The sequence below is a fragment of the Blastococcus sp. SYSU D00695 genome (assembly GCF_054050555.1).
This window is the reverse complement of record NZ_JBJGZP010000016.1, coordinates 1-57,671: the sequence shown is the minus strand read 5'-3', so window position 1 is coordinate 57,671 and position 57,671 is coordinate 1. Positions and strand designations below refer to the sequence as shown.

General features: G+C 77.4%; 51 protein-coding genes and 2 riboswitches. Of the genes, 32 read left to right on the top strand and 19 right to left on the bottom strand.

Annotated features, from left to right (window positions below):
* The first annotated feature begins 18 nt into the window (after positions 1 to 18).
* Complete coding sequence (locus ACI781_RS12300) at positions 19 to 297, top strand: GlsB/YeaQ/YmgE family stress response membrane protein (protein ID WP_456566391.1); 279 nt, start codon at positions 19 to 21, stop codon at positions 295 to 297.
* Between the two features lie 22 nt (positions 298 to 319).
* On the opposite strand, the gene ACI781_RS12295 is transcribed toward ACI781_RS12300, so the two are convergent.
* Complete coding sequence (locus ACI781_RS12295) at positions 320 to 958, bottom strand: MBL fold metallo-hydrolase (protein ID WP_456566390.1); 639 nt, start codon at positions 956 to 958, stop codon at positions 320 to 322.
* A gap of 114 nt (positions 959 to 1,072) precedes the next feature.
* Between ACI781_RS12295 and ACI781_RS12290 the strand changes: the two genes are divergently transcribed.
* Positions 1,073 to 1,300, top strand: a complete 228-nt coding sequence (locus tag ACI781_RS12290) for a hypothetical protein (protein WP_456566389.1) — start codon at positions 1,073 to 1,075, stop codon at positions 1,298 to 1,300.
* A gap of 132 nt (positions 1,301 to 1,432) precedes the next feature.
* Here the strand turns inward: ACI781_RS12290 and ACI781_RS12285 are convergent, their stop codons facing one another.
* From ACI781_RS12285 to ACI781_RS12275, 3 genes are read right to left on the bottom strand one after another with little or no spacing between them, the layout of a single operon-like run.
* Positions 1,433 to 2,209 carry an enoyl-CoA hydratase-related protein gene (locus ACI781_RS12285; protein ID WP_456566388.1) on the bottom strand — a complete coding sequence of 259 codons (777 nt, stop codon included), beginning with the start codon at positions 2,207 to 2,209 and terminating at the stop codon, positions 1,433 to 1,435.
* Between the two features lie 52 nt (positions 2,210 to 2,261).
* The gene (locus ACI781_RS12280; RefSeq protein WP_456566387.1) at positions 2,262 to 3,926 is read right to left on the bottom strand and encodes an AMP-binding protein; all 1,665 of its coding nucleotides are present in this window, start codon (positions 3,924 to 3,926) and stop codon (positions 2,262 to 2,264) included.
* Between the two features lie 30 nt (positions 3,927 to 3,956).
* Positions 3,957 to 4,910 carry a cyclase family protein gene (locus ACI781_RS12275; protein ID WP_456566386.1) on the bottom strand — a complete coding sequence of 318 codons (954 nt, stop codon included), beginning with the start codon at positions 4,908 to 4,910 and terminating at the stop codon, positions 3,957 to 3,959.
* A 232-nt stretch (positions 4,911 to 5,142) separates the two neighbouring features.
* Here ACI781_RS12275 and efeU point away from each other — a divergent pair, with 232 nt between their 5' ends.
* The 13 genes from efeU to ACI781_RS12210 all read left to right on the top strand — a co-directional run bounded on the left by efeU (position 5,143) and on the right by ACI781_RS12210 (position 23,312).
* Positions 5,143 to 6,030: an iron uptake transporter permease EfeU gene (gene efeU, locus ACI781_RS12270; RefSeq protein ID WP_456566385.1), complete on the top strand. Its 888-nt coding sequence runs from the start codon at positions 5,143 to 5,145 to the stop codon at positions 6,028 to 6,030.
* A complete protein-coding gene (gene efeO / locus ACI781_RS12265; protein WP_456566384.1) occupies positions 6,017 to 7,174 on the top strand; it encodes an iron uptake system protein EfeO in 1,158 nt (385 codons plus the stop codon). Before efeU ends, efeO begins: the two co-directional genes overlap by 14 nt.
* Before the next feature lie 59 nt (positions 7,175 to 7,233).
* The gene (gene efeB / locus ACI781_RS12260; RefSeq protein ID WP_456566383.1) at positions 7,234 to 8,583 is read left to right on the top strand and encodes an iron uptake transporter deferrochelatase/peroxidase subunit; all 1,350 of its coding nucleotides are present in this window, start codon (positions 7,234 to 7,236) and stop codon (positions 8,581 to 8,583) included.
* 206 nt (positions 8,584 to 8,789) lie between these two features.
* Positions 8,790 to 10,400, top strand: a complete 1,611-nt coding sequence (locus tag ACI781_RS12255) for a serine/threonine-protein kinase (RefSeq protein WP_456566382.1) — start codon at positions 8,790 to 8,792, stop codon at positions 10,398 to 10,400.
* A gap of 72 nt (positions 10,401 to 10,472) precedes the next feature.
* Positions 10,473 to 12,002 carry a serine/threonine-protein kinase gene (locus ACI781_RS12250; RefSeq protein ID WP_456566381.1) on the top strand — a complete coding sequence of 510 codons (1,530 nt, stop codon included), beginning with the start codon at positions 10,473 to 10,475 and terminating at the stop codon, positions 12,000 to 12,002.
* A 46-nt stretch (positions 12,003 to 12,048) separates the two neighbouring features.
* Entirely contained in the window at positions 12,049 to 13,332 is a 1,284-nt protein-coding gene (locus ACI781_RS12245) for a competence/damage-inducible protein A (protein ID WP_456566380.1), read from the top strand.
* Between the two features lie 38 nt (positions 13,333 to 13,370).
* Positions 13,371 to 13,754, top strand: a complete 384-nt coding sequence (locus ACI781_RS12240; RefSeq protein ID WP_456566379.1) for an SRPBCC family protein — start codon at positions 13,371 to 13,373, stop codon at positions 13,752 to 13,754.
* A gap of 185 nt (positions 13,755 to 13,939) precedes the next feature.
* Positions 13,940 to 15,571, top strand: coding sequence for an acyl-CoA dehydrogenase family protein (locus ACI781_RS12235; protein ID WP_456566378.1), 1,632 nt, complete (start codon positions 13,940 to 13,942; stop codon positions 15,569 to 15,571).
* A 165-nt stretch (positions 15,572 to 15,736) separates the two neighbouring features.
* Complete coding sequence (locus ACI781_RS12230) at positions 15,737 to 17,800, top strand: putative bifunctional diguanylate cyclase/phosphodiesterase (RefSeq protein ID WP_456566377.1); 2,064 nt, start codon at positions 15,737 to 15,739, stop codon at positions 17,798 to 17,800.
* 200 nt (positions 17,801 to 18,000) lie between these two features.
* Positions 18,001 to 18,690: an NYN domain-containing protein gene (locus ACI781_RS12225; protein ID WP_456566376.1), complete on the top strand. Its 690-nt coding sequence runs from the start codon at positions 18,001 to 18,003 to the stop codon at positions 18,688 to 18,690.
* A gap of 76 nt (positions 18,691 to 18,766) precedes the next feature.
* On the top strand, positions 18,767 to 19,972 hold the full coding sequence (locus ACI781_RS12220) for a diguanylate cyclase (protein WP_456566375.1): 1,206 nt from the start codon (positions 18,767 to 18,769) through the stop codon (positions 19,970 to 19,972).
* A 41-nt stretch (positions 19,973 to 20,013) separates the two neighbouring features.
* On the top strand, positions 20,014 to 21,714 hold the full coding sequence (locus ACI781_RS12215; RefSeq protein ID WP_456566374.1) for an ABC transporter: 1,701 nt from the start codon (positions 20,014 to 20,016) through the stop codon (positions 21,712 to 21,714).
* The gene (locus ACI781_RS12210; protein WP_456566373.1) at positions 21,711 to 23,312 is read left to right on the top strand and encodes a GTPase; all 1,602 of its coding nucleotides are present in this window, start codon (positions 21,711 to 21,713) and stop codon (positions 23,310 to 23,312) included. Before ACI781_RS12215 ends, ACI781_RS12210 begins: the two co-directional genes overlap by 4 nt.
* A 14-nt stretch (positions 23,313 to 23,326) precedes the next feature.
* Here the strand turns inward: ACI781_RS12210 and ACI781_RS12205 are convergent, their stop codons facing one another.
* Entirely contained in the window at positions 23,327 to 23,824 is a 498-nt protein-coding gene (locus tag ACI781_RS12205) for an ATP-binding protein (protein ID WP_456566372.1), read from the bottom strand.
* Between the two features lie 137 nt (positions 23,825 to 23,961).
* On the opposite strand from ACI781_RS12205, the gene ACI781_RS12200 reads away from it, so the two are divergent.
* Positions 23,962 to 24,651, top strand: a complete 690-nt coding sequence (locus ACI781_RS12200; protein WP_456566371.1) for a GAF and ANTAR domain-containing protein — start codon at positions 23,962 to 23,964, stop codon at positions 24,649 to 24,651.
* Here the strand turns inward: ACI781_RS12200 and ACI781_RS12195 are convergent.
* Positions 24,648 to 25,598 (bottom strand): nucleoside hydrolase, encoded by a 951-nt coding sequence (locus tag ACI781_RS12195; protein WP_456566370.1) that lies wholly within the window; start codon positions 25,596 to 25,598, stop codon positions 24,648 to 24,650. The two genes, ACI781_RS12200 and ACI781_RS12195, sit on opposite strands and share 4 nt — an antisense overlap.
* Positions 25,599 to 25,612: 14 nt before the next feature.
* Positions 25,613 to 26,962, bottom strand: a complete 1,350-nt coding sequence (locus tag ACI781_RS12190; RefSeq protein ID WP_456566369.1) for an APC family permease — start codon at positions 26,960 to 26,962, stop codon at positions 25,613 to 25,615.
* Positions 26,963 to 27,300: 338 nt separating this feature from the next.
* On the opposite strand from ACI781_RS12190, the gene ACI781_RS12185 reads away from it, so the two are divergent.
* Both ACI781_RS12185 and ACI781_RS12180 read left to right on the top strand, forming a co-directional pair.
* A complete protein-coding gene (locus tag ACI781_RS12185) occupies positions 27,301 to 28,200 on the top strand; it encodes a hypothetical protein (RefSeq protein ID WP_456566368.1) in 900 nt (299 codons plus the stop codon).
* 661 nt (positions 28,201 to 28,861) lie between these two features.
* Positions 28,862 to 30,979, top strand: coding sequence for a SpoIIE family protein phosphatase (locus tag ACI781_RS12180; RefSeq protein ID WP_456566367.1), 2,118 nt, complete (start codon positions 28,862 to 28,864; stop codon positions 30,977 to 30,979).
* 90 nt (positions 30,980 to 31,069) lie between these two features.
* On the opposite strand, the gene ACI781_RS12175 is transcribed toward ACI781_RS12180, so the two are convergent.
* The 6 genes from ACI781_RS12175 to ACI781_RS12150 form a co-directional block, all read right to left on the bottom strand.
* Complete coding sequence (locus ACI781_RS12175; protein WP_456566366.1) at positions 31,070 to 31,489, bottom strand: ATP-binding protein; 420 nt, start codon at positions 31,487 to 31,489, stop codon at positions 31,070 to 31,072.
* 96 nt (positions 31,490 to 31,585) lie between these two features.
* Entirely contained in the window at positions 31,586 to 32,191 is a 606-nt protein-coding gene (locus tag ACI781_RS12170) for a thiamine phosphate synthase (RefSeq protein ID WP_456566365.1), read from the bottom strand.
* The gene (locus ACI781_RS12165) at positions 32,188 to 32,961 is read right to left on the bottom strand and encodes a thiazole synthase (protein ID WP_456566364.1); all 774 of its coding nucleotides are present in this window, start codon (positions 32,959 to 32,961) and stop codon (positions 32,188 to 32,190) included. Before ACI781_RS12165 ends, ACI781_RS12170 begins: the two co-directional genes overlap by 4 nt.
* 2 nt (positions 32,962 to 32,963) lie before the next feature.
* The gene (gene thiS / locus ACI781_RS12160) at positions 32,964 to 33,158 is read right to left on the bottom strand and encodes a sulfur carrier protein ThiS (protein ID WP_456566363.1); all 195 of its coding nucleotides are present in this window, start codon (positions 33,156 to 33,158) and stop codon (positions 32,964 to 32,966) included.
* Entirely contained in the window at positions 33,155 to 34,288 is a 1,134-nt protein-coding gene (gene thiO, locus ACI781_RS12155; RefSeq protein WP_456566362.1) for a glycine oxidase ThiO, read from the bottom strand. The genes thiS and thiO overlap by 4 nt, the downstream gene beginning before the upstream one ends.
* Entirely contained in the window at positions 34,285 to 35,628 is a 1,344-nt protein-coding gene (locus tag ACI781_RS12150; RefSeq protein ID WP_456566361.1) for a purine-cytosine permease family protein, read from the bottom strand. Before ACI781_RS12150 ends, thiO begins: the two co-directional genes overlap by 4 nt.
* A riboswitch (TPP riboswitch) is annotated at positions 35,619 to 35,743 on the bottom strand. It overlaps the preceding gene by 10 nt.
* A 31-nt stretch (positions 35,744 to 35,774) precedes the next feature.
* Here ACI781_RS12150 and ACI781_RS12145 point away from each other — a divergent pair.
* From ACI781_RS12145 to thiD, 5 genes are all read left to right on the top strand, one after another.
* Positions 35,775 to 36,434: a thiaminase II/PqqC family protein gene (locus tag ACI781_RS12145; RefSeq protein ID WP_456566360.1), complete on the top strand. Its 660-nt coding sequence runs from the start codon at positions 35,775 to 35,777 to the stop codon at positions 36,432 to 36,434.
* Positions 36,431 to 37,060 carry a TenA family protein gene (locus ACI781_RS12140; RefSeq protein WP_456566359.1) on the top strand — a complete coding sequence of 210 codons (630 nt, stop codon included), beginning with the start codon at positions 36,431 to 36,433 and terminating at the stop codon, positions 37,058 to 37,060. The genes ACI781_RS12145 and ACI781_RS12140 overlap by 4 nt, the downstream gene beginning before the upstream one ends.
* A 15-nt stretch (positions 37,061 to 37,075) precedes the next feature.
* Positions 37,076 to 37,168, top strand: a riboswitch (TPP riboswitch).
* Positions 37,158 to 37,955, top strand: coding sequence for a hydroxyethylthiazole kinase (thiM, locus tag ACI781_RS12135; RefSeq protein WP_456566358.1), 798 nt, complete (start codon positions 37,158 to 37,160; stop codon positions 37,953 to 37,955). (Overlaps the previous riboswitch by 11 nt.)
* Positions 37,956 to 37,965: 10 nt before the next feature.
* Positions 37,966 to 38,610: a thiamine phosphate synthase gene (gene thiE / locus ACI781_RS12130; protein ID WP_456566357.1), complete on the top strand. Its 645-nt coding sequence runs from the start codon at positions 37,966 to 37,968 to the stop codon at positions 38,608 to 38,610.
* A complete protein-coding gene (gene thiD / locus ACI781_RS12125; protein WP_456566356.1) occupies positions 38,607 to 39,428 on the top strand; it encodes a bifunctional hydroxymethylpyrimidine kinase/phosphomethylpyrimidine kinase in 822 nt (273 codons plus the stop codon). The genes thiE and thiD overlap by 4 nt, the downstream gene beginning before the upstream one ends.
* Positions 39,429 to 39,844: 416 nt before the next feature.
* Here the strand turns inward: thiD and ACI781_RS12120 are convergent, their stop codons facing one another.
* The gene (locus ACI781_RS12120; RefSeq protein WP_456566355.1) at positions 39,845 to 41,140 is read right to left on the bottom strand and encodes an Nramp family divalent metal transporter; all 1,296 of its coding nucleotides are present in this window, start codon (positions 41,138 to 41,140) and stop codon (positions 39,845 to 39,847) included.
* Between the two features lie 178 nt (positions 41,141 to 41,318).
* Between ACI781_RS12120 and ACI781_RS12115 the strand changes: the two genes are divergently transcribed.
* The gene (locus ACI781_RS12115; RefSeq protein WP_456566354.1) at positions 41,319 to 41,837 is read left to right on the top strand and encodes a VOC family protein; all 519 of its coding nucleotides are present in this window, start codon (positions 41,319 to 41,321) and stop codon (positions 41,835 to 41,837) included.
* A 47-nt stretch (positions 41,838 to 41,884) separates the two neighbouring features.
* Positions 41,885 to 42,454: a GNAT family N-acetyltransferase gene (locus ACI781_RS12110; RefSeq protein WP_456566353.1), complete on the top strand. Its 570-nt coding sequence runs from the start codon at positions 41,885 to 41,887 to the stop codon at positions 42,452 to 42,454.
* A 6-nt stretch (positions 42,455 to 42,460) separates the two neighbouring features.
* Here the strand turns inward: ACI781_RS12110 and ACI781_RS12105 are convergent, their stop codons facing one another.
* Complete coding sequence (locus ACI781_RS12105) at positions 42,461 to 43,174, bottom strand: alpha/beta hydrolase (RefSeq protein WP_456566352.1); 714 nt, start codon at positions 43,172 to 43,174, stop codon at positions 42,461 to 42,463.
* Positions 43,171 to 44,193 carry an NADP-dependent oxidoreductase gene (locus tag ACI781_RS12100; RefSeq protein WP_456566351.1) on the bottom strand — a complete coding sequence of 341 codons (1,023 nt, stop codon included), beginning with the start codon at positions 44,191 to 44,193 and terminating at the stop codon, positions 43,171 to 43,173. Before ACI781_RS12100 ends, ACI781_RS12105 begins: the two co-directional genes overlap by 4 nt.
* Positions 44,194 to 44,296: 103 nt before the next feature.
* On the opposite strand from ACI781_RS12100, the gene msrA reads away from it, so the two are divergent.
* From msrA to ACI781_RS12070, 6 genes are all read left to right on the top strand, one after another.
* Positions 44,297 to 44,953 carry a peptide-methionine (S)-S-oxide reductase MsrA gene (gene msrA / locus ACI781_RS12095; protein ID WP_456566350.1) on the top strand — a complete coding sequence of 219 codons (657 nt, stop codon included), beginning with the start codon at positions 44,297 to 44,299 and terminating at the stop codon, positions 44,951 to 44,953.
* A 61-nt stretch (positions 44,954 to 45,014) separates the two neighbouring features.
* Positions 45,015 to 46,145: a class I SAM-dependent methyltransferase gene (locus tag ACI781_RS12090; protein ID WP_456566349.1), complete on the top strand. Its 1,131-nt coding sequence runs from the start codon at positions 45,015 to 45,017 to the stop codon at positions 46,143 to 46,145.
* 113 nt (positions 46,146 to 46,258) lie between these two features.
* Entirely contained in the window at positions 46,259 to 46,921 is a 663-nt protein-coding gene (locus tag ACI781_RS12085; RefSeq protein ID WP_456566348.1) for a DUF5701 family protein, read from the top strand.
* A gap of 60 nt (positions 46,922 to 46,981) precedes the next feature.
* Positions 46,982 to 52,138 (top strand): SpoIIE family protein phosphatase, encoded by a 5,157-nt coding sequence (locus tag ACI781_RS12080; RefSeq protein WP_456566347.1) that lies wholly within the window; start codon positions 46,982 to 46,984, stop codon positions 52,136 to 52,138.
* Positions 52,139 to 52,302: 164 nt separating this feature from the next.
* Complete coding sequence (locus tag ACI781_RS12075) at positions 52,303 to 53,316, top strand: anti-sigma factor RsbA family regulatory protein (RefSeq protein WP_456566346.1); 1,014 nt, start codon at positions 52,303 to 52,305, stop codon at positions 53,314 to 53,316.
* Positions 53,313 to 53,840 carry a MarR family winged helix-turn-helix transcriptional regulator gene (locus ACI781_RS12070; RefSeq protein WP_456566345.1) on the top strand — a complete coding sequence of 176 codons (528 nt, stop codon included), beginning with the start codon at positions 53,313 to 53,315 and terminating at the stop codon, positions 53,838 to 53,840. The genes ACI781_RS12075 and ACI781_RS12070 overlap by 4 nt, the downstream gene beginning before the upstream one ends.
* A 3-nt stretch (positions 53,841 to 53,843) precedes the next feature.
* Here the strand turns inward: ACI781_RS12070 and ACI781_RS12065 are convergent, their stop codons facing one another.
* The 3 genes from ACI781_RS12065 to ACI781_RS12055 form a co-directional block, all read right to left on the bottom strand.
* Positions 53,844 to 54,857, bottom strand: a complete 1,014-nt coding sequence (locus ACI781_RS12065) for an ATP-dependent DNA ligase (protein ID WP_456566344.1) — start codon at positions 54,855 to 54,857, stop codon at positions 53,844 to 53,846.
* 100 nt (positions 54,858 to 54,957) lie between these two features.
* Positions 54,958 to 55,350 (bottom strand): MerR family transcriptional regulator, encoded by a 393-nt coding sequence (locus ACI781_RS12060; RefSeq protein WP_456566343.1) that lies wholly within the window; start codon positions 55,348 to 55,350, stop codon positions 54,958 to 54,960.
* Positions 55,350 to 56,825 (bottom strand): SulP family inorganic anion transporter, encoded by a 1,476-nt coding sequence (locus ACI781_RS12055; protein WP_456566342.1) that lies wholly within the window; start codon positions 56,823 to 56,825, stop codon positions 55,350 to 55,352. The genes ACI781_RS12060 and ACI781_RS12055 overlap by 1 nt, the downstream gene beginning before the upstream one ends.
* Before the next feature lie 139 nt (positions 56,826 to 56,964).
* Between ACI781_RS12055 and ACI781_RS12050 the strand changes: the two genes are divergently transcribed.
* A complete protein-coding gene (locus ACI781_RS12050) occupies positions 56,965 to 57,537 on the top strand; it encodes an NADPH-dependent FMN reductase (RefSeq protein WP_456566341.1) in 573 nt (190 codons plus the stop codon).
* Positions 57,538 to 57,671 lie beyond the last annotated feature (134 nt).

Here is a 57,671-nt window from a genome sequence, read left to right as displayed (position 1 = left end):
GGATCGAAGGAGACAGCTGTGATTGGTCAGATCATCGGGCTCATCGTCGTCGGGCTCATCATCGGCGCCCTGGCTCGCCTGATCACCCCGGGCCGCCAGCACATGAGCATGCTGGCCACCCTGGCGCTGGGCGTCGTCGGCGCGTTCATCGGCGGGACGATCGGCGGGTTCTTCAACGACAGCACGAGCCCGTTCGAGCTCAACGTGCTCGGGTTCGTCTTCGCGGTGATCGCCGCCGTGCTGCTGGTCGGCGTCGCCGAGCGGCTGTCGTCGGGTCGCCGCAGCTCCGTCCGCTGACGACTCCCGGCCGCCGGGGGACTCAGAGCTCGACCGAGTCCCCCGGCGCCAGCCGGCCGTAGGGCGTCGGGGTGCCGGGCCCCCGCTCGCCCAGCAGGCCCCCCACGAGGCCCAGCCCGCGGTCGTTGAGCAACCCGTCGTGCACCGCGTACGCCTGGTCGGCGCCCACCGCGCGGACGTAGTCGATGACCTCCGACACCTTCGACCAGGGCGCGTGCACCGGCAGCAGCAGTGTCGTCACCGGCACGCCGGGGACCGTGAACGCGTCCCCGGGATGGAAGACCTCCCCGCCGACCAGGAACCCGACGTTGGCGACCCGCGGGACCTCCGGGTGGATCACCGCGTGCAGCTCGCCGTGCACCGTGACGTCGAAGCCCGCGACCGTGACCGCGTCGCCGTCGCCCACCACGTGCACCCGGCTGCCCAGGCCCTCCAGCCGGGCGGCGACCGAACCGTTCGTCCACACCTCGAGCGCGGGGTCGGCGTCCATCGCGGCCCGCAGCGGCTCCGGTGCGAGGTGGTCGGGGTGCTCGTGGGTGACGAGCACCGCGCTGGCGCCCTGCAGGACCGCCGGGTCGGTGAACCCCCCGGGGTCGAGGACCAGCCGGCGGTCCCCCTCGGTGAGGACGACGCAGGCGTGGCCGTGCTTGGTCAGCTCCATGCGCCCATCCTGCCGGGCCGGCCCGCTCCCCGTCGCGGGGTCGGCCTCCCCCGCAGGGGTGACGCCGGTGTCGCAGGCCTGCGGCCGCCGGTGCGTGCGGCCGACCACCTGCTCATGAGCGCCTCCGTCGCCGCCCGCACCACGTACGCCGCCGCCCGCAGCCGGGCGCACGGCCCCACCGCCGCCCTGTGGCACGCGGTCGAGCTGCACCGCCACCCGAGCGAGGTCGACGGCGCCTGCGAGCTGACCCTCTGCGGGTCGCTGGCCCGTGTCTCGGTCGAGCAGACCTGGCCGGTCCAGGGTCGGGACGTGTGCGTCTCCTGCACCGCCCTCGCCCGCTGACCCCGCTCAGCAGCCGGTGATGTGCAGTCGTGGCGGGTTCTGGAGCCAGAACGCGCCCTGACCGCACATCACCCGGCCCGCCGAGCGCCCTGACCGCACATCACCCGGCCCGGCCCCGTCCCGGCGCCGGGGTCAGCGGCCGGTGAAGACCGCCGGGCGCTTGGCGAGGAACGCCTCGACCGCCTCGCGGTGGTCGGCGGTCGCGCCCAGCGGGGACTGCAGCTCGGCCTCGAGGGCCAGCGTGTCCTCCAGGGAGTCCGTGGCCGCCGTCGCCAGCACCGTCTTCACCGCCCGGTAGGCGGCGGTCGGGCCCGCCGCCAGCCGGACGGCCAGCGCGCGCGCCTCCTCGGCCACCTGCTCGGCGGGGACGACCCGGTGCACCAGCCCCCACTGCGCCGCGGTCTCGGCCGGGAAGGGCTCGGGGAGCAGGAGCATCTCGGCCGCGCGCGAGCCGCCGACGCAGTGCACCAGCCGGGAGGCCAGCGCGGAGTCACTGGACAGGCCGATGGCCGTGAACGCCGTGGTGAACTTGGCGCCCGCCGCGGCCACCCGCAGGTCGCCGGCGAGCGCGATGCCCAGGCCCGCGCCGGCGCACGCGCCGTTGATGCCGACGACGAGCGGCACCCGCACCGCGGCCAGCGCCAGCACCAGCGGGTTGTACTCGTCCCGGACGACGTGCAGCGACCGCTCGGCGTCCCCGCGCAGCGAGGCCACGTGCTCGTCGAGGTCCTGCCCGACGCAGAAGGCCCGGCCGGACCCGGTCAGCAGCACGGCGCGCACCGACTCGTCGGCCGCCACCTCGGTCACGACGGCCAGCAGCTCCCGCCGCATCGCCGCGGTCAGTCCCGGCCGCTGCAGGGTGATCGTCGCGACGCCGTCCGCGTCCTGCCGGGACACCGTGCTCGTCATCCGTCGTCCTCCCGTGCGCCAGGGCCGGACCGCGCCCGCCGCGGCCCGCCGGTCACCCTGCCACGCCGCGCCCCCGCAGCTCGCGGCGGAGGATCTTGCCGGTCACGGTCTTGGGCAGCTCGTCGAGGAACTCCACCTGCCGCGGGTACTTGTAGGCGGCCATCCGCTCCTTGCAGTGCGCGATGAGCTCCTCGGGGGTGACCTGGGCGCCCGACTTGAGGCTGACGTAGGCCTTCACCGTCTCCCCGCGCTTCTCGTCGGGGACGCCGACGACGGCGGACTCGCGGACGGCCGGGTGCTCGGCCAGCACGTCCTCGACCTCGCGCGGCCACACCTTGTAGCCCGACGCGTTGATCATGTCCTTCTTGCGGTCGACGATGTAGACCCAGCCGTCGGGGTCCATGAACCCGACGTCGCCGCTGCGCAGCGCCCCGCCGGGGAGCCCGGCCGCGGTCTCCTCGGGCTTGCCCCAGTAGCCGGCCACCACCTGCGGCCCCTCGGCGACGATCTCGCCGATCTCGCCGAGCGGCAGGTCGCGGTGCTCGTCGTCCTGGATGCGGACGATCGTGTTCGGCGCCGGCACCCCGACCGACAGCGCCCCGGAGGTCGGGTCGACCGGCGACGGCGCGCCGAACGGCGTCACGGTCATCGGCGACGTCGTCTCCGTCAGGCCGTAGGCGTTGTGCACCTGGATGCCGGTGGCCTCGCGGAACGCCTTCTCCGCGGTCGGGGAGATCGCCGCGCCGCCGGAGTAGACCGAGGTGAACGAGGCGAAGTGGTCGCGGGTGAAGCCGGGGGCGTGGAGCAGGGCGTTGAGCGCGGTGATCGCCCCGATGGTGAACGCCGGCCGGTGCTCGACCAGCGCGTCGAGCACCACCTGCGGCTCGAAGCGGTAGGCCAGCACCAGCGGCGCGGGCACCAGCATGCTCACCGCGATGTGCCCGATCAGCCCGGTGATGTGGAACAGCGGGGCGATGCCGAAGACCGCCCCGTCCCGCCCGGCGTGCGTCCAGTCCCGGTAGACCTGCGCGGTGAAGACGACGTTGCGGTGGGTGTTCATCGCGCCCTTGGGCACCCCGGTCGTCCCCGACGTGTAGGTCAGGAACGCGACGTCGTCCGGGCCGAGGGAGGCCGCCGGTGGGGCCTGCCCGCGGAAGCGGCCGGCGAACTCCAGCAGGTCCTCGGTCCCCTCGTGCCGCTGCCGGCGGGTGCCGGCGAACAGCCGCGGGTCGTCGCGGGTCTGGAAGTCCAGCTCGCTGGTGGTGAGCACGAGCCGCACGTCGGTGCCGGGCACGACGTCGCGGGCGACCTCGTCGTACAGCGCCTCCAGGGACAGCAGCACCGTCGCCCCGGAGTCGGCCAGCAGGTAGGACAGCTCCCGCGCCCGGCTCATCGGGTTGATCGAGACCATGACGCCGCCGGCCTTCCAGGTCGCCACCATCGCGATGACGAACTGGGGCACGTTCTGCAGGTAGACGGCGAGGCGGTCGCCCGGGGTGAACCCCGAGTCGAGCAGCCCGGTGGCCAGCGCGTCGCTGAGCTCGTCGAGCTCCCGCCGGGTCACCGTGCCGTCGAAGTACCGCAGCGCCACGCCGTCGGGGTCGCGCCGGACGCCGGCGCGGAACATGTCCAGCGCGTTGCCGAACTCGATCCCGAGGTCGGCCGGCAGGCCCTCGGCGTACCGGGCCAGCCAGGGGCGCTCGTCGTAGACGCTCACGTCGACACCTCGCACGCGCTCACCGCGGGCCTACTTGATCGCCAGCGGGTTCACCGGCGAGCCGGTGGCCAGGTGGATCTTCAGCGGCGCCGCGGCCCAGAGGAACGCGTACTGCCCGTCGTCCGCGCAGTCGGCGGCCAGTTCCTCCAGGTCGCAGATCTCGGTGAGCGTGACGCCGAGGTTGCGCATCAGCGCGCAGTGCAGCGGGAGGGCCGTGCCGTTGTTCGGGTCGTAGGTGACCTCGTTGGCGATCGTGTCGGTGGCGAGGTTGGGGATCTCCATGTCCTGGAACCAGCGCACCAGCTCGGGGCTGTAGACCAGGCCCGGCTCGTTGAAGCCCTCGTAGAACGCGTCGCCCTGCTCGTGGAACAGCTGCAGGAAGTTCGTGCGGATCACCAGGACGTCGCGCTTCTCGATCGGCGTCCCCTGGGCCTCGGCGCAGGCGACGAGGTCCTCGTGGGTGAACGTCTCGCCCTTCTCCAGGGTGGTCTTCCCGCGGAAGCGGGCCATGTCCAGCAGGAGCCCGCGGCCGACGACGCCGCGGCGGGCGATCGGCTCGACGCTGGCCTTGTCCATGCCCCCGACGGTCGTGCGGGCGTCGTAGCCGTTCCAGATCTGGCCGCCGTACCAGACGTGACCGAGCGCGTCGTACTGCGTGGAGCCCTGCAGGAACGCGTTGATCTTGTCGTCGGCGTAGTGCAGGCCGCCGGGGAACTGCGGCGCGTCGGGGGAGTCCCAGCTGGACTCGTCGAGGATCTGGGTGCGCTCGGCCGGCTTGCGGCCCGGCCACACCGGGTCGCCCTTCGGGTCGCCGATCAGCCGCTGCAGCGTGAACACCTTGCCCTGCCGCACGTGCCGGACCCCGCGCAGCACCTCGTCCGCGGTGAGGTAGTTGAGCGACCCGACCTCGTCGTCGTCGCCCCACTTCCCCCAGTTGGTGGGCGCGTCGGCCAGGACCTCGGTCATGTCGGGGGCGTCGGGCACGGGGGGTCTCCTCGAGGTGACGGGCGGCAGGACGTGTCCACCGTCACAGTGTCGGGTCGGCCGGGCAAGCCCCCGGCCGAGCGCGGGCCACCGGTGCAACCTCGGTGCAACGTCACAGGCGGACGGGTCCGCCCGCGCCCGGGACGGGCGCCGGTCGCAGGATCGGTGAGTAAGGTGTGCCTGCCCTGAGCCGGACGGCGGGGTCCCGTCGATCGCGGAAGAGCGGTGGCCCGTGTTTCTCGCCAGCTTCCTCATCGGCCTGCGCGAGGGCCTGGAGATGGTGCTCGTCGTCTCGGTCCTCGTCGCCTACCTCGTCAAGACCGGCCGGCGCCGCCACCTGCCCGCCGTCTGGTCCGGCGTCGGCGTCGCCGCGGCTCTGTCGATCGGCTTCGGCGCGGTGCTGTCCTACGTGTCCACGACGGTGCTCGGCGGCCCCGGGCAGGAGCTGTTCGACGCGATCACCTCGACGGTCGCGGTCGCGCTCGTCACCTGGATGGTCTTCTGGATGCGGACGGCGGGCCGCCGCCTCTCCGGCGAGCTGCGCGGCCAGCTCGACGGCGCGCTGGGCCGCACCGCCGGCCTGGGTGTCGCGACCGTCGTCGGCATCGCCTTCCTCGCCGTCGTCCGCGAGGGCCTGGAGACCACGCTGCTGTTCTTCGCCTCCGCCCAGGGCGCGGTCAGCCCCCAGCCGCTGCTCGGCCTCGGCGCCGGCCTGCTGGCCGCGGTCGTGCTCGGGATCGCCCTCTACCTGGGCGCCGTCCGCATCGACATCGGCCGGTTCTTCACCATCAGCGGCCTGCTGCTGATCCTCGTCGCCGCCGGGATCTTCAAGTACGCCGTCCACGACTTCCAGGAGGCCGGCGTGCTGCCCGGCCTGACCGTCCACGCCTTCGACGCCTCCTCCTGGCTGACGCCGGGCACCTGGTACGCCGAGTTCCTCCGCGGGCTGGTCAACCTCACCCCGCAGCCGTCGGTGCTCGAGACGGTCGCCTGGCTGGCCTACCTGGTGCCCGTGCTGGCGTTCTTCCTCTGGCCGTCCCGCCCGGCCCCCCGTTCCCCCGGCGCCTCGCCGGCCCCCGCCCCCACCCAGTCGGAGACCACCGAGCATGTCCGTTCGTGACCGTCGCACCCTCCCCCTCGTCGCCGTCGGCCTGCTGGCCGCGCTGACCGCCGCCGCCTGCTCCTCCGGCGACGACGGCGGGTCCAGCGGTGGCGGGGGCGAGGCGGCCGACACGATCGCGGTCGCGGCCACCGACGACGCCTGCGACGTCGACGCGACCGAGCTGCCGGCCGGCACGCACGAGTTCCAGGTCACCAACAGCGGCTCGCAGGTCACCGAGTTCTACGTCTACGCCGACGGCGACCGCGTCATGGGCGAGGTCGAGAACATCGCGCCCGGCGTGGCGCGCAGCCTGCTCGTCGAGCTGCCCGCCGGCGACTACCAGACCGCCTGCAAGCCCGGCATGGTCGGCGACGGGATCCGCTCGGACCTCACGATCACCGGTGAGGCCCAGCAGCTCAGCGAGAACGAGACCCTCGCCCAGGCCGGCCGGGACTACCAGCGCTACGTGCAGAGCCAGACCGCCGCGCTGCTGGAGCAGACCACCGCCTTCGTCGACGCCGTCAAGGCCGGCGACATCGAGGGCGCCAAGGCGCTGTACCCGGTCGCGCGCACCTACTGGGAGCGGATCGAGCCGGTCGCGGAGAGCTTCGGCGACCTCGACCCGGTCATCGACGGCCGCGAGGGCGACCAGGAGGAGGGGCAGGACTTCACCGGCTACCACCGCATCGAGCAGGCGCTCTGGGTGGCCGGGGACGTGTCGGACATGGGCCCCTACGCCGACCAGCTGCTGGCGAACGTGCAGGAGATCGTCGACCGCGCGAACGAGGTCACGCTGGAGCCGCTGCAGCTGGCCAACGGCGCCAAGGCGCTGCTGGACGAGATCGCCACCGGCAAGATCACCGGCGAGGAGGAGCGGTACTCCCACACCGACCTGTGGGACTTCGCCGCCAACCTCGAGGGGTCCGAGGCCGCCGTCCAGGCGCTGCGGCCGTTCCTCGCCGAGGCCGACGCCGACCTGGTCGCCGAGATCGACGAGCGCTTCGCCGCCACCGAGGCGGAGCTGGAACAGTACCGGTCGGGCGACGGTTGGCTGCTGCAGAACGAGCTCACCGAGGACCAGCTGCAGGGCCTGAGCGACAGCATCACCGCCCTGTCCGAGTCCGTGGGCCGGGTCGCCTCCGTGGTGGCCGACGCCCAGTGACCCCCGCCCGGTGACCCCCGCCCTGTGACCCCCACGACCTCCCCGGAGCACGAGGGACGATGAGCGACACCCCGACCCCCGACGCCGAGCAGCCGGCCGGCACCGCGACCCCGGCCGGCACCGCACCGCCGGCCGGCCTGTCCCGGCGGCGCCTGCTGGGCGCGTTCGGCGCGGGGACGGCGGGCGTCCTCGCGGGCGGCGTCGGCGGCATCGCCCTGGGCCGGGCGACCGCGGAGCCGGCGCGCACCGACGTCGCCACCGCCGCCACCGAGGCCGTTCCGTTCACCGGGGAGCACCAGGCCGGCATCGTCACCCCGGCCCAGGACCGGCTGCACTTCGTCGCGCTCGACGTCACCACCGACAGCCGCGACGAGCTGGTGCAGCTGCTGCGCGACTGGACCGCCGCCGCCCGACGGATGACCCAGGGGCAGGACGCCGGCCCGGTGGGCGCGGTCGGGGGCGGGGAGTACGACGTCCCCGACGACACCGGCGAGGCCATCGGCCTGCCGCCGGCCGGGCTGACCCTCACGATCGGCTTTGGCCCCACCCTGTTCACCACCGCCGACGGCGTCGACCGCTTCGGGCTGGCCGGCCGCCGGCCCGCGCCGCTGGTCGAGCTGCCCTCCTTTGCCGGCGACCAGATCGACCCGGCGATCAGCGGCGGTGACCTGTGCATCCAGGCCTGCGCGAACGACCCGCAGGTGGCCGTGCACGCCGTCCGCAACCTGGTCCGGCTCGGCGCCGGCGTGGTGAGCGTCCGCTGGTCGCAGCTGGGGTTCGGCCGGACGTCGTCCACCAGCACCGGGCAGTCGACCCCGCGCAACCTCTTCGGGTTCAAGGACGGCACCGACAACCTCAAGGCCGAGAACGCGAGCACGCTCGACCGGTTCGTGTGGGTCGGCGACGAGGACACCGCCGGGGCCGACGACTGGCTGCGTGGCGGCAGCTACCTGGTCACCCGGCGCATCCGGATGCTGATCGAGCCCTGGGACAGCTCCACCCGGCGTGAGCAGGAGCGGACGATCGGCCGGACCAAGGACCGGGGCGCCCCCCTCGGGCAGCGCGACGAGTTCGACCCGGTGGACTTCACCGCGCAGGTCGACGGGGACTTCGCCATCCCCGAGACCAGCCACGTCTTCCTCGCCCACCCGACCAACTCGGGGACGGCGATCCTGCGCCGCGGCTACAGCTTCGTCGACGGCAGCGACGGCCTGGGACGGCTGGACGCCGGCCTGTTCTTCATCGCCTTCCAGCGGAACCCGGAGACCGGGTTCGTGCAGGTCCAGCGCAACCTGCGGTCCGACGCGATGAACGAGTACATCCGGCACACCTCCTCGGCCGTGTTCGCCTGCCCGCCCGGCGTCCGCGACGACGCCGACTGGTGGGGGCGCGCCCTCTTCGAGGGCTGACCCGGCCCCGGGCGCTCCCGGCGTGCCGCTGGGTCGCCCGAGCCGCGTTCCCCGCGGGTGTGGCGCGCGTGACACGGGTGGGGGAGAAGTGACGCGTGGTGCCGGTACCGCGACGGGCCGATGCCTGGGAGGATGTCGGCGGCGGACGGCGGTGGACACCGGGGGGACCGGCGGACCGACGCCCCACCGCTGCTGCACTGGGCACGTTGGCGAGGGGGACCGCGGTGGTGGAGCCGGGGCGGCGCGATCTGGGTGGGCGCTACGAGCTCGTCCGGCTGATCGCCTCCGGGGGCATGGGCCAGGTGTGGCGGGGCACCGACGTCCTGCTCGGCCGGCCCGTGGCGGTCAAGGTCCTGCGCAGCGAGTACACCGGCGACCCGACGTTCCTGGCCCGCTTCCGGGCGGAGGCGCAGCACGCGGCCGCGCTGTCGCACCCGAACATCGCCGGCGTCTTCGACTACGGGGAGACCTCCTCGGAGCACGGCGAGACCCTGGCCTACCTGGTGATGGAGCTCGTCGAGGGCGAGCCGCTGTCGGCGGTGCTGCGCCGCGAGGGCCGGCTGGACGCCGCCACGACGCTGTCGGTGCTCCAGCAGACGGCCTCGGCGCTGGCCGAGGCGCACCGGGTGGGGCTGGTGCACCGGGACGTGAAGCCCGGCAACATCCTCGTCTGCCCCGACGGCAGCGTGAAGATCACCGACTTCGGGATCGCCTGGTCGGCCGGCAGCGTGCCGCTGACGCGCACCGGGCAGGTCATCGGCACCCCCCAGTACCTCTCCCCGGAGCAGGCCGAGGGGCGGCTGGCCACGCCGGCCAGCGACGTCTACGCGCTCGGCCTGGTCGGCTACGAGTGCCTGGCCGGGCGCCCGGCCTTCGACGGCGACAACGCCGTCACCATCGCGCTCAAGCAGCTGCGCGAGGACCCGCAGCCGCTGTCGGAGGAGCTCCCGACGGGCGTCCGCACGATCATCACGCGGGCGCTGGCCAAGGACCCGGCGGCCCGCCTCGCCGACGGCGCCGCGTTCGCCGCCGCGATCGCCGACACCCGGGCCGGCCGCCCGATCGCCCCGCCGCCGGTGGCTCCCGCCCCGCCGGCGCCGCCGTCGGTGCCGGCCGGGGACACCGGCGTCATCCCGGTGGGCGCCCGCCGCACGCCCCCGCCGCCGGCCCGGCGCCGGGCCAGCGCGCTGCTGGTGCCGCTGGTCGCCCTGCTGCTGGGGGCCGCCGCGGCGGCCGGGGTCTTCCTCGCGCTGTCCGACCCGCCGCCGCCCGCGCCGGTCGCCGCCGCGCAGACCCAGGAGGCGGGGGAGCTGGTCCTCGCCGGCGAGGACTACGTCGCCCGGCCCGTCGACGACGTGGCCGCGGAGCTGTCCGCCCTCGGGCTGAGCGTCTTCCGGCACCCCGAGGTCAGCGCCGTCGCCGCGCCCGGCACCGTCACCCGGCTCGACCCGACCGGCCGGGCGCTGCGGCAGGGCGACGACGTGCACGTCTGGTTCGCCCTCGCCCCCGACGGCGGCACCGGGACCGGTGACCGGCCCGGCAGCGGTGCCGGCGCGGGCGGGCTCGCCGCGGTCAGCGACGACGAGCCGCTGCCCGGCGAGGTCCTGCCGACGCCGCCGACGACGACGGCGTCCCCGACCCCGACCGCGCCCGGCCCGGGGACGTCCGCCCCGACCGGGTCGGGCTCGAGCGCCACGGCCACCGCGACGGCGACCACCAGCGCGACCGCCACGGCCACCACGACCCCGCCGACGGAGACGGCGACGCCGACCGACGACGAGACCCCGCCCGCGACCTCGAGCGCCGCCACCCCCTGACCCGGGGTTTCCGGACGGCCCCGTCCGGGGCATCCCCCCGCGGCACGGGGACGGCGGACGGGGGCGCGCAGGGTGGGTGGACCGGTCCGTCGCGTCCTCGGGGAGCGCTACGAGCTGCGGGAGCTGCTGGCCACCGGCGGCATGGGGCGCGTGTGGCGGGCCTGCGACCTGCGCCTGGGGCGGACCGTGGCGGTCAAGCTGCTGCGCAGCGAGTACACCGACGACGAGGTGTCGCTGGCGCGCTTCCGGGCCGAGGCGCAGCTGTCGGCGCAGCTCGTGCACCCCAACATCGCGGCCCTGCACGACTACGGCGAGGTGACCGCCGGCGCGGACCCCGGGGCGGAGGTGTCGGCGTACCTGGTCATGGAGCTGGTCGAGGGCGAGTCCCTGGCCACCCGGCTGGCGCGCGAGCCCCGGCCGCCGGTGGCGCTGGTGCTCGACGTCCTGGACCAGACGGCCGCCGCGCTGGCCGCGGCGCACGCCGCCGGCGTGGTGCACCGCGACGTCAAGCCGGGCAACGTCCTGCTCGGGGACGACGGCGTCGTGCGCATCACCGACTTCGGCATCGCCTGGACGTCCACCAGCGCGCCGCTCACCCGCACCGGGCAGGTGGTCGGCACCGCCTCCTACCTCTCGCCCGAGCAGGCCGAGGGCCGGCAGGCGGGCCCGGCCAGCGACGTCTACGCGCTCGGGATGGTCGCCTACGAGTGCCTGGCGGGGGAGCGCGCCTTCGATGGCGAGAGCCCCGTGCAGATCGCGCTGCGGCAGATCCGCGAGGAGCCGGCGCCGCTGCCGGCCGACGTGCCCGAGAACGTCCGTCGGCTCGTGGACCGGATGCTGGTCAAGGACCCGGCCGGGCGCCTGGCCGACGGCGCGGCGGTGCGGGCCGCGGTCGCCGACGTCCGCGCGGGCCGCCGGCTCGACCCGGTGCGGGCGCCCCGCACCCGGGTCCTCCCGGTGCCGGTGCGGTCCCGCGGCCGGCGGGCGCTGGTGCCGCTGGCCACGCTGCTGGTCGGGGCGGGCCTGGGGGTGGGGCTGCTGTCCCTGACCACCCCGGCCGACCCCGGTCTGCCGGCCGCCGCCGCGGGGACCGGCGGGGCGGCGGGGTCGCCGGCGCCGGTCGAGGTGACCGCCGCGGAGCTGGTGGGCCGGCCCGCCGACGAGGTCGCCGCGGAGCTGACCGCGCGCGGCCTGCAGGTGGCGCGGCAGACGGCGCAGACCGCGGCGTCCGCGCCGGGCCTGGTGACCGCCGTCGGGCCCACCGGCGCGCTGGCCGCCGGGACCCGGGTCACCCTCACCGTGGCCGTCGCGCCGCCCGCGCCGTCGTCCGTGCCCCCGTCGGTGCCGCCGGTGTCCGTGCCGCAGCCCGTGCCGCCGTCCGTGCCGTCGTCGTCCGTGCCGGTGGACGGCGGCCCGGCCACCGCCGACCCCGGGACGTCGGCCGCCGTGCCGCCTGCGGCCGAGGCGCCCGCCCCGGCTCCCGGCGGCGGGCAGGGCAACGGGCACGGGAACGGCAACGGGCACGGGAGCGGCAACGGCGGCGGGCAGGGCAACGGGAACGGCAACGGCGGCGGGAACGGCCGCGGGAACGGGCGGGGCTGACCGCTCGCGAGGGGTGGCGGGCGCGGGGCCTGCCTAAGGTCGCAGCGTGGGTACGCGCGCAGGCATCGTCGTGACCGGCACCGAGGTGCTCACCGGGCGGGTGGCCGACCGCAACGGCCCGTGGCTGGCCGAGCAGCTGCGGCAGTCCGGGGTGGACGTGGCGTCGGTGGTGGTGGTCGGGGACCGGCCGGAGGACCTGCGGGCCGCGCTGGACTTCCTCGCCGGGTCCGGCGCGGACCTGCTGATCACCTCGGGCGGGCTGGGCCCCACCGCCGACGACCTCACCGCCCAGGTGGTCGGGGACTGGCAGGGGCGCCCGTCGGCGGTCGACCCGGAGCTGGCGGCGCGCATCGACGCGATCGTGACGCGGCTGACCGCCCGCCGCGGGTGGCGGGTGGACCCGCAGGCGCAGGCCGCCGGCGTCGAGAAGCAGGCGCGGGTGCCGGCCGGCGCGACGGTGCTGGAGCCGGTCGGCACCGCGCCCGGCCTCGTCGTCCCCCCGGCCGAGGGGCGCAGCGGGCCGCCGGTCGTCGTCCTGCCCGGACCGCCGCCGGAGCTGCAGGGCATGTGGCCGGCCGCGATCGCCGCCGCCCCGGTCGCGCGGGTGCTGGCCGCCGGCGGGGAGCTGCGCCAGGAGACAGTCCGGCTGTGGGGCACGCTCGAGGCGCAGCTGGCCGCCACGCTGCGCGAGCACGACGCCGAGCTGGCCGGGCTGGAGATCACCACCTGCCTGCGCGACGGCGAGCTGGAGATCGTCACCCGCTACGGGCCCGAGGCCCAGCCCGCCTACGACCGGCTCGCGGCGGTGCTCGCCGGCGAGTACGGCGACACCCTGTACTCGACGGGCCCGACGGTCGACGACCTGGTGGCCGGCGCCCTGGCCGAGCGGGGACTCACGATCGCCACCGCCGAGTCCTGCACCGGCGGGCTGCTGGTCGCCCGGCTCACCGAGCGGCCGGGCTCCTCGGCCTGGGTCCTCGGCGGGGTGTGCTCCTACGCCAACTCCGCCAAGGAGGCGATGGCCGACGTCCCCGCGCCGATGATCGCCGAGCACGGCGCGGTGAGCGCCGAGGTCGCCCGCGCGCTGGCCGACGGCGCCCGGGCCCGCTTCGGCGCCGACGTCGGCGTCGGCATCACCGGCGTCGCCGGTCCGGGCGGGGGGTCGGCGGAGAAGCCGGTGGGCACCGTGCACCTGTGCGCGGTCGGCCCGGACGGCGTGGTGGCCCGCGCCGTCCGCCTGCCGGGGTCGCGGTCGGCGGTGCGGGCGCGGTCGGTCGTGCTGGCGATGCAGATGCTGCGCGAGCTGCTGCTCGGCGGGCCCCCCGCGTGACGAGGAGAGCCTGAGGAGGACGGCGTGAGGAGGACGGCATGACGACGACGACGCTGCACGCGACCGGGCCGCTGCCCCCGGGCCAGGTCTGGGACCGCTACCTCTACCTGGACCGCTGGCCGAAGTGGGCGCCGCAGATCACCGGCGTCGACTGCCCGCACCGGCTGCTGACCGCCGGCGCCCGCGGCCGGGTGCACGGGTTCGGCGTCCCGCTGCCGTTCACGGTCGAGTCGGTCGACCCGCACGCCCGCTCCTGGACGTGGTCGGTCGGCGCCGGCCCGCTGCGGCTGCGCCTGCACCACTGGGTGACCGAGGGTCCGGACGGCGGCACGACCACCGGCCTGCGCACGACCGGCCCCGCGCCGCTGGTGCTGCCCTACGTGCCGCTCGCGCAGTGGGCGCTGCACCGCCTGGTCCGCTGACCGCCCCTGCCCCGCCCGCCGTCCCCACCCCCGCCCCTCCTCCGGCGAGATCGGCGATCTCGGCGGCATGAGCGGCTGATCCCGCCGAGATCGGCGATCTCGGCGGCATGAGCGGCTGATCCCGCCGAGATCGGCGATCTCGGCGCGGTTCCACGTGGAACCCGCCGGGTCCTACCGTCCTGGCCATGAGCGCCACCCACGAGGTGACCAACCAGGTGCCGCCGCTGGCCGGCCACGACCCGATCGCCGGGGACGCCGCCCTGGCCGAGGCCTGCGTGCGGCACGCGGACGCGGCGACGCTCGCCTCCCTGGCCGACCTCGGCGCGCTGGCCGGCAGCGAGCAGGCGCGGGAGTGGGGCCGGCTGGCCGACGAGAACCGGCCGGTGCTGCGGACCCACGACCGCTACGGCAACCGCGTCGACGAGGTCGAGTTCCACCCGGCCTGGCACGAGCTGATGCGGACGGCGGTCGGGCACGGCCTGGCCGGCGCCCCCTGGCGCCAGGACCCCGCCGACCCGAGCCCGCACGCGCACGTCCGCCGGGCGGTGGGCTACCTCGGCTGGACGCAGGTCGAGATGGGCCACGGCTGCCCGGTGACCATGACCTACGCCGCCGTCCCGGCCCTGCGTGCCGCCCCGGACCTGGCCGCGGTCTGGGAGCCGGGGCTGACCGGCCGCGGCTACCGGCCCGGGCTCACCGACCCGGCGGCCAAGCCCGGCCTGGTCGCCGGCATGGGGATGACCGAGAAGCAGGGCGGCTCCGACGTCCGCGCCACGGCCACCCGCGCCGTGCCGGCCGACGACGGCACGTACGCGCTGACCGGGCACAAGTGGTTCACCTCGGCGCCGATGAGCGACGTGTTCCTGGTGCTGGCCCGGTTGCCCGAGGGCGTCACCTGCTTCCTGGTGCCGCGGGTGCTGCCCGACGGCAGCCGCAACGTCTTCCGGCTGCAGCGGCTCAAGGACAAGCTCGGCGACCGGGCCAACGCCTCCGGCGAGGTGGAGTTCGACGGGACGACGGCGTGGCTGGTGGGCGAGCCCGGCCGCGGCGTCCCGACGATCATCGAGATGGTCGCGACGACCCGGCTGGACTGCGTGCTCGGGTCGGCGGCCACGATCCGCGCGGCGCTCACCCAGGCCCTGCACCACGCCCGGCACCGGCGCGCGTTCGGGGCCCTGCTGGCCGACCAGCCGCTGATGCAGAACGTGCTGGCCGACCTGGCGGTGGAGAGCGAGGCGGCGACGGCGCTGGCGATCCGGCTGGCCGCCGCGGTCGACGCCGGGGAGTCGGCGTTCCTGCGGCTGGCCGTCGCCGCGGCGAAGTTCTGGGTCTGCAAGCGGACGCCGGGCGTGGTCGCCGAGGCGCTGGAGGTGCTCGGCGGCAACGGCTACGTCGAGGAGTCGGGCATGCCGCGCCTGTACCGGCAGGCGCCGCTGAACTCGATCTGGGAGGGCTCGGGCAACGTCATCGCCCTCGACGTCCTGCGCGCGCTGGGCCGCTCGGCGGCGTCGGTGGCCGCCGTCGACGCGGAGCTCGACCTCGCCCGCGGCGCCGACGACCGCTACGACGCGGCGGTCCGCCGGCTGCGCGCGGAGCTGGCCGACGCCGAGGGCCTGGAGACGCGCGCGCGGCGGGTGGCCGGCCTGCTGGCCCTGTGCCTGCAGGGGTCGCTGCTGCTGCGGCACGCGCCCGCGGAGGTCGCCGGGACCTTCTGCGCGACCCGGCTCGGCGGGGACTGGGGAGTCGTGCCGGGGACGCTGCCTGCGGGAACGCCGGCGGCCCGGATCGCGGCGCGGGCGGTGGTCGCACCGACCTGACGCGACCGGTGCCCGGAACGGCGGCGTGCCACTACTCTCGGAGGTGCGTCGGACTCCGTGCCGTCGTGGGGCCGCTGCCGTCCGGCAGGTCCGGGCCCGAGCACGGAGCCGGGCTCCGCAGGGGGAGAAGGAAGCGGGCGAGTGCACGGAGACGACGGAGCGGCGGTGCGTGCCCAACGCGACCTGCTGGCGGCGGTGCCCGACGCCGTCTACCACCTGGACCGCGACTGGCAGATCACCTACCTGAACGCCGCCGTCGAGGCGCTGGTGATGGAGCAGGCCGAGGACCTCCTCGGGCGCGAGCTGTTCGAGGCGTTCCCCGCGCTGCGCGACACCGAGGTCGAGCGGCAGCTGGCGGCGGTCCTGGACGACGGCGAGCCGCGGGTCTTCGAGTACCACTACGAGCCGCTGGGCCGCTGGTTCGAGGTGCGGGCCTTCGCCGATCCCCAGGGTCTGTCGGTGTTCCTGCGCGACGTGGAGGCCGAACGCCTGCTGCGCGCGGAGCAGGCCGCCGAGATCCGCCGGCTCGCCTCCGTCCTGGACGCGCTCCCGCAGCCCACGGTCCTGCTGGACCCCGAGGGGCGGATCCTCACGGTGAACCGGCTGTGGGAGGAGCAGGCGCGGGAGGCGGCCGCCGCCGGGCTGCGCCCCGGGGAGCTCGGCCGGGACTACCTCACGGTGATGGCGCAGGGCTGGTCCGGGCCGGACCTGCGGGAGATCTCGGCCGGGCTGGCCGACGTCCGCGAGGGCGCGGTGCCGACCTTCGCCCGGGACTACGAGTTCCCCCTCGGCGACCGCCGGCTGTGGTTCCGCCTGCAGGCCGCCCGGGTGGACGACACCCGCCAGGTCGTGGTCACCCACACCGACATCACCGAGCGGATGCGGCACCAGCAGGAGCTGCAGTGGCAGGCCACCCACGACGACCTGACCGGGCTGCCCAACCGCAGCCGGCTGCTGTGGTTGACCGGCGAGGCCCTGGCCGAGGACCCCACCCACACCTCGCTGCTGTTCCTGGACCTCGACGGGTTCAAGACGATCAACGACTCGCTCGGCCACGAGGTCGGCGACCAGCTGCTCCGGGAGGTCGGTGCCCGGCTGGCGCGGCAGGTCCGCCCGGACGACGCCGTCGGCCGGCTGGGCGGCGACCAGTTCCTCGTGCTCGCCCGCGCCTGCGACCAGAACGAGGCCGCCGCGCTGGCCTTCCGGCTGCAGCAGTCCTTCGTCCAGCCCTTCGTCGCCGAGGGCTTGGCGGTGCCGCTGTCGGCCAGCATCGGGGTCGCGGTCGGGCAGCCGGGGCAGCGCCAGGCGCACCAGCTGCTCAGCGACGCCGACGCCGCGGCCTACGCGGCCAAGGGCTCCGGCCGCGACCGGATCCACCTGTTCTCGCCGGGGCTGCGCGACGCCGCCCGGTGGCGGCTGGAGGTGGCCAACGCGCTGCGCGACGGCGCCCTGGAGCAGCTCGTCGTCCACTACCAGCCGGTCGTGCGGGTCGACGACGGCGGCATCGAGGGCGTGGAGGCGCTGCTGCGCTGGCAGCACCCGGAGCGGGGGCTGCTCAGCCCCGACGCCTTCCTCTCCGTGGCCGAGGAGACCGGCCAGCTCATCCCGATCACCCGCTGGCTGCTGGGCGAGACCACCCGGCAGGCCGCCGAGTGGGCGGCGCAGGGCCTGGACCTGCGGATGTCGGTGAACATCAGCGCCCGGCACTTCTCGGCCGAGACGCTGGTGCGCGACGTCCGGGTGGCGCTGCGGGACTCCGGGCTGGCCCCCGACCAGCTGGTGCTGGAGCTGACCGAGACCAGCGTGGCCGAGGACCCGACCCGCGCCGAGGACCAGCTGTCGGTCCTGCGCAACTCCGGCGTGCGGGTGGCGATCGACGACTTCGGCACCGGGTGGTCCTCGCTGGCCCAGTTGATGCAGCTGCCGATCGGCACGCTGAAGATCGACCGGTCCCTGCTGACGGCGGCCCAGCGGCTGGCCGCCGGCGGCACCGGCGCGGTGCTGGCCGCGATCGTGGCGCTCACCCGCACCCTGGGCATCCGCTCGGTCGCCGAGGGCGTGGAGACCGCCGAGCACCTGCAGATGGTCCGGGAGGCCGGCTGCGACCTGGCCCAGGGCTACCTGCTGGCCCGGCCCATGCCGGCGAGCGAGGTCTGGCGGTGGGCCGGCCGGGTGCGCGACGCCGGGGGCGACTCGTGCGCCCTGGCCCTGTCGGGGTCCCCGCGGTAGGGGCGCCGGTGCTCCCGACCACGCGCGCGCCCGAACCGGCCCGACGTCCGGCGGCCGGCCCGCCGCAGCGGCGGCAGCGGCGGCGGGCGGTGTCCCCGGGCGGGGCGCCGTCGGCTCCCGCCGCCGTCCCTCCCGCGGTGCCGGACCCCCTCCCCGCCGCGGTGCCGGGCACCGTCCCCGCCGTCGTGCAGACTGCTCCCGTGACGGATTCCCCCGTGCAGGTGGACGCCCCGGCGGCCGGGTCCCCGGACGGCCGGCCCCGCCCGCAGCTGGACCTGCTCATCTGGGACGCCCCGAACATCGACATGACCCTGTCGACGGTGATCGGCGCGCGGCCGACCGCGGCCTCCCGCCCCCGCTTCGACGCCATAGCGGCCTGGTTCGTCGACGCCGCGGGCGACGCGGCGGCGCCCGACGCCCCCGAGGTCGAGGCGTGCGTGTTCGCCAACATCCCGCCCGTCGTGGGCAGCATGCGCGGCTGGGTGGAGGCCCTGCGCGGGTTCGGCTACGCCGTGTTCGCCCGGCCGAAGACCCAGCCGGACGACGACATCGACCAGGACATGCTCGACCACATCGCCGTCCGCGGGCACAGCCACCGGCTGCGCCGCCTGGTGGTGTTCTCCGGCGACGGGCGGAACTTCGCCGAGCCGCTCGAGGAGCTGGTGCGGGCGGGCACGCAGGTCACCGTCGTCGCGTTCAGCGAGGTCGCCGGGTACGCGATCGGCTCCGACCTGCTCGAGTTCATCGACATCGAGGACGTGCCCGGCGCGTTCGCGGCCCCGCTGGACCGCGTGCGCCTGGACGCGCTGCCGCCCGACGGCGCCTGGCTGCGGCCGACCAAGGGCCTGCGGGAGTTCGTCGCCGGGTACGCCGCCCGCCGCAGCGGCTGACCCGCCCTCACCCGCCGGAGGGGGACGGCGCCCGGTACCGCGAAGGCACCGGGCGCCTGATGCCGATGACCGGATCGTGCCTGATCCCGTCGTGCGCCACCTGATCGGCGCCTTCCTGGCCGGTGGCCTGCCCGCCACCGGCGAGGAGCGGGCGCCCGGGCACGACCCCGGCGCGGAGGCGGAGATCGCCGGCCTGGCGCAGCAGCGGGCCCGCGCGTCGGGCCTGGTCGTCGTCTCGGTGGCCGTCGTCCTGTTCCCGGCGTGGGGGCTGTTCGACGCCTACCTCGAGCCCGCCCTCGCCCCGCGGTTCCTCGCCGTGCGGCTGGCCACCGAGCTGCCGATGCTGGCCTGCCTGCTGCTGCTCTGGCGGGCACCGATCGGCCGGCGCCGCCCGGCGCTGCTCACCGTCTCCGCCCTCGTCTGCGTGCAGCTCACCGTGAGCTGGATGACCGCCCAGGTCGACAACACCGAGTCCTACGCCTCCGGCCTGTCCCTGGCGATCTACGGCTGCGGCGGTGTCCTGGCGGCCTCGCTGCGCTGGACGGCGGGGCTCGTCGCCGTCACCTGGGTCGCCCTCGTCGCGGCCTTCACCCTCGCCCCGCGGGACATCCCCGACGTCGACGTGGCGGCCGTCGTCTTCTGGCTGGCCACCGCCAGCGTCGTCGCCACCGTCACCCACGCCGTGCGGCACACCCTCGGGTCGCGCGAGCTGTCCGCCCGCGTCCACCTGCTGCACGAGCGGGAGCGCACCCGCGACCTGCTGGACCGCCTGGAGCGGCTCAGCCTCGAGGACCCGCTCACCGGCCTGGCCAACCGCCGCCGCTGGGACGCCGCCCTCGCCGCGGCCTGCGCGCGCCCGGGGGTGCCGGTGGCGGTGGTCGTCATCGACATCGACCACTTCAAGCAGGTGAACGACCGGCACGGGCACGCCGGCGGGGACGCCGTGCTGCGCGAGGTCGCCCGCCTGCTCCTGCGCCGCGTGCGCGCCGGGGACCTGGTGGCGCGGTTGGGCGGCGACGAGCTCGCCGTCCTGCTGCCCGGCTCCGACGCCGCCCGCGCCGCCGAGCTCGCCGAGTCGCTGCGCGCCGCCGGCGCCGGCCTCACGCCACCCGGCTTCGTCCCGGGCGAGGTCACGCTCTCCCTCGGGGTGGCCGCGGCCGCGGACGCCACCCCCGCGGAGCTGATGGGCCGGGCCGACGCCGGCCTCTACTCCGCCAAGGCCACCCGCAACGCCGTCGGCACCCTGCCGCCGCGCCGGGACCCCGCCCCCCTGCCCGGCTGACCTCGCGGGTAGCCGGCGGGAGAACGGGGCATCCCGCCCCGGTGACCCTCCCCGCCCGGCTGCCCGAGGCCCTCGCCGAGGTGCGCGACCGGGTGGCCGGGGCGCCCCTGGGCCTGGCCACGGCCCACCGCGACGACGCCCGGCGCACCGCGCGCGCCGTCGTCGACCAGATCGACGACTACCTGCTGCCGCGGCTGCGCGACCTCGACGCCCCGCTGCTCGCCGTCGTCGGCGGCTCCACCGGCGCCGGGAAGTCCACGCTGGTCAACAGCCTGCTCGGGGTGCCGGTCACCGCGTCGGGGGTGCTGCGCCCCACCACCCGCTCGCCCGTGCTGGTCTGCGCGCCGGCCGACGCCGCGGCGTTCTCCGGTGACCGGGTGCTGCCCGGGCTCGCCCGCGTCACCGGCGGCCCGGGCGGCCCCGGCACGCTGGAGCTGGTCGCCCGCCCGGAGCTGCCCGCCGGGCTCGCGGTGCTCGACGCGCCCGACGTGGACTCCGTCGTCGCCGGCAACCGCGACCTCGCCGCCCAGCTGCTCGGCGCCGCCGACCTGTGGGTCTTCGTCACCACGGCCGCCCGGTACGCCGACGCCGTCCCCTGGGACGTGCTGCGCACCGCCCAGGAACGCGGGACCGCCCTGGCCGTCGTCCTCGACCGGGTGCCGCCCGAGGCCGTCGGCGAGGTGGCGCGCGACCTCGCCGGCATGCTGGAGCGGGCCGGGCTCGCCGCCGCCGGGCTGTTCGTGGTCGAGGAGCGGCCGCTGGCCGGCGGGCTGCTGCCGGAGGACCAGGTCGCTCCGATCCGCGGCTGGCTGCACGGGCTGGCCGCCGACCGGGAGCAGCGCGCCGCCGTCGTCCGGCAGACCCTCACCGGCGCCCTGGGCAGCCTGGAGGGCCGGGTCGCGGCCGTCGCGGCGGCCGTGGAGGAGCAGGACCGGGCCGCCCGGGAGCTGACCGCCGCCGCGCACGCGGCCTACGCCGACGCCTGCGCCTCGGTCGACGAGGGCGTCCGCGGCGGGGCGCTGCTGCGCGGGGAGGTCCTGGCCCGCTGGCAGGAGTTCGTCGGCACCGGCGAGTGGATGCGCTCGCTGCAGAGCTCGGTGGGCCGGCTGCGCGACCGGCTCGCCGCCGCGCTCACCGGCCGGCCCACCCCCGCCGAGGACCTCTCCGGCGCCCTGGAGACCGGGGTCGCCACCCTGCTGCGCGCCGAGGCCGACCGCGCCGCCGAGCGCACGGTGGGCACCTGGTCGGCGCTCCCCGGCGGCGCGGACCTGCTCGCCGGGGAGGCCGACGCGCTGTCCCGGGTCTCACCCGACTTCGCCGAGGTCGCCGAGGCCCAGGTGCGCGACTGGCAGGGCGGCGTCCTGGACCTGGTGCGCGAGCAGGGCGCCGGCAAGCGCAGCCGCGCGCGGCTGACCTCGTGGGGCGTGAACGGCGCCGGCGCCGTCGTCATGGTCGCCGTGTTCGCGTCCACCGGCGGGCTCACCGGCGCGGAGGTGGCGGTCGCCGGGGGGACGACGGCGTTGGGCCAGCGGCTGCTGGAGGCGGTGCTCGGCGACGCCGCCGTCCGCGGGCTCGCCGACCGGGCCCGCGAGGACCTCCTGGAGCGCGCCGACCGCCTGCTGCAGACCGAGCGCGACCGCTTCGACGCCCGCGTGGCCGCCGCGGCGCCCACCGGCGACGCGGCGGACGGCCTGCGGCAGGCCGCGGCCGCGCTGTCCGCCGCGGTGCGGACCGGCCGATGAGGGCACGCACCGTGCCGCTGGGCGACCGGCTGGCGGCGCTGCGGGAGGCCGTCGACGTCGCCGCCGACCGGCTGGCGGGCCCCCAGGAGACGGAGACCCTGCGCCGGGCGCGCACGCTGCTGGCGAAGGCCGGCGCCCGGACGGCGCTGGGCGAGGGCACGGTGGTGGCGCTGGCGGGCGCGACCGGCAGCGGCAAGTCCACGCTGTTCAACGCGCTGTCCGGGGCGGAGGTGAGCAGCCCGGGCGTGCGCCGGCCGACCACCGGCGTCGCGCACGCCACCGTGTGGGGCGCCGACCCGCAGGACGGCCTGCTGGACTGGCTGGAGGTCCCGCGGCGGCACCGCCACCCCCCGGACCCGGCCCTGGACGGACTGGTCCTGCTCGACCTGCCCGACCACGACAGCGTCCGGCTGGAGCACCGGCTCGAGGTGGACCGGCTGGTGGAGCTGGTCGACGTCCTGGTGTGGGTGCTGGACCCGGAGAAGTACGCCGACGCCGCCGTGCACGAGCGCTACCTCGTGCCGCTGGCCGGGCACGCCGGGGTGCTGCTCGTCGTGCTCAACCAGGTCGACCGGCTCGACCCCGCGGCCGCCCGGGCCTGCCTGGCCGACCTGCGCGGCCTGCTCGACCGGGAGGGGCTGGCGGCCACCCCGCTGCTGGCGGTCTCCGCGCGCGCCGGCACGGGCCTGGGCGAGCTGCGGTCCGACCTCGCCGGGCGGGTCGCCGCCCGGCGGGCCGCCACCGAGCGGCTCGCCGCCGACGTGGCGGGCACGGTCGCCGAGCTGCGGGCCTGCTGCGCCGCCGAGCCGGTCCGCGTCCGGCTCGGCGGGGCCGAGCGCGAGCGGCTCACCGACGCGCTCGCCTCGGCGGCCGGCGTGCCCGTCGTGGCCGGCGCGGTGGAGCGCTCGGTCCGCCGGGACGGCGCCGCGCACACCGGCTGGCCGCTCGTCCGCTGGGCCCGCGGGCTGCGGCCGGACCCGCTGCGCCGGCTGCACCTGGGCGAGCGTGGCCCCGGCGGCCCGCCGGCCCGCACGTCGCTGCCCGCGGCGGGGGCGGTGCAGCGCGCGACCGTGGCCACCGCGGTCCGCGTCGCCCGGGAGACTGCCGGCGCCGGGCTGCCGCGGCCGTGGGCGGAGGCGCTGCGCACCGAGGTGGCGGTGTCGGAGGAGCGGCTGGCCGACCGGCTGGACGCCGCCGTCGCCGGCACCGACCTGGGGCCCGACCGGACGCCGCTGTGGCAGCGCGCCGTCGGCGGCCTGCAGTGGGCGCTGGCGGGGGTGGCGCTGGTCGGCGTCCTGTGGCTGCTGGCGCTGGCCGGCCTGGGGCTGCTGCGGCTGGACGACGTCGTCCCGCTGCCGCGCGTCCAGGGGATCCCGCTGCCCACGTTGCTGCTCGTCGGCGGCCTGCTGGCGGGGGCGCTGCTGGCGCTGCTCTCCCGGCCGCTGGTGCACGCCCGGGCCCGGCGCCGGCGGCGGCGCGCGGAGCTGCGGCTGCGCGCGGCGGTGGCCGGGGTCGGCGAGGAGGAGCTGCTCGCGCCGATGGCCGCCGTCCGCGCCGACCACGACCGGTTCGCCGCGGCGCTGGCCCGCGCCGGCTGAGCGGCGCGGCGGCCTCAGCCCCGGGGCAGGGGCGGGGTGCGCGGCTCGGGCACCCGGTCGGACCCGGCCCCGACCGGCCGCAGCCCCGACGGCAGCCGCGCCCACACGTGCTTGCGGCCGGGCCGGCACTCCCAGCCGTAGCCGACCGACAGCTGCGCCACCAGGTGCAGGCCCATGCCCCCCAGCGACGGGTCGCGGTCCAGCGCGGGGACCGGCGGGCGGTCGGGGGCCTCGTCGCTCAGGTCGAGCAGCCAGCCCTCGTCGTTGGCCACCACCAGCGCGCGGACGGCGCCGCCGCCGTGGCGCAGCGCGTTGGAGGCGAGCTCCTCGAAGACCAGCAGCAGCCCGTCGCGCGCGTCCTCGGTGGACGACGTCGACACCGACGGGTGGGCGACGCGGGCCCGCAGGTCGGCGCGGACGCGGGAGACCACGTGCATGGCCTCCAGCTGCCAGTGCCAGACGTCCCCGGCGACCGAGGGCACGGGTGCGTGCGGCCACGCCTCCTCGCCCATCGATCCCCTCCGCGTCTTCTCCGCCGGGCGCCGGCAGGGACACCGGCGAGGACCATCCTGACCGACGCATCCCGGTCTCGCATCGGCGGGACGTCGCAGCGGGCCGTGGCCCGGCCGGCATGGGGCACGATGACCGCGTGGATGACCTGCTGCGGTCGCTGAGTCGCGTCGCCCTCGCCGACCGCGACCTGGCCGACGTCCTCGGCGAGATCACGTCCGTCGCGGCGGCCGGCATCCCCGGCGCGGAGGCCGTCTCCATCACGCTGGTGCGCGGCGACAGGGGCCACACCGCCGCCTTCTCCGCCCGGCTCGCGCTGGAGGCCGACGAGCTCCAGTACGCCGACGGCTCCGGACCCTGCCTGGACGCCGGCCGGGGCGGCGTGCCGCTGCGGATCGACGACACCCGCACCGAGCAGCGCTGGCCGGGGTACATGGCGCGGGTCGTCGAGCTCGGGGTGCGGTCCTCGCTCTCGCTGCCGCTGCCCTACCAGGGCGGGGTGATCGGCGCCCTGAACGTCTACTCGACCCGGCCGGCCGCCTTCGCCACCCCGGGGTCGCTGGCCGCCGGCACGGACGTCGCGGAGGCGATCGCGGTCGCCGTGGCCAACGCCGAGGCCCACCACCGGCTCGGCGAGCAGGCCCGGAACATGCGCATCGCCATGGAGTCGCGGGCGGTCATCGAGCAGGCCAAGGGCGTGCTGATGGCGCAGCAGGCCGTCGACGCCGAGCAGGCGTTCGAGATCCTGCGCGAGGCGTCCCAGCGGGCCAACCGCAAGCTGCGCGACGTCGCCGCCGGGGTGGTCGCCTCCACCCAGCGGGCCGGCTAGCGCCCCGCGGCCAGCCCCGCCAGCCGGGTCACGAGGAACTCCACGGCCGCCGCGCTGTCGACGCCCTCGGCGACCTGCACCGCCGTCGGCGAGCCGGAGACCTCCCGCCGGTCGACCAGCGTCATCCCGCGGGTCGCGCCCAGGCCCGTGTCGACGACGACGTCGCGCGGCACCACCGCCAGCGTGCCGGGCGCGACGGCCTCGGTCACCGCCAGCGCGTCGTGCACCACGACGCCGTCCACCCCGTAGCTGCGGCGGGCGGCGTCCATGTACTGCCGCAGGACCGCCGCCGTCGTCTCCCCGAGCGGACCGGCGGCGGCGAACCGGTCGACGCCGGCCTGCCCGAGCACGGTCGGCAGCGTCACGTCCAGCCCGACCATGACCGTCGGCACGGTGGAGGAGAACACCGCCTGCGCGGCCTCGGGGTCGGCCCAGGCGTTGAACTCCGCGGCCGCGGTCACGTTGCCGCCGGCCCCGGCCGAGCCGCCCATCACGACCAGCCGGCCGATCCGCTCCGCGGCGTCCGGGTAGGTGGCCAGCAGCAGCGCGATGTTGGTCAGCGGGCCGATCGCGCACACGGTGACCGGCTGCTCGGACGCCGCCAGCAGGTCGGCCAGGGCCACGACGGCCGGGCGGGGGTCCGGCTCGGCGGGGGACGGCGGCAGCTCCACCCCGCCGAGGCCCGCGGCGCCGTGCACGTGGCCGGCGCGCTGGGCCATCGGGTGCACGAGGGGCCCGCGCGCCCCGGCGGCGACCGGCACGTCGGCGCGGCCGGCCAGGTGCAGCACCCGCAGCGCGTTCTCCGTCGTCTGCGCCAGGTCCACGTTGCCGTGCACGGTGGTGACCAGGCGCAGGTCCACCTCCGGGCTGGCCAGCGCCAGCAGGATCGCGACCGCGTCGTCGATGCCCGGGTCCGTGTCGATCACCAGGGGGGTCGGCTGCTCCACGCCGTCCATCCTGGTCACCGGCCCGCGCGGGCCTCCCGGCGGGTGGCCAGCCGGCTCAGCAGGTACAGCACCACCCCCACGGCCAGCAGCAGCGCCGCCCGCAGCCAGGTCTCGGCCGCCTGCCGGGTGAGCAGCAGCACGCAGGAGGCGATGGCCAGCACCGGCACCACCAGCGGCGTGCGGAAGTGGTCGGCGGCCACCCGGTCGCGGCGGAGCACGAGCACCGCGGCGTTCGTGCTGATGAAGACGAACAGCAGCAGGAGGACGACGGTGTTGGCCAGCGCGGCGACGTCCCCGGTCGCCGTCAGCAGCATGGCGACCGCCGTGGTGACGACGATCGCGACCCACGGCGTGCGGCGCCCCGGCAGCACCCGGCCCACCACCGCGGGCAGCAGCCGCTGCTCGGCCAGCCCGAACGCCATCCGGCTCGCCATGATCATCGTGAGCAGCGCGCCGTTGGCCACCGCGACCAGCGCGATGACGCTGAACAGCCGGTCGGGGACGCCGACGTCGGCGGCGCGCACGACCTCCAGCAGCGGCCCGGAGGACCCGGCCAGGGTCTCCGGGTCGACGACGACCGCCGCGGCCAGGCCCACCAGCACGTACAGCGCCCCCGCGGTCAGCAGCGCGCCGAACAGCGCCCGCGGGTAGACCCGGCGCACGTCGCGGACCTCCTCGGCCACGTTCGCCGAGGTCTCGAAGCCGACGAACGAGTAGTAGGCCAGCACGGCCGCGGCCAGCACCGCCGACGCCACCGACGTCCCCTCGGGGAACTCCAGCGCCCGGCCCGGGTCGCCGTCCCCGCGGCCCAGCACCAGGGCGCCGAGGACGACGACCAGCACCAGGCCCGAGGACTCGACCAGCGTCATCACCATGTTCGCGCGCAGCGACTCCTGGATGCCGCGGGCGTTGAGCGCGGCGACCAGCACGAGGAAGACCAGCGCCGCGGGCACCGCGGGGACGTCGAGGAACACGCCCAGGTAGTCGCCGGCGAAGGCGAGCGCGAGGCCGGCGGCGCTGGTCACGCCGGCGGCGAGCATGCAGAACCCGACCAGGAACGCGATCTCCGGGCGCCGGAACGCCCGCTCCGCGAACACCGCCGACCCGCCGGCCCGCGGGTACTTGGTCACCAGCTCCGCGTAGGACGCCGCCGTCAGCAGGGACAGCAGCAGCGCCAGCAGCAGCGGCACCCAGATCGCCCCGCCCACCTCGCCGGCCACCGCGCCGACGAGCGCGTACACGCCCGCGCCGAGCACGTCGCCGAGGATGAACAGGTACAGCAGCCGCCCGCTGACCGACCGCCGCAGGCGGGTGTCGGGCTCGTCGGTCGCGGGGGCGGGTGCCGTCTCGTCGGGCTGCGTCACCGGACGAGTCTCGGAACGTCCCGGCGGGGCGGCAACCCGGAGCGGGAGCGCGCGCCGCGGCGTCCCCCGGCCGGGCGACACGCGGGCGCGGCGCGGCGCGTCGCGGGACGACCGGACCGCCGGTCACCGCCCCGCACGCTCGGCGGGGCACCGCTTGTCGACAAGCCCCCGGAGCGGGGAACGGGTCACCGACCTGCACGGACACCGCCCGCAACGGTTCGGTCACGCGCGCCGGCGGAGGTGTCCCGGCGGGCCGTCCGGAGGGGTCGGGCTCCCTACCTTTCTCCTTGTCCGCGACACCTTCCCCCCTGGTCGCGGCCACTCTTCAGGAGGACGCCATGGCGAACGCACGGACCCCCGGGTCCTCGTCGCCGTCCCCCGGCGAGGGCACGCTGGGCGGGCTCCTGGCGGTGCTGGAGCGCGCCGAGGCGCTCCCGCCGGCGGGCCGGCCCCGGCCCCGGCGTGCCGCCCTGCACGTGCCGGCCGGGCGGCGGGGCCTGCCCGCCGCCCGCCCGGTGCCGCAGCCCCGCCCGCGCCCCGCCGCGCCCGCCGCGTCCTCCGCCCCGGCCCGCGCCGCCGTCCCCGCGCCCGTGATGTGGCGCCCGGCGGGGTCGCCGCCGCTGGCCCCGCCACCGCCGGCCCGCCGCCCCGGCCTGGTCCGCCGGCTGGCGCTGTGGGGTGCCGGCCCGGACGGCGCGCACCTCGCCTGGAACCGGCCCGCCACCACCCCGCCCACCGTCCCGCCCGCTGCCCCCGCCGTCCCCCGCCGGGGCGTCGGCGACCGGCTGCGCCGCGGTGTCCACCGGCTGGCCCGCTGGGGCGCCGGCCCCACGGGCGCGTACCTGGCCTGGAACGTCCCCCCGCAGCCCCGCGTGCACAGCCTCCGGCTGCCGCCGCTGCCCCGCCCGGCGGCCGCGGGTGCGGCCGTGGTGCTCACCGAGCTGCCGAGCATCCCCACGATCCGGCCCGCGGCGTCTTCCCCCGCCGCGGCGCTGCTCCCGGCCCCCCGCCCCCGGGCGGCCGGTGTCCTCCTCCGGGCCCCCGCCCGGCCTCCCCGGGCGTCGCAGCCTCGGGCATCGGAGCCTCCCGGGTGGCCCGCCACCCGACCGGAGCCCTGCCCCGCACTGCCGGCGCCGTCCGGCTGGCCGGACCGGGACACCCCCGGAGCCCGCAGCCCGGGTCGCGCACGGACCCGCGGCGACCCGAGCACCTGCCGGGTCCGGGGCTCTCCCCCCTGACCCGTCCCGGCAGCAGGACCCGGCCGACCCCGGCCACCGTCCTCGGCACCGCACCCGCCGGCACCGGTCGCAGCCAGCGACCGTGACGCCGACCCGCGTCGCCGACTCCTCCCCTGGCCGCACGCCAGGCGCCCCCGGCCCACCCCCGACGGTGCACCCCCCGCACCGCCCCCCGACCGCACCGCACGACGTCCCCGCCTCGACCCCCCGCCGGCCCTGCCCCGAGCAGCGGCGCGCGGACCCTCCAGGGAGGCGCGGACCCACCGCGGCGCGACGGCGAGGCGGACGGGGACCGTCTCCGGGTGGACGACAGGTCCGGCCGGTACCCGTGAACGGGTCTCTGACCGGCTGCCGACCTGGCCGACGAGCGCGCCGCGTGCCCCGACCGAGGAGTCGCCGCTGACCGGTCGGCGCCACCCCCGGTCCGGCGGGCCGGCACCCGGACGGCGGACGGCCCCCGGCCGCGGGCGGACCACCGCCCGCACCACACCCCCCGGCGGGCGACCGCCCGGGACCCCGATCGGCGCCTCCGCCGGCCGGGCTCCCGGGTGGCGCCCGCCGTCCGGCGTCCGGCCCCCGGCGTGGGCTCTCCCACAGCGGGGTGGCCGGGTGCCGCCGGCTGTGGGAGAAAAGGAGGGATGAACGGGCAGAGCGCGTCGCGGTGAGGTCGCTCCCCTCCCGTCCCGCCCCGGAGGACGACCCGCCGGGCAGCGCGGACGCCGCCCAGCGGCTGCGCCTGGAACTGGCCGTCGAGGCCGCCGGCATCGGCAGCTTCGACTGGGACCTCGTCACCGGCCGCCTCGACTGGGACGACCGCCTGCTCGAGCTCTTCGGCGCCACCCGCGAGGAGTGGGGCGAGCGGATCGAGGCCTTCACCGAGCGGCTGCACCCCGACGACGTCGAGGCCACCACGGCGGCGCTGCAGAACGCCATCGACAGCTGCGGCGCTTACGACGCGGAGTTCCGCGTGCTGCTGCCCTCGGGCGAGACCCGCTGGGTGCGCGGCCGCGGCCGGGCCCTGTGCAGCGAGGCCGGCGCCGCCGTCCGCCTCCTGGGCGCCGCCTACGACACGACCAGCGCCCGCGCCTCCGACCTGCACGTCGCCCGGGTGCTGGAGGCCATGAACGAGGCCTTCTTCTCCCTCGACCGGGACTGGCGCTTCTCCTACGTCAACCGCCGCGCCGAGCAGGTGCTGGACCGGCCGCGCGACGAGCTGGTCGGCGGCGACGTCTGGGAGCTGTTCCCGCACGCCGTCGGCAGCGACTTCGAGACCCACTACCGCGGCGCCGTCGCCACCGGCCGGGAACGGGTGTTCGAGGCCTACTACCCGGCGCCGCTGGACGCCTGGTACGAGGTCCGCGCCTGGCCGACGCCGGACGGCCTGTCGGTCTACTTCCTCGACGTCACCGCACGCCGCCGGGCCGCGACGCAGGCCCGCGAGGCGGCCGGCCGGCTCCGGGCGATCGCCGAGATCAGCGTGGCGATGGTCGAGGAGCTCGGCCGCGGCCAGGACGAGCGGGCGGCGCTGGCGCGCGTCACCCGGGCCGTCGTCCCGACGTTCGCCGACTGGGCGATCGCCACGCTCATCGACGAGGACGGCCGGATGGAGGACGTGGCGAGCTGGCACGCCGACCCGCAGCTGCGGGCGGTGACGGCCCGGTACGCCGAGCTGCGGCTGGCCTCCATCGCCGACGACGCCCCGGTGCTGCGGGCGCTGGGCTCGGGGGAGGCGCTCACCGTCGACGACGTCGCCGGCCTGATCCGGCCGACGCTGCCCGCGGGCGAGGTGCGCGACGCCTTCGACCGGCTGGCGCCGCGGACCGCGCTGACCCTGCCGCTGACCGCGCACGGCCGCACCCTGGGCGCGCTGAGCATGTACCGCGGCGCCGGGGGGCGCGTGGCCGACGCCGACGACGTCGCGGCCGCCCGCGAGGTCGCCGAGCGCGTCGCGCTCGCGCTGGACAACGCCCGGCTGCACGCCCAGCAGCGCCGGCTCGCCGAGGAGCTGCAGCGCAGCATGCTCACCGCACCGCCGCGCCCCGACCACGCCGAGGTGGTCGTGCGGTACCACCCGGCCGTGGAGGCCGCGCAGGTCGGCGGTGACTGGTACGACGCGTTCCTGCAGCCGGGCGGGGCGACGGTGCTGGTCATCGGGGACGTCGTCGGCCACGACATCGCCGCCGCCGCGGCCATGGGGCAGCTGCGTGGCCTGGTCCGCGGCATCGCCTTCCGCGAGGGCGCCACCCCGGCCACCGTGCTCGCCGACCTCGACGTCGCCGTCCACGGGCTGGAGATGGACACGATGGCCACCGCCATCGTGGCCCGCATCGAGCAGACGCCCGAGCAGCGCGCCGCGGGGACGACGACGCTGCGCTGGTCCAACGCCGGCCACCCGCCGCCGCTGCTGGTCCGCGCCGACGGGACGGTCGAGGAGCTGGCGGCGCCGCGGGCCGAGCTCATGCTCGGCGTGGACCCGGCCGCGCGGCGCACCGAGCGGGCGGTGGAGGTGGCCCGGCCGGCGACCGTGCTCCTCTACACCGACGGGCTCGTCGAGGCCCGCGACCAGGTGCTCGACGACGGCATCGCGGCGCTGCGCGAGGCGCTGGTCGACCTCGCGGACCGCCCGCTGGCCGAGCTCTGCGACGGGCTGCTCGCCCGGCTGCGCCCGCACGGTGTCGCCGACGACGTGGCGCTGGTCGCCGTCCGGCTGCACCCGGAGGACCGCCCGCGCCCGCCGGAGGCCGGCGCCCCGCACGTCCCCCCGGTCCCCGGCGCGTAGGGACCGCCGCGCACGTCGGGACGTTCTCCGGCGGCTCCCCTGCAGGGGCCCGCCGCGAGCCTGCGAGTGGTGGGGGCAGGGGGGTCCTCCTCAGGAGGGGAGGACCGCCCACACGTGCTTGGCGCCGCCGGCGACGTACCAGCCGTGGGCGCTGGACAGCTCGGCGATGAGGTACAGCCCCAGCCCGCCCTCGCTGGGGTCGCGGTCGACGGCGGGCAGCGGCGGCTGCTCCGGCGCGCTGTCGGAGACCTCGAGCAGCCAGGCGGAGTCCGCCCGGCGCATCGCCGCCCGCACCTCGCCCCCGCCGTGCCGCAGCGCGTTGGACGCCATCTCGTCGAGGGCCAGCACCAACTGGTCGCGCAGCTCCGCGGTGGCCCCGCGCAGCAGGGCCCGGACCTCCGCGCGGACGGAGGGCAGCTGGGCGACGTCGGAGAGCTCCCACACGTGGCCGCCGGCGGCGCGCGGCGGGGTCGCCGAGGGCCAGATGGGCTCCGCCGGCTCCCGTGTCACGCCCGTGTTACCTCGCATCCTCGCGCCGGCTGCTTCCTGACCGAACACCTGCGTATGCGCGGCTCCGATGAGCGATAAACGTCGGGGTGACCGGCATCACCGCCGGGCTGCCGCCAGGGCCCGCAGGTACGCCGCGACGGCTGCCGGGTCCCGCATCACCGGCCCCATGACGGCCACGCCCGCGGCGCCGGCGGCCACGCACCCCGCGACGTCCGCGGGGGCGACCCCGCCCAGGGCGTACACCGGCGGAGCGCCCGCCGACAGCCGGGCGAGCCCGCCCGGCCCCAGCGCCGGGCCGTACCCGGGTTTGGACGCCGTGGCGTGCACCGGCGACACGAACACCCAGTCGCAGCCCTCCGCCGCGGCGCGGGCGACCTCCGCGGCGTCGTGGCAGGAGCGGCCCAGCAGCGGCGGCCGCGGCTCGGGCAGCGGGTCGGCGGCCGCCAGGTGCACGGCCGGTCGGCCGGCCGCACCCGCGGCGCCCGCCCACACCAGCAGGCCCCCGGCCGGTTCGACCAGCGCCGCGAGCTCCTCGTACAGGGCGGCCCGCGCGGGCAGCGGCAGGTCCTTGTCCCGCAGCACGACGCCGCGCGCCCCGGCGGCGACCGCCGCGGCCACGACCTCCGGCAGCGGCGCGGACGCCTGCGTGCGGTCGGTGAGCACCAGCAGGTCCGGCAGCGGCCCGCCCCCGGCCGGGCTCACAGCTCGGGCCGGCCCTCCGGCGCGGTGGAGGCCTGCGCGTGCCACCGCCGGGGGATCCGCCCGGCCAGCAGCGCCGCGCGGCCGGCGGTCACCGCGTGCCGCATGGCCAGCGCCATCCGCTCGGGGTCGCGGGCGCGGGTGACGGCGGAGGCCAGCAGCACCGCGTCGCAGCCCAGCTCCATGGCCAGGGCGGCGTCGGAGGCGGTGCCGATGCCGGCGTCGAGGACGACGGGCACGTCGACCGCCTCCCGCAGCAGCGCCAGCGAGTGCGGGTCTCGGATGCCCAGGCCGCTGCCGATCGGCGACCCGAGCGGCATGACGGCGGCGCACCCGGCGTCGGCCAGCCGGCGGCCGAGGACGGGGTCGGCCGTCGTGTAGGCGAAGACGCGGAAGCCGTCGTCGACCAGCTGCTCGGCGGCGTCCAGCAGCTCGACGGCGTCGGGCAGCAGCGTGTGCTCGTCCCCGATCACCTCGAGCTTCACCCAGTCGGTGCCGAACGCCTCGCGGCCGAGCCGGGCGGTGAGCACCGCCTCCCGCGCGGTCCGGCAGCCGGCGGTGTTGGGCAGTAGGCGCACCCCGCAGCGGTCCAGCACGCGCATCATCGCGGCGTCCGCCGACGCCTCGACGCGCCGCAGCGCGACCGTGACCACCTCGGTGCCGGAGGCGCGCACGGTGCGCTCCAGCGTCTCCATGCTGGTGATCCCGCCGGTGCCCAGCACCAGCCGCGAGCCGAACGCCTCCCCGGCCAGCTCCAGCGGGTCGGTCTCCATCGTCAGCCTCCTGCCGTCGGGGCGAGCACCTCGAGCGCGTCGCCCTCCTCGAGCGGGGTGCCCGCCCAGGCGCTGCGGGGGACGACGTCGCCGTTGCGCGCCACCGCCACCCGGTCGTGCGCGCCGGCGCGCTCGGCGACCAGGGCCGCCACCGTCGTGCCGGCCGGGACGACGGTCGCGGCCCCGTTCACCGTCACCCGCACGGACCCACCCCCTCCCGCTCGAACCTCCCGGCGCCGAAGGGAGCGGCGAGCGGCGGCGTCTCCCCGGTCGCCAGCAGCTCGGCGACCAGCTCGCCGGTCAGCGGGGTGAGCAGCACGCCGTTGCGGTGGTGGCCGGTGGCGAGCACCAGCCCGGGCGGCCCGGCCGGGCCGAGCAGCGGGGCGTTGTCCGGGGTGCCGGGCCGCCAGCGGGCCAGCGTCTCGACCAGCTCCAGCTCGGTCACGCCCGGGACCACCTCGATGGCGTCGTGCAGCAGGTCGTGCACCCCGCCGGCGGTGACCGTCGCGTCGAAGCCGCGCTCCTCCACCGTGGCGCCGACCACGAGGCCGTCCCCGCCCTGCGGCACCAGGTACACCGCGCGGCCGCGGACCAGGGCCCGCACGGTGCCGGCGAGCAGGCCGGCGGCACCGTGCAGGCGCAGGACCTGCCCCTTGACCGGCCGCACCGGGACGTCGGGCGCGCCGGGCAGGGAGCCGCCGCGGGCGCCGAGGGCCAGCACGACCGTGCCGGCGTCCAGGTGGCCGCCGCCGGCGAGCGCGACCCCGGTGACCCGGCCGCCGCCGGTGCGCAGCGCGGCCACCCGGTCGGGCACCAGCCGGACGCCGGCGCCCTCGGCGGCGGCCAGCAGCACCGGGTGCAGCTGCCGCGGGTCCACCGACAGGTCCCCGGCCACCCGCAGCCCGGTGCGCACCCGCGGGGTCAGCGACGGCTCCTGCCGCCGCGCCTCCCGCCCGGGCAGCCGGGTCGCCGCGAGGCCGAGTTCCACGTGGAACTCGTGCAACCGGGCCAGGACGCGGGCGTCGTCGTCGTCGAAGCCGACGAGCAGGGTGCCCGCCGTCCGCAGCGGGACCCGGGTGCCGGTGGCCGCGGCGAGCTCGTCCAGGAACGCGGGCCAGCGCGCCAGCGAGGCCTGGCACAGCCGCAGCAGGGGCTCCTCGCCGTAGCCGGCCTCGGCGACCGGCGCGAGCATGCCGGCCGCGGCGCGCGAGGCGCCGGCGCCGGGGGCGTCGTCCACCACCGTCACCGACAGGCCGCGCTGCGCCGCCCGCCAGGCGACCGACAGGCCGATCAGCCCGCCCCCGGCGACCACCACGTCGGCGGTCACCGGGCCGCCCGCCTCCGGCGCAGCACGGCGGGCAGGCACATCAGGGCGGTCGGCACGGTGGCGACCGCCAGGCTCACCAGGGACGCCGACCAGCCGTTGCCCGGGTCGATGCCCAGGTCGGCCTGGCGGGCGGTCCACCAGGCCGTCCAGCCCGACCCGGGGCCGTCCATGAACGTGGGCCGGGTCAGCTGGTAGGCGACGAAGCCCGCCGCCCACGGCAGCAGGAGCCACGGCTTCGCGCGCGCGGTGTCGGAGGTGTCCCACTGGCCGCGCGGGGTCAGCAGGTAGCAGACGGCGAAGATGCCGGCGAGCGGCACGAACACCGCCCCGATGAGGAACAGGAACGGCTCGTAGGCGCGGATGTCGAAGGTCAGCGCCAGCAGGGTCGCCACCACGCCGACGACGACGGCGAGCACCCGCCGGTCCGCCCGGGGGGCGACGTTCTGCGCCGAGACCGCCGTCGAGTACAGGTTGGCGAAGGCCTCGTCCAGCTCGACGGCGACCAGCAGCAGCACCGCGACCGTCCCCAGCGGCGCGGCCAGCAGCGCGTCGACGACGTCGCGCCCCGAGGCGCCGTAGGCGGCCAGCGCCAGCACGCCGAGGGTGAACATCACGACGGTCGCCAGGCCGTAGCCGACGCTCGCCCCGGTGAACGCCGCCCGGCCGCTGCGCACGTGCCGGGTGTAGTCGGCGGCGAGCGGGAAGAAGCTGACCGGCAGGGCGATCACGACGTCGGTCGCGCTCCAGAACGAGGTCGCCGACCCGTCGGTGAGCCGGGGCAGCCCCTCGGCGAGCGCCTCGACGAACAGGTAGGCGATCGCCGCGACGGCCGCCCAGATGGCGTAGCGGGCCAGCACCCGGACCACGCCGAGCGGGCGCAGGGCCATGAGGGTGGCCAGCACGCCGGCACCCACCGCGAACGGCCAGCGCGGCGCGTCCAGGGCCCGCGACGCCGCCTCGGCGATGACGACGACCTCGAACGTCGCCCAGCCGATGCACTGGACGAGGTTGAACGCCGTCGGCAGCCACGACGTGCGGTGACCGAGCAGGCCGCGCATCAGCACCATGGCGGGCACGCGCTCGCGCGCCCCGGCCGCGGCGCCGACGCCCAGCAGCAGGGCGCCGACGGCCGCGCCGACGACGACGGCGCCCAGCGTCTCGGCCAGCGGCCGCCCGGGGAGGACGACGAGGACGGCGGCGACGGGCAGCAGCAGGCTGACCCCGAGGTTCCCCCACAGTCCCAGCGAGTCCCGCAGCCCCAGCGACGGCTCCGGCCGCTCGGCGAGGGTGAGGGGGGCGTCCCCGGTCGGGGACGTGCGGACAGCATCGGACGTGCTCATGACCAGCTCCCTACGCCGGCATTACCCGGACAGGTTCCAGCGGTCGGCGGCGCAGTTCTCGCGTGGAGGAGCCGCCCTCTCAGCCCGGTTCGCCCGAGCTCCCGCACAGTGCGGGGAGGACTCTAGCCCGTCGGTACTGTCGCGCCGTGCCCGTCTCCGACCTGCTGCGCGACCTGCCGGGCGCGTGGGAGCGCGCCACCGCCCACCCCTTCCTGCTCGGGGTGCGCGACGGGGCCCTGCCCGCCGGCGCCTTCGACACCTGGCTCGTGCAGGACCACCACTTCGTGGGTGACCTGCTGCGCTTCCAGGCCCGGCTGCTCGCCCGGTCCCCGCGCCCGGCGCAGGCGGTGCTGGCGGCGGGGGCCGCGTCGCTGGTGGCGGAGCTGGACTGGTTCGAGGAGCTGGCGGTCCGTCGCGGGCTGGACCTCGGCGGGCCCCGGCTGCCCGCGACGGCGGCCTACGCGGAGCTGCTCGCGCGGCTGGACGCGGCCGGGGTCCCGGCGGCGCTGGCCGGGCTGTGGGCCGTGGAGCGCACCTACCTGGACGCGTGGGCGGTCGCCGCGCCCGGCGCGCCGGAGTACGCCGAGTGCGTGGCGCACTGGACCGCGCCCGGTTTCGCGGACTACGTGGGCGGTCTCGCGGCCGCCGTGGACGCCCTGGGCGGCCGGCATGAGGAGGTCGTGGCGGAGGTGCTGGCTGCTGAGGTGGCCTTCTGGGACATGGCGCTGGACCCGGCGCGCGGGGGCGGGGCGCTGGACCCGGCGCGCGGGGGCGGGGCGCTGGACACGGCGGGGGACTCCGCGTGAGCCTGGCCCGCCGCCTGTGGGCGGACTCGGCCGACCTGGCCGCCACCGCGCTGGACCACCCGTTCGTCCGCGGCCTCGCCGACGGGTCGCTGCCGCGGGAGAGCTACACCGGCTACCTCGCGCAGGACGCGTTCTTCCTGCAGGCGTTCGCCCGCGGCTACGCGATGGCGGTCGTGCGCAGCCCCGACCGCGCCGGGCTGGACGCGTTCGCCACGCTGCTGGCCGGGGTGCGCGAGGAGCTGCGGCTGCACGACGCCGTCGCCGCCCGGGAGGGCATCGACCTGGCGGGCGTCGTCCCGGGGCCGGCGACGTCGGCCTACACCGAGTTCCTGCTGGCCACCGCGGCGACCCTCGGCCTCGGGGAGACCTGCGCGGCGATGACGCCGTGCATGCGGCTCTACGCCTTCCTCGGCCGGTCGCTGGCCGAGGCCACCCCCGGGGAGCGGAGCGAGTGGGTGGCCACCTACGCCGACCCCGGGTTCCAGCAGCTCGCGGCGACGCTGGAGGAGCTGCTGGACCGGTACGCGGCCGACAGCCCGGTCGTCGCCCGCACCTACCGGCGGGCGATGGCGCTGGAGCTGGCCTTCTTCGACGCGGCCCTCGCCGGCGGGTCGGCGCCCGCCTGAGGTCTTGCTAGGTTCGCGTCCGACACGGGGTGCCCGCCGCCGGGCTGAGATGACACCCGTCGAACCTGCCCAGGTCATGCTGGCGAAGGGATGTCACGTGGACGCCGCCGCGCTCGCCGCCGCCCGCACCGCGCTCACCGAGGGCGCGCCGCTCGTGCACTGCCTGACCAACACGGTCGTGCAGACGCTGACCGCGAACGCGCTCCTCGCCGTCGGCGCCGCGCCCGCGATGGTGGTCGCGCCCGAGGAGGCCGGGGACTTCGCCGCGATCGCCTCGGCGCTGCTGGTCAACGTCGGCACGGTGCACGCCCAGCAGGCGGAGGCGATGCGGGTCGCCGTCCGGTCGGCCGACGGGGCCGGCACGCCGTGGGTGCTGGACCCGGTGGCGGTGGGCGGCCTGCGGTTCCGCACCGACCTGGCGCTGGAGCTGGCCGGCAGCGGGCCCGCGGTCGTGCGCGGCAACGCCTCGGAGGTCATGGCCCTGGCCGGTACGGGGTCGGGCGGCCGCGGCGTCGACTCCACGGCGACCGCCGACGACGCGCTGGAGGCCGCCGTCGCCCTCGCCGTCCGCACCGGCGGGGTGGTCGCCGTGAGCGGGCCGGTGGACGTGGTGACCGACGGCTCCCGGGTGGTGCGGGTCGGCGGCGGGCACCCGCTGCTGACCCGGACGACGGGCGCCGGGTGCGCGCTCGGGGCGCTCACCGCCGCCTACGTGGCCGCCGCGGGGGACCGGCTGACCGGGGCCGTCGCCGCGCACGCCCACGTCGCGCTGGCCGCGGAGGCCGCGGCCGCGGTGTGCGGCGGGCCGGGCACGTTCGCGGCCGCGTGGATCGACGCGCTCGACGCCGTCGCCCCGGCGGACCTCGAGCGGGCGGACGTCCGGGACGCGTCGTGAGGGCGGCGTCGTGAGGCCGGCGTTCGACCCGACGCTCTACCTGGTCACCGACACGGCGCTGGCGCGGCCGCGCGGCGTCGCGGAGGTGGTGCGGGCGGCGGTGGCCGGCGGGGTGACCGCCGTCCAGGTGCGGGACAAGCACGCCTCCCGCCGCGAGCTGTACGAGCTGACGCTGGCGGTGCGCGCGGTGCTGCCGCCGGGGGTCGCGCTGTTCGTGGACGACGCCGTGGACGTCGCCCTGCTGGCCGGCGCGGACGGCGTGCACGTCGGCCAGGACGACCTGCCCGTCGCGCAGGTGCGCGCGCTGATCGGGCCGGACCGGCTGCTGGGGCTGTCCGCGGGCTCGCCGGAGGAGATGGCGGGCGCGGTGGCGCTGCCGGCGGGCACGGTCGACGTCGTCGGCATCGGGCCGGTCTGGGCGACGCCGACCAAGCCGGACGCCGGTGCGGGGCTCGGTCCCGACCGGGTGGCCGCGCTCGCGGCGCAGGCGCGCGCGGCGGGGCTGGCGTCGGTGGCGATCGGCGGGATCTCGGCCGGCAACGCGGCGACGGTGACCGGGGTGGACGGCGTCTGCGTCGTGTCGGCGATCTGCGCGGCGGCGGACCCGGCCGCGGCGGCCCGGGAGCTGCGCGGGCTGCGGGAGGGCGTCGCGTGACCGCCGTCGCGCTGACCGTGGCCGGCAGCGACCCCAGCGGCGGCGCCGGCATCCAGGCCGACCTCAAGACCTTCAGCGCGCTCGGCGCCTACGGGACCGCCGTGCTGACCGCGCTGACCGCGCAGAACACCCGCGGTGTCACCGGGGTGCACGCCGTCCCGGCGGCGTTCGTGGGCGAGCAGCTGCGCACGCTGCTCGACGACGTCCCGGTGGGTGCCACGAAGCTGGGCATGCTGGGGACGGCGGACGTCGTGCACGAGGTGGTCGCGGTGCTGGCCGAGCGGCGCCCGGGGCCGGTGGTGTGCGACCCGGTGATGGTGGCCACCAGCGGGGACCGGCTGGTCGGGCCGGACGCCGTCGACGCCATCCGCGCCGAGCTGCTGCCGCTGACCGACCTGGTCACCCCGAACGTGCCGGAGGCCGCCGCGCTGCTGGACGGCCCGCCCGCCCGGACGGTCGAGGAGATGGTCGGGCAGGCGCACGCGCTGCTGGGGCTCGGCCCGGGGGCGGTGCTGCTCAAGGGCGGGCACCTGGGTGGGGCGGAGAGCGTCGACGTCCTGGTGTCGGCGGACGGCGTCGTCGTCACCCGGCGGCCGCGGGTGGCGACCACCTCCACGCACGGCACCGGCTGCACGCTGTCCTCGGCGATCGCGGCGCTGGTGGCACGGGGCGTCGGCGGGCCGGGGGCGTGGGAGCCGGTGGTCGAGCAGGCGCGCGACTACCTGCAGGAGGCGCTGGCGGCGGGGGAGTCGCTGGGCATCGGCTCCGGGCACGGTCCGGTGCACCACTTCACCCGCTGGTGGCCCGCCACCCCCTGAGCGCCCGGCTCCCGAGCCCCCGCTCCCGCCGCCCCCGCCCCGCCGTCCCCGCCGCCCCCGCTCCCGAGGTCCCTGATCGCGCCGCCGTTCGCGCCCGGATGCGCATGGCGGCGGTCATCCCTGCGCTCGTAGCAACCGTCATGCGCATCGCGGTGATCACGCCCCGCGCGGACGCCGGCCTCTCCTGATCCGGCCCCTGCCTTCCGTCGGCCCCCACCGCCAACGACCTCTCCGCCCCGCCCCTCTGTTTCTCCGCCAACACCCCCCCGCCCCGTTGGACCACCTCTTCGCGCCCGGATGCGCATGGCGGCGGTCATCCCCGCGGTCGTAGCGACCGTCATGCGCATCGCGGCGGGAACCGGTCGGGCGGACGGGGCGGGGCGGACGGGGCGGGACGCGGGTGCGGGGGCCCGGGGTCAGCCGGTGACGACGCCGATCAGCAGGTGCGCGTTCAGCCCGATGACCAGCGCGGCCACGACGCCGCCCACGACGGTCGTGACGGGCCGGTTCACCCACCCGCCCATGAGGTCGCGGCGGCTGGTCAGCCACAGCAGCGGGACCAGCGCGAACGGGATGCCGAAGCTCAGCACCACCTGCGACCAGACCAGCGCGGTGGTGGGGTCGCCGCCCAGGAGCAGCACCGCCAGCGCGGGCGCCAGGGTGACCAGCCGGCGGGCGAGCACCGGGACGTGCCGCCGCAGGAACCCGGCCATGACGACCTGCCCGGCGTGCGTGCCGACCGAGGACGAGGCGAACCCGGAGGCCAGCAGGGCCAGGGCGAAGGCGATCGAGGCGCCGGCGCCGAGCCGGTCGCCGAGCCCGGCGTGCACCGCTTCCAGCGAGTCCACCTGCCCGCCGCCGGTGAACAGCTGGGCGGCGATCACCAGCATCGCGGCGTTGACCAGCCCGGCCAGGCCCATGGCCAGCAGCACGTCCAGGCGCTGGGCCCGCAACAGCCGGCGCCGGCCGGCCGCGGTGCGCCCGGCGGTGACGACGTCGCCGTAGCGGCCGGGGGTCAGCGCGGAGTGCACGTAGATCACGTGCGGCATGACGGTCGCGCCGAGGATGCCGGTGGCCAGCACGAGGCTGTCGGGCCCCTCGAAGCTCGGCACCATCCCGCCGGCCACCCCGCCGAGGTCGACCCCGGAGCCGGCCAGCGTGTAGAGGAACCCACCGCCGATCACCAGCAGCAGCCCGGTGATCACCCGCTCGAAGGGCCGGTGGCCGCGCGACTGGGCGCCCAGCAGCAGGAAGGCGACGGCCGCGGTGATCAGCCCGCCGACGGGCAGCGGCACCCCGAACAGCAGCTGCAGCGCGACGGCCCCGCCGACGATCTCGGCCAGGTCGGTGGCGATCGCGACCGCCTCGGCCTGCAGCCACAGCCCCCGGGTCACCGGGCGCGGCATGCGCTCGCGGCACAGCGTCGCCAGGTCGCGGCCGGTCGCCAGCCCGAGCTTGGCCGTCAGCGACTGGACGAGCATCGCCATGAGGTTGGCGACGACGATCACCCACAGCAGCGTGTAGCCGAACGCCGCGCCGCCGGAGAAGTTGGTGGCGAAGTTGCCCGGGTCCACGTAGGCCACCGCGGCGACGAACGCCGGCCCGAGCAGCGGCCAGACGCGGCGCCGTCCCGGCTCCGGGGACGCGGTCGGGCGCGGGGCGCGCGACAGCGTCGTCGGCAGGACGGCGGCCTCGGTCTTCGACAGGTACACGGCGGCCTCGCAGGGGCGGGGGTGGGCGGGCGCTCCTGTCCTGCCCGCCGGGGGTGTCACCGCCGGGCCAACCCGTGGCCCCCGCGGGCCGAGCGGTGCCGCCCTGACGGGGGAGTTACTTGAACTCTCATCTACTTTGGGGGACAGTGGGGTCAGCCCACCCGAACGGAGACCCGCCATGCCCGTCCAGCGCCTCAACCACGCCGTCCTCTACGTCCGCGACGTCGAGCGCAGCGTCGCCTTCTACCGCGACGTCCTCGGCTTCCGCACCGTCATGGAGATGCCCGGCCGCGCTGCGTTCCTGCAGGCCGAGGGGTCGAACAACGACCACGACCTGGGCCTGTTCGCCATCGGCGCGGGCGCCGGCGCCTCGGAGGCCGGCCGCCGCACCGTCGGGCTCTACCACCTGGCGTGGGAGGTGGACACCCTCGCCGAGCTGGCCCGGGTCCAGGACGCGCTGCTGCAGGCCGGCGCGCTCGTGGGCGCCTCCGACCACGGCACCACCAAGGCCCTCTACGCCCAGGACCCCGACGGGCTGGAGTTCGAGGTGTCCTGGCTGGTCCCGGCCGACCTCATCACCCCCGAGGCGACCGCCGCCAAGAGCCGCATCGGCCGGCTCGACCTGCCCGCCGAGATCGCCCGCTACGGCGCGGAGACCCGCGGCGGCGTGGGCGTCTCCATCCCCGCCCTCGGCTGACCGGCGGCGCGGGGGAGGATCCCCCCGTGCACCTCGTCCCTCCTCCGGTGACCCTCGAGCCCACGGTCCTCGAGGCCGGCGCCGTCTGCCTGCGGCCGTGGCGCACCGGCGACGTGGACGACGTCTGGCGCGCCGCCCAGGACGAGACGATGCGCCGTTGGGGCGGCCCCGTCCTCGCCTCCCGGGAGGACGCCGTCGCCTGGGTCGCCGGCCGGCTGACGCCCCCGCCGGACCGGGTGGGCTGGGCGGTCGTCGACGCGGCGGGCGGCGCCCTGCTCGGCTCGGTCGGCCTGCACGCGGTCGACCTCGCCGAGGGCCAGGCGATGGTCGGCTACTGGACGGTGGCCGCCGCCCGTGGCCGCGGGGTCGCCGCGCGCGCCGTCGACCGGGTGTGCCGCGAGCTCTTCGCCACCACCCCGGTCGACCGGGTCGAGCTGTGCCACGCCATCGCCAACCCCGCCTCCGGCCGGGTGGCCGAGAAGGCCGGCTTCACCTGGGAGGGCCGGCTGCGCCGCTCGCACCGCTACGGCGAGGGCCCCAAGCTCGACCAGTTCCTCTGGGCGCGGCTGGCCGACGACCCGGCGCCGTCCCTGTCGGAGCACGCCGGCCACGGCTGACCGCGCTCAGCGGCGGCGGCGCGGCGCGTCGAGCGGGACGTCGAGGCCGCCGTCGCCCTCCAGGGCCGCCCGCACGTCGGGGCGCTCCGGCGCGAACCCGCCCCCGGCGAGGACGACGTCGCGGGCCAGCCCGTGCCACACCGCCGACCGGCGCACCATGGAGTGCCCCCCGGCGACGGTGAAGCGGGCGACCCGCGCCCCGGCCCGCCGCGCCCGCACGGCGTAGTCGGCCGACAGCCGGGCCGGCACCCACCGGTCCCCGCGGCCGTGCAGCAGGACGGCGGTGCGCCCGCGCAGGTGGCCGACCGGCTCGCCCGGCGGCGTCCACGGCGCGAGCGCGCAGACGGCGGCGACCCCCGGCTCCCCGCCGGCCCGCAGCACGGCCCGCCCGCCCATCGAGTGGCCGACCAGCACCATCGGGACGTCGTCCCCGTGCGCCTCGCGGATGCGCGCCAGCGCCCACCGGGTGTCGGCGAACGCGTCGGCGGCCACGCCGTTCCAGCCGGCCACCCGGTACCGCAGCAGGTAGGTGTCCAGCCCCCGCGGGACCACGCTGCGCCGCACGAACTCCTCGATGGCGCGCATCCGCAGCAGCGACAGCGCCCGCTCCCGCGGCGGCTGCACGCTCTCCACCGTGCCGCCGTGGCAGAACAGGGCCACCGCCCGGGCCGGCACCGGGGCCGCGGTGTGGTCGAGCGCGGGGGCGGCGGCCGAGGTCACGGACCGTCGGGGCCCAGCCGCACGACCATCTTCCCGGTGTTGGCGCCGCGCAGCAGGTCCAGGAACGCGGGGACGGCGGCGTCCAGCCCCTCGTACACCGTCTCGCGGGCGACCAGCTCGCCCGAGCGCAGCCAGCCGGCGATCGCCTCGGTGGCCTCCGCGGCCAGGTCGGCGTGGTCGCTGACCAGGAAGCCGCGCAGCGTCAGCCGCTTGCCCACCATCAGGCTCATGTTGCGCGGGCCGGGCGGGGGCTCGGTCGCGTTGTAGGTGGAGATCGCCCCGCACAGCGCCGCCCGGCCGTGCACGCGCAGCGACCCCATCGCCGCCTCCAGGTGCTCGCCGCCGACGTTGTCGAAGTAGACGTCGATGCCCTCGGGCGCGGCCGCGCGCAGCTGCCGGGCCACCGGGCCGTCGTGGTAGTCGAAGGCGGCCGTGAAGCCCAGCTCGCCGGTCAGCCAGGCGACCTTCTCGGGGCTGCCCGCGCTGCCGACCACCGCGCCGGCGCCGCGCAGCCGGGCGAGCTGGCCGACGAGGCTGCCCACGGCCCCCGCGGCGCCGGACACGAAGACGTCGTCGCCGGGCCGGAAGTCCGCCACCCGGAACAGGCCCGCGTACGCGGTCAGCCCCGGCATGCCGAGCACGCCGAGGTGGTGGGTCGGGGAGACGCCCTCGGGCTCGGCGAGCACCCGCACCTCGCGGGCGGGCAGGACGGCGACGTCGCGCCAGCCGGCGTCGGTCAGCACCAGCGCGCCCACCGGCACGTCGGCCGACCGCGAGTCGACCACCCGGCCGACCGCGCCGCCGCGCATGACCTCGCCGACCTCCCACGGCGCCGCGTACGACGGCTCGGGCCGCATCCGCCCGCGCATGTAGGGGTCGACCGACATCGCCAGCATGCGGACGACGACCTGGCCCTCGGCCGGGTCGGGGTGCTCGACCTCGACCAGCCGGAAGTCGGCCGGCGTCGGCTCGCCGTGCGGGATCGCGGCGAGGTGCACCTCGCGGGCGGACACGGGCACGGGGGACCTCCGGGGGACGGCGCGGGCGGGGACCGGCACCGATCCTGCCCGCGCCGCGCCGCCGCCGCCCTCCGGGGTGGCGCGACCGGCCTACGCTGGACGTATGTCGTTGTTCTCGCGGTCCAAGACCGAGCCCGTGGCGCGCGAGGACGCGCTGCCCGGCCGTCCCGACGCCCTCTACGCCGTCCCCGAGTTCCACGCGGTCAACGGCAACCGGATCCAGCCGCCGTTCCCCGAGGGGATGCAGACCGCCGTCTTCGGTGCGGGCTGCTTCTGGGGCGTGGAGAAGGTGTTCTGGCAGCTGCCCGGCGTCTACTCCACCGCCGCCGGCTACTCCGGCGGGCACACGCAGAACCCCACCTACGAGGAGGTCTGCTCGGCGCGCACCGGGCACACCGAGGTGGTCCTCGTCGTGTTCGACCCGGCGGTGACCAGCTACGAGCAGCTGCTGAAGGCGTTCTGGGAGGACCACGACCCCACCCAGGGCATGCGCCAGGGCAACGACATCGGCACCCAGTACCGGTCGGCGATCTACTACGACGGGCCCGAGCAGGAGGCCGCCGCGCGCGCCACCCGCGACGCCTACCAGCAGCGGCTCACCGCGGCCGGCTACGGGCAGATCACCACGGAGATCGCCCCGCTCGGGGAGCTGTACTACGCCGAGGACTACCACCAGCAGTACCTGCACAAGGTGCCCCACGGCTACTGCCCGGTGCACTCGACCGGCGTCTCCTGCCCGGTCGGCCTGACCGGCGTCTAGGGCCCCGGGCATGGGAAGCGATCCCTCCGTCCTGCAGCGCGCGACGTGGGGATCGCCTCCCATGCCTGACGCGGCGGACCTCTTCGACCGGCTCCGCAGGGAGCCCGACGTCGAGGCGCCCGAGCTGGTCGCGGTCGACGCGACCGACCGGCTGCTGCTCGACGAGGCCGCGCCGCTGCTCGCGGCGGCCGGCCCCGGCGAGGTGGTCGTCGTCGACGACGCGCACGGCGCGCTGACCCTGGGCGCGGTCGCGCTGCACGGGGTCCGCGAGCCGCGGGTGCACCAGGACGCGCGGGTGGCCGAGCTCGCGCTCGCCGCCAACGCGGAGCGGACGGGGCTGGCCGGCACGTACCGGTCCCTCCCGCTGGACGGCGACCTGCTCGCCGGCGCCCGCGTCGTGCTGGCCAAGGCGCCCAAGGCCCTGGACGCGCTGCGCGAGCTGACCGAGCTCGCCGCCGCGCACGCCGCCCCCGACGTGACGCTGCTCGTGGGCGGCCGGGTCAAGCACATGACCCACGCGATGAACGACGTCCTGCGGGTGGGCTTCGCCGACGTCACCGCAAGCCTGGCCCGGCAGAAGTCCCGGCTGCTGGTGGCCCGCGGGCCCCGCGGCGACGTCCGGCCGACGTTCCCCCGCTGCCGCGTGGACGACGCCAGCGGGCTCACCGTCTGCGCGCACGGCGCCGCCTTCGCCGGCACGCGCGTCGACGAGGGCACCCGCGCGCTGCTCGCCGTCCTCCCGGGCGCCGTGCCGGACGCCGCGACGGCGCTCGACCTCGGCTGCGGCACCGGCGTGCTGGCGGCGGCGCTGGCCACCGCCCGGCCGGGCCTCGCCGTGCTCGCCTCCGACTCGTCGGCGGCCGCCGTGGCCTCGGCGGCGGCGACCGTGGCCGCCAACGGCCTGGCCGGCCGGGTGCGCGTGACCCGGGACGACGCGGCGGCGGGCGTCGCCGCCGGCAGCGTCGACCTCGTGGTGTGCAACCCGCCGTTCCACCTGGGCACCTCGGTGGTCACCGCCGCGGCCGACCGGCTGTTCGCGGCGGCCGCCCGCGTGCTGCGCCCCGGCGGCGAGCTGTGGACCGTCTACAACAACCGGCTGCCGCACCGCGCGGCGCTGCGCCGGCTGGTCGGGCCGACGCGGGTCGTGTCCGCCGGCCGGCGGTTCACGGTGACGGCGTCCGTCCGCCGCTGACGGGCGGGGCCGTGACGGGCGGGGCCGTCGTGCGGCAGACTCTGCGGCCGCAGGGGGACCCGCCGGCCGGCGCGCAGGGCCGGCACACCGTCGTCGTGGACGAGGAGAGACCCGTGTCCGTGCTGCCCGCGCTGCCGACCGCCACCGCGGTCGAGCTCGAGTTCGACCGCCAGGTGCACGCCCTGGTGGCCACCGGCCTGCCGGCGATGCTCGGCCTGGCCGAGGAGTGCTTCCGCGCCTCCTGCGAGCCGCTGCGCGACGTGCTGCCCACCGGGGAGCTCCCGGGCGACGGCGTGCCGTTCGTGGTCGTCGTCCCCGGCGCGCCGGTCCTGGAGGTCCTCGCCACGGTGCAGACCGCCGGCGGCGGGGGGTTCAGCACGATGGAGCCCGCCGACCTGGCCGCGTTCCGGCCGTTGCCGGAGCTCGACGTGCCGCCGGTGCCCTACCTGCTGCTCGACGTCGACACCGGCCCCGGCACCCTCGACGTCCCCCCGCGCGACGTCGCCCCGCGGCTGGCCGCGACCGGCCGCACGCCGCTGACCGTCGCCGAGGGCCTGGCGCTGCTGGTGTCCGACCCGGGGGTGCTGCGGTCGCGCGGCTGCTACTCGTTGCTGGGCTCGCGGGCCGGCGACGCGCGGGTGCCGGCGCTGTGGGTCAGCGGCCGCCGACCGCGGCTGGGCTGGTGCTGGGAGGGCGCGCCGCACGGCTGGCTGGGCACGGCCTCGTGCGCGGCGCGGGTGACGGGCGGGCCGGCGGCCGCCGAGGCCGCCGGCTGACCGCGGGTCCCCCGGGGCGCGGGGATCGGTAGCGCCCTACGATCTCTGCGTGATGCCCCGGTGACGGACGACACGCTGCGCCGGAGCCTGTTCGCCGGCGGCGGTGACCTCGGCACGGCGATGGCCGAGCGCGACTGGGACGACACCCCGCTGGGCCCGCCGGAGCGTTGGCCGGTGTCGCTGCGCAACGCGGTGCGCATCGTCCTGACCTCGCGGTTCTCGATGTGGGCGGCCTGGGGGCCGGAGCTGACGGCGTTCTACAACGACGCCTACCGCCGCGACACGCTGCAGGCCAAGCACCCCTGGGCGCTGGGCCGCCCCGCGAGCGAGATGTGGGCCGAGATCTGGCACGACATCGGCCCGCGGATCGCCTCGGTCCTCGAGACCGGCGTGGCGACCTGGGACGAGGACCTGCTGCTGTTCCTCGAGCGCAGCGGCTACCCGGAGGAGACGTACCACACCTTCTCCTACAGCCCGCTGGACGACGACGACGCCCGCACCGCCGGGATGCTGTGCGTGGTCACCGAGACCACCGAGCGGGTGGTCGGGGACCGGCGGATGGCGACGCTGCGCGACCTTTCGGCGGCGCTGGCCCCGGCCCGCACCCGCGCGCAGGTGCTCGCCGCCGCGCGCGAGCAGCTGGCCCGCAACCTGGCCGACCTGCCCTTCAGCGGCGTCTACCTCTACGCGGAGGACGGCAGCGCCCGGCTGGCCCTGACCGCCGGGATCGGCGAGGACGGCGGCGGGGTCATGCCGCCGGTCATCGGCGCCGACGACCCGCGCCGCGCGCGGCTGCGCAGCGACCTGCGGGCGGGGGAGTCCGCCGTGGTGGACCTGGCGCCCGACCGCTTCCCGCAGCTGCCCACCGGCGCCTGGGACCGGCCCCCCGAGCGCGCGGTCGTCGTCCCGCTGACCTCCACCGGGCAGGCCGCCGAGGAGCTCGCCGGGTTCGTCGTCGTCGCGCTCAACCCGCACCGCCCCCTCGACGAGTCCTACCGGGGGTTCCTCGAGCTGGTCGCCCACCAGGTGTCGGCCGCCCTGCTGAACGCCGACAGCTACGAGGCCGAGCGCGAGCGGGCCGAGGCGCTGGCCGAGCTGGACCGGGCCAAGACCGACTTCTTCAGCAACGTCAGCCACGAGTTCCGCACCCCGCTGACGCTGATCATGGGCCCGGTCGCGGAGCTGCGCGCCGCCGAGGACCTCGGCGCGCCGCGGGTGCGCGAGGAGCTGGAGGTCATCGAGCGCAACGCGCTGCGGCTGGGCAAGCTGGTCAACACGCTGCTGGACTTCTCCCGCCTGCAGGCCGGGCGCATCGAGGCCCGCTTCGAGCCGGTCGACCTGGCCGCGGCCACCGCCGAGCTGGCCAGCGTGTTCCGCTCCGCCGTCGCCCGCGCCGGGCTGGCCTACGAGGTGGACTGCGCCGCCCTGCCCGAGCCGGTGCACGTGGACCGGGACATGTGGGAGAAGGTCGTCCTCAACCTGCTCTCCAACGCCCTGAAGTTCACCTTCGACGGCGGCATCACCGTCCGGCTGCGCGCCACCGCCGGGGCCGCGGTGCTCACGGTGGCCGACACCGGCACGGGCATCCCCGCCGCCGAGCTCCCGCGCCTGTTCGAGCGGTTCACCCGCGTCGCCGGCGCCCGCTCGCGGTCCGGCGAGGGCAGCGGCATCGGCCTGGCGATGGTGCGCGAGCTCGTCGGCCTGCACGGCGGCACGGTGACCGCCGACAGCACGCACGGGGTGGGGACGACGTTCACCGTCACCGTGCCGTTCGGGACGGCGCACCTGCCCGAGGACCGGCTGGCCCCGCCGACGCCCGACGCGCCGGCGGTGTCGCGGGCCGCGACCCCGTTCGTCGCCGAGGCGCTGCGCTGGCTGCCCGCCGCCGACCCCGCCGAGGCCGCCACCGCCGAGGCCGCCGCCGGCCCGGCGGCCGCCGACGGCGCGGGCGGGGCCCCGGCCGGCCGGGTGCTCGTGGCCGACGACAACGCCGACATGCGCGAGTACCTGCTGCGCCTGCTCGCCCCGCGGTACGCGGTGACCGCGGTCGCCGACGGGCAGGAGGCGCTGGAGGCCGCCCGCGCCGCCCCGCCGGACCTGCTGGTCAGCGACGTGATGATGCCGCGGCTGGACGGCATGGCGCTGCTCGCCGAGCTGCGCGCCGACCCGCGGACCTCCCGCGTGCCGGTGCTGCTGCTGTCGGCGCGGGCCGGCGAGGAGGCCGCCGTTGAGGGCCTGGCGGCGGGCGCCGACGACTACCTGGTGAAGCCGTTCGCGGCCGCGGAGCTGCTGGCCCGGGTCGGCGCGCACGTGCACCTGGGCCGCGCGCGCCGGGAGGCCGAGGAGCGGTTCACCGCCATGGCCGACCTGGCGCCCGCCCTGATCTGGGTCTCCGGCCGCGACGGCGGCCGCGTGCTGGTCAACGCCGGCTGGACGGCGTTCACCGGCCGCGACACCGGCGCCGAGCTCGGCGGGGGGTGGCGCGAGGGCGTGCACCCCGACGACCGCGAGCGCTACGAGCAGGTGGTCGCCGAAGCCACGGCCGCCGACCGGGGCTGGGAGGTGGAGTTCCGGCTGCGGCGGGCCGACGGCGCGCACGCGTGGATGCTGGAGCGGGCGGTCCCGATCGGGGCCGGGCTGGGCGCGGCCGGCCACGTCGGCGTCTGCACCGACATCAGCGCCCGGCACCGCGAGACCGAGCGCCAGGCGCTGCTGGCCGAGGCGGGCGCCGCCCTCGACCGGGCGCAGACCGTCGAGGAGCAGCTCGCCGCCCTGGCCCGGCTGCTGGTCGACCGCCGCATCGCCGACATCGGCACCGCCCGGGTGGTGGGCGAGGACGGGGTGCTGCGCTTCGCCGGCGTCGCCGGACTTGACCCGGGGACCGAGGCGGCCGTGGCCGGCCTGCCCGCCGACAGCGGCTTCGGCCCCGAGGTGGTGCGCGCGGGCCGCAGCGTGGTCAGCGCCCAGCTGCCGTGGCCGCCCCCGGGGCACCCGGAGCTCGCCGGGGCGCTCGCCGTCGGCTCCGGGATGGCGGTGCCCCTGTCGTCCGGCGGCCGGGTGCGGGCCGTGCTCGGCCTGGCCCGGCGGCCGGACTCGCTGCCCTTCGACGACGACGACCGGGCGCTGGTCGAGGAGCTCGCGGGCCGGGCCGCGCTGGCGGTGGAGAACGCCCTGCTGCTCGCCGAGGAGCGGGCCACCGCCGGCCGGCTGGCCGTCCTGCAGGGCATCACCGCCGAGCTGTCGGCCGCGACCACCCCGGCCGAGGTCGCCGAGGTGGCCGCCCGCGCGCTGAGCGGCGCCACGACCGGTGGCGGCCGGGTCGGCGTCTACGAGCTGGACCGGGGGCGGCGCTGCCTGGAGTCCCTCGCCATGTCCGGCACCAGCCCGGAGGAGGCCGGGGAGCGCCGCGCGTGGCAGACCGTGCCGCTCGCCGCCTCGCTCGCGCTCACCGCCGCGGTCGCCACCGGCCGCGCGCAGTGGGTCGAGTCCACCGACGACCGGCTCGCCGAGCGGCCCGGCCTCACCCCGGAGCAGGCGAGCAGCCTCGTCGAGCTGGACCGGGCGGCCACCGCCGCGCTGCCGCTGACCGTCCGCGGGGAGGTGCTCGGCGTGCTGGGCCTGGCCTACTGGCGCCCGCACCCCTTCCCCGAGGCCGAGCGCGGGCTGCTGCTGGCGGCGGCCGAGCAGGTCGCCCTGGCCCTGGACCGCGCGCGCCTCTACCGCGCCGAGCGGGACATCGCGACGACGCTGCAGCGCAGCCTGCTGCCGGCCGACCTGCCGCGGCTGGCCGGCCTCGCGCTGGCCGCGGACTACCTGCCGGGCGCGGTCGGCAGCTCCGCCGGCGGCGACTGGTACGACGTCGTCGAGCTCGACGGGGACCGCGTGGCCGTCGCGGTCGGCGACGTCGTCGGGCAGGGGCCCGCCGCGGCCGCCGTCATGGGCCAGCTGCGCAGCGCCCTGTCGACCGCGCTGCTGCAGGGCTGCCCGCCCGCGGAGGCGCTGGAGCTGCTGGACCGGTTCGCCGCGCGGCTGCCCGGCGCGCTGGCCTCCAGCGCCGCCTGCCTGGTCGTCGACCGCCGCGCGGGTCAGGTGCGGTGGGCCCGCGCGGGGCACCCGCCGCCGCTGCTGGTCACCGCGGAGGGCGCCACCCTGCTCGCCGACGCCGGGTCCGGCCCGGTGCTCGGCGTCCCCGGCCGCGCCCGCTACACCGAGGGTGCGGCGGACGTGTCGGCCGGGACGACGCTGGTGCTGTACACCGACGGGCTCGTCGAGCGGCGCGGGGAGTCCCTCGACGCCGGCCTGGAGCGCGTCGTCGGCGCCGCCGCCCGGCACGCCGACGCCGCCCCCGACCGGCTCGTGCCGATGCTGCTGGCGGAGGTGCGCGCCGACAGCGACCGCCCCGACGACGTGGCCGTGATCGCCGTCCGGGTGCTGCCGCGGCCGCTGGCGGAGCGGCTGCCGGCCGACCCGGCGCGGCTGGCCGGGGTCCGGCGGGCGGTCCTGCGGTGGACGGCGGCCGCGGGCCTGCCGGCCGACACCGTCGACGACCTGCAGCTGGCGCTGGGGGAGGCGCTGGCCAACGCGGTCGAGCACGCCCACCCCGCGGCGTCGGCCGGGTCGTGCGAGTACTCGCTGGAGCTCGACGCCGACGGCGGGGTCGCCGTCCGCGTGCGCGACCACGGGACCTGGCGCCCGCCGCCGGCCGACAAGGGGTTCCGCGGCCGGGGCATCGAGCTGATCGGGGCGCTGGCCGACCCGGTGAGCATCGGCCCCGCCGCCGGCGGGGGCACCGAGGTCACCTTCCGCGTCGCGCCCGCCCCGGCGGAGCGCCCCCGGGCCGGGGTCGAGGGCGTGGCCCCCGCGCCGGCTCCCGCGGCCGGGCCGCCCGACGGCGGGGCGGCGCTCACCGTGCGGGCCGGGGCCGGCGGGCCCGAGCTGGTCCTGTCCGGGGAGCTGGACCTGGCGCAGGTCGGGCGGCTGCGGCCGCAGGTGCTGGCCGCGGCGGAGACGGCGGCGGGCCCCGGCCACGAGACCGTGCTGGACCTGCGGCAGGTCGACTACCTCGCCAGCGCCGGTGTCGGGCTGCTGCTCGAGGTCGCCGCCGCCGTGAGCGCGGCGGGTGGCCGGCCGCGGGTGCGTGCCGCCGCGGGCAGCGCGCCCGCGCGGGTGCTGGAGTTGTCCGGCCTGCCGGGGGGCCTCCTCGACGGTGGCGGGTGACCCGCCGGTCCCCCGGACGGGTGGGGGCCCGGGGTGTCCGGTTTCGTGCCGGGCCACGCCGGGAACCTCGCGAGCCGGACCTGACCTCCCCCGTGCCGGGCAGGTGCCGCAGAATGCTCTCCGGTCGGCCGGTCGCTCCCGGCCCTGCAGGTGTCGAGGAACGGGTGAACGCTACGGCTGAGGACGGCGCGGCGCACTCCGCGGCGTCCGCGCGCGGCTGGTCCGCCGCGCCCGCCGGGCACGGGCACGCCGCCGTCCTCTACGACACCGACGACGCGTTGCTCGCCGCGACCACCCCCTTCCTGGAGGAGGGGCTGCGGGCCGGCGACCTGGTCGTGCTGGCCTGCCCCCCGGACACCGCCGCCCAGGTCGGCGCGCCCCTCGGGGAGCGGGCCCGCGGCATCGAGGTCGACGCCCGCATCTGCCTGCTCGACACGCGCGCCCCCGACGCCTTCGACATCACGAGGGCGGTGCTGGAGCGCGCGGCCGCCTCCCGGTCGGGGCGGCTGCGCCTCGTCGGTCAGGTGCAGTTCGGCGCCGGCCCGGAGAGCCACCGGGAGGGCCTGCGGTACGAGATCGCCGCGAACTCGGTCCTCGCCGGCGCGCCCATGTCGGTGATGTGCCTGGTCGACCGGCGGGTGCTGCCGGAGGCGCTGGTCACCGAGGTGGCCGCCGCGCACCCGCAGGTCGCCGTCGGCGACGGCGTCGTCGACAACCGGGGATTCCGGGAGCCGGCGAGCCACCTGCACTCCCTGCCCGTGCCGCACGAGCCGGCCGAGGACTCCCCGCCCGTGCTCGCCGTCGAGGGGTCGACGGTGCTGTCGGAGCTGCGCGGCCGGCTGCGGGAGGCGCTGCGGGCGCACGTCCCCGACGCCGCGCAGCAGGACGACCTGCTGCTGGCGGTCAGCGAGGTCGCGGCCAACGCGTTCCGGCACGGCCGGCCGCCGGTGAGCGCGCGGCTGTGGACGGCCGGCGGCCGGATGGTCTGCACGATCACCGACTCCGGTCGCGGCTACGACGACCCGCTGGCCGGGTTCCAGCCCGCGCACGGCCCCGACCTCGCCCGCGGCGGGATGGGCCTGTGGCTGGCGCGCAAGCTGTGGGACTCGGTCGACCTGGTCAACGCCGGTGCCGGGCTGACCGTGCGGATGACGACCGCGCTCGTCCGGCCGTCGTGACCCCGGGGTCCCCCGCCGGCCCGGTGGACGCCGTCGACCTGATCCTCGAGCAGTGGGCGCGGGAGCGGCCGGACCTGGACTGCTCGCCGATGGGCGTCGTCGGCCGGGTCACCCAGCTGCAGCGCGAGGTGCACCTGGCGCAGCGGGCCACGTTCGCCCGGCACGGCCTGGACGCCGCCTCCTTCGACGTGCTGGCCGCGCTGCGGCGGGCCGGGCCGCCCTACCAGCTGACCCCGACCGCGCTGATGCGGACGGCGCTGGTCACCTCCGGCGCGATCACCCAGCGGCTGGACCGGCTGGAGGAGCGGGGGCTGATCACCCGCGCCCGCAGCGCGTCGGACGGCCGCGGCGTCGTCGTCACGCTGACCGACGCCGGCCGGGCCGCGCTGGACGCGGCGCTGCCGGACCACCTGGAGACCGAGCGGCGGCTGCTGGCCGGGCTCTCGGAGCAGGAGCGGGTGGAGCTGGCCGGCCTGCTCCGCCGGGTGCTGGTGACGCTGGGCCGGGTGCCGCAGCGGCCCTGAGGCTCAGCCGATCGGCGGGACGTCGTCCGGTCGCAGGTCCGGCCGGGTGCGGACGAACCGCAGCGGGTGGCGGAAGACCCCGGCCTGCAGTGCCGCGTCCGCGCTGACCTCGACCACGACGTCGGGCCGCACCCGGGTCAGCGGCACGCTCAGCCGGCCGCCGCCGAACCGGCCGGTGCCGATCCGGTCGGGCCACGGGTGGTCGTCGCCGGCCGGGGTGAGGACGGCGGCGAGCTCGGCGGCCGCGGCGGGGGTCAGTGGGCTGGTGCGGCCGACGACGACCAGCTCGCCGTCCCGGTAGCGGCCGGCGACCAGCTGGCCGGGCCGGTCGACCGGCCCGATGACACCGCCGGCGAGGACCTCGGTGGTCTCCCAGGACTTGACCTTCAGCCACTCCCGCCGTCCCGGGGCGTAGCGGGTGCCGGCGCCCTTGGCGACCAGCCCCTCGACGCCGGCGGGCCGGAAGTCGCGGGACCACTGCCGGGCCTCGGCCGGGTCGGCGGTGGCCGGCGACAGCTGCATCGGCGGCGCCCAGCGCGCGGCGAGGGCCTCCAGCTGGGCGCGGCGGACCCGCAGCGTGCGGCGGCGCAGGTCGGTGCCGCCGGCGGCGAGCAGGTCGAAGGCCACGTAGGAGGCCGGGGCGGCGGCGACCTGGGCGGCGATCCGGCCGGGGGCGGTGACCATCCGCTTCTGCAGCAGGCCGAAGTCCAGGCGGTCGTCGTGCCAGATGACCACCTCGCCGTCGACGACCGTGCCGGCCGGCAGCTGGGCGAGCGCGGCGGCGGCGACGTCGGGGAAGCGGTCGGTGAGGTCCCGCCCCTGCTTCGACCACAGCCGGGTGCTCCGGGCGCCGCGCGCGACCACGAGCCGGTAGCCGTCCCACTTGGGCTCGTACAGGCAGCCGCCGGGCAGCGCGCCGGCCGCCGGGACCTCGCGCACCGGCTTGGCCAGCTGCACCGCGACCGGGCCGGACAGGTCCGGCGGCAGGTCGGGCAGTCCGGGGGCGGTCAGCGGCACGACCGCCAGCCTGCGGGCTCGCGCCGGCTCCCGCCGCGTCCCCGCCGTCCGGGTCACCCGTCCGGTGGAGTGTCGCCACGCTGCGCGCCGACCCCGCGTGTCAGCCGGGGACGGCGGACAGCCGCGCGGCGAGGTCGGCGGCGAGGTCCTCGGCGACGGCGAGCTCGGCGCGCAGCGCGTCGACGCGGACCCGGGCCGCCTCGTGGAACATCCGCAGCCGGTCGGCCAGGGCGGCCCGCTCCGGGGCGGACCCGGCAGCCGCGAGGTCGGCGAGAAGCGTCAGCAGCTCGCGCATCTCCTCGAGGGTGAAGCCCAGCGGCTTCATCCGCGTGATCACCCGCAGCCGGGCGACGTCGTCGTCGCTGTAGAGCCGGAAGCCGCCCTCGCTGCGCGCGGTGGGCACGACCAGGCCGCTCTCCTCGTAGAACCGGATGGTGCGCAGGCTGAGCCCGGTGCGCTCGGCGACCTGGCCGATCTGCACCAGCCGGGCCATCAGTGCGCCCCGGCCAGGGAACCGGAGTGCCGCTCGTAGCGGGCGGCCGAGTGGCCGGCGAGCCCGACGATCTCCACCTGCTTCCCGCGGCCGGCGTACTTGTGCGCGATGGCGTCCAGCGCGGCCACCGTGGAGGCGTCCCAGACGTGGGCGCGGGACAGGTCGACGACGACGCGGTCGGGGTCCTCGCCGTAGTGGAACTGCGTGTAGAGGTCGTTGCTGGAGGCGAAGAACAGCGCGCCCTCGACCGTGTACCGCGCGGTGTCGCCGTCGACGACGCGGGTGACGCCGACCAGGTGGGCGACGCGCCGGGCGAACAGGACGCAGGCGGCGAGGACGCCGACCCCGACCCCGATCGCGAGGTTGTGCGTGGCCAGCGTGACGGCGACGGTCGCGAGCATCACGGCGGTCTCGCTGCGGGGCATCCGGTGCAGGGTCCGGAGGCTGTGCCAGTCGAACGTGGCGATCGAGACGAAGACCATGACCGCGACCAGCGCCGCCATGGGGATGACCGCGACGACGTCGCCCAGCGCCACCACCAGGACGAGCAGGAGGACGCCGGCGAGGAAGGTCGACAGCCGGGTCCGGGCGCCGCTCTTCACGTTGATCATCGTCTGGCCGATCATGGCGCAGCCGCCCATGCCGCCGAAGAACCCGGTCACGATGTTGGCCACCCCCTGGCCCCACGACTCGCGGGTCTTGTCGGAGGGGGTGTCGGTGATGTCGTCGACGAGCTTGGCCGTCATCAGCGACTCCATCAGCCCGACGAGGGCGACCCCGAGCGCGTAGGGCGTGATGATCGTCAGCGTCTGCCAGGTGAACGGCACGTCGGGGAGGCCGAGGGTGGGCAGGCTGTCGGGCAGCGCGCCCTGGTCGCCGACGTCGGGCAGCGACCAGCCGGCCAGCACGGTGACCCCGGTCAGCGCGATGATCGCGACCAGCGGCGCCGGGACGGCGGTGGTCACCCGGGGCAGCAGGACGATGATCGCCAGCCCGGCCGCGGCCATCGGGTAGACCAGCCAGGGGACGCCGAGCAGGTGCGGCACCTGGGCGCTGAAGATCAGGATCGCCAGCGCGTTGACGAAGCCGACCATGACGCTGCGCGGCACGAACCGCATGAGCCGGGCGACGCCCGCGACCGCCAGCAGGACCTGGAGGACGCCGCCCAGGACCACCGCGGCGATGAGGTACGGCAGGCCGTGGTCGTGCACCAGCGGCGCCACCACGAGCGCGACGGCGCCGGTCGCGGCGCTGATCATGGCCGGGCGGCCACCGGTGAACGCGATGGTGACGGCCATCGTGAACGAGGCGAACAGGCCCACCCGCGGGTCGACCCCGGCGAGGATCGAGAAGCTGATGGCCTCCGGGATGAGCGCGAGGGCGACGACCAGGCCGGCGAGCACCTCCGTGCGGGCGACCCGCGGGGACAGCCAGGCGGGGCGGGAGGGGCGCAGGGCGGCGAGAGCGGACGGCACGTGGTCCCACCCTGCCGCACCCGACCCTCACGTGAGAGGAGGGTTGCTGCGAGATGCCTCACGGCGCGACGGGGAATCCGCGGCCCCCAGGACAGTTGAATCCTCAACGAACAGTCCCGCACGTCGGAGGAGTCCCGTCATGTCCCGTCCCGTCCTGCAGGTGGTCGCCGCCAGCACCCGTCCCGGCCGCAAGGGCATCGCGATCGCCCGCTGGGTGACCGAGCTGGCGCAGGCCCACGGCGGGTTCGACGTCGAGCTGGTGGACCTCGCCGAGGTCGGCCTGCCCCTCTTCGACGAGCCCGACCACCCGCGGCTGGGCCGGTACGTGCACCAGGCCACCCGCGACTGGAGCGCCACGGTGGCCCGCGGCGACGCGTTCGTGTTCGTGACGCCCGAGTACAACCACTCCTTCCCGGCGTCGCTGAAGAACGCGCTGGACCACCTGCACGGCGAGTGGGCCGACAAGGCCGCCGGGCTGGTCTCCTACGGCGGCGTCTCGGCCGGCCTGCGGGCGGCGAGCGCGGTCAAGCCGGTCCTCGCCGCGCTGCGCCTGCACACGGTGCCCGAGGCGGTGTCGATCCCCTTCTTCCAGCAGTTCCTGGACGAGGACGAGGTGTTCATGCCCAACGCCGAGCTCGAGGCCGGCGGCAAGGCGATGCTCGACGAGCTGCTGCGCGTCACCGGCGCGCTGCGCACCCTCCGCGCCGCCTGAGGCCGGGCCGGGGGGGGGGGGGGGGGGGGGGGGGGGGGGGGGGGGGGGGGGGGGGGGGGGGGGGGGGGGGGGGGGGGGGGGGGGGGGGGGGGGGGGGGGGGGGGGGGGGGGGGGGGGGGGGGGGGGGGGGGGGG

Bases quoted from the DNA above. Each gene is read 5' to 3' on its own strand.
- ACI781_RS12185 (WP_456566368.1), top strand. From the start codon at position 27,301: ATGGCGAACGCACGGACCCCCGGGTCCTCGTCGCCGTCCCCCGGCGAG.
- ACI781_RS12060 (WP_456566343.1), bottom strand. From the start codon at position 55,350: ATGGCCCGGCTGGTGCAGATCGGCCAGGTCGCCGAGCGCACCGGGCTC.
- ACI781_RS12090 (WP_456566349.1), top strand. From the start codon at position 45,015: ATGCCTGACGCGGCGGACCTCTTCGACCGGCTCCGCAGGGAGCCCGAC.
- ACI781_RS12150 (WP_456566361.1), bottom strand. From the start codon at position 35,628: ATGAGCACGTCCGATGCTGTCCGCACGTCCCCGACCGGGGACGCCCCC.
- msrA (WP_456566350.1), top strand. From the start codon at position 44,297: ATGTCGTTGTTCTCGCGGTCCAAGACCGAGCCCGTGGCGCGCGAGGAC.
- ACI781_RS12285 (WP_456566388.1), bottom strand. From the start codon at position 2,209: ATGACGAGCACGGTGTCCCGGCAGGACGCGGACGGCGTCGCGACGATC.
- ACI781_RS12240 (WP_456566379.1), top strand. From the start codon at position 13,371: ATGACGACGACGACGCTGCACGCGACCGGGCCGCTGCCCCCGGGCCAG.
- efeO (WP_456566384.1), top strand. From the start codon at position 6,017: ATGTCCGTTCGTGACCGTCGCACCCTCCCCCTCGTCGCCGTCGGCCTG.
- ACI781_RS12205 (WP_456566372.1), bottom strand. From the start codon at position 23,824: ATGGGCGAGGAGGCGTGGCCGCACGCACCCGTGCCCTCGGTCGCCGGG.
- efeB (WP_456566383.1), top strand. From the start codon at position 7,234: ATGAGCGACACCCCGACCCCCGACGCCGAGCAGCCGGCCGGCACCGCG.
- ACI781_RS12210 (WP_456566373.1), top strand. From the start codon at position 21,711: ATGAGGGCACGCACCGTGCCGCTGGGCGACCGGCTGGCGGCGCTGCGG.
- ACI781_RS12115 (WP_456566354.1), top strand. From the start codon at position 41,319: ATGCCCGTCCAGCGCCTCAACCACGCCGTCCTCTACGTCCGCGACGTC.
- ACI781_RS12295 (WP_456566390.1), bottom strand. From the start codon at position 958: ATGGAGCTGACCAAGCACGGCCACGCCTGCGTCGTCCTCACCGAGGGG.
- ACI781_RS12165 (WP_456566364.1), bottom strand. From the start codon at position 32,961: ATGGAGACCGACCCGCTGGAGCTGGCCGGGGAGGCGTTCGGCTCGCGG.
- ACI781_RS12050 (WP_456566341.1), top strand. From the start codon at position 56,965: ATGTCCCGTCCCGTCCTGCAGGTGGTCGCCGCCAGCACCCGTCCCGGC.
- ACI781_RS12290 (WP_456566389.1), top strand. From the start codon at position 1,073: ATGAGCGCCTCCGTCGCCGCCCGCACCACGTACGCCGCCGCCCGCAGC.
- ACI781_RS12235 (WP_456566378.1), top strand. From the start codon at position 13,940: ATGAGCGCCACCCACGAGGTGACCAACCAGGTGCCGCCGCTGGCCGGC.